The sequence below is a fragment of the Bradyrhizobium sp. CSS354 genome (assembly GCF_029051725.1).
In the GTDB taxonomy this organism is placed as follows: domain Bacteria; phylum Pseudomonadota; class Alphaproteobacteria; order Rhizobiales; family Xanthobacteraceae; genus Bradyrhizobium.
In genome coordinates, this window is sequence record NZ_JAACFU010000001.1 from 390,901 (window position 1) to 447,885 (window position 56,985).

54 protein-coding genes and 2 pseudogenes (2 of these 56 cut by a window edge) are annotated in these 56,985 nt (G+C 62.7%); 25 read left to right on the forward strand and 31 right to left on the reverse strand.

Going from position 1 to position 56,985, the window contains the following annotated elements; genetic code table 11:
- From nhaD to GWG67_RS01985, 4 genes are all read left to right on the forward strand, one after another.
- Positions 1-431 carry the end of a sodium:proton antiporter NhaD gene (nhaD, locus tag GWG67_RS01970; protein ID WP_275167469.1) on the forward strand. It extends 847 nt beyond the left edge of the window, so only the last 431 of its 1,278 coding nucleotides appear in the window; its start codon lies off the left edge, out of view; its stop codon occupies positions 429-431.
- A gap of 137 nt (positions 432-568) precedes the next feature.
- Positions 569-2,164 carry a HAMP domain-containing sensor histidine kinase gene (locus tag GWG67_RS01975; protein WP_275167470.1) on the forward strand — a complete coding sequence of 532 codons (1,596 nt, stop codon included), beginning with the start codon at positions 569-571 and terminating at the stop codon, positions 2,162-2,164.
- Between the two features lie 44 nt (positions 2,165-2,208).
- Positions 2,209-2,412: a DUF1289 domain-containing protein gene (locus GWG67_RS01980; protein ID WP_027569396.1), complete on the forward strand. Its 204-nt coding sequence runs from the start codon at positions 2,209-2,211 to the stop codon at positions 2,410-2,412.
- A 28-nt stretch (positions 2,413-2,440) separates the two neighbouring features.
- Entirely contained in the window at positions 2,441-2,995 is a 555-nt protein-coding gene (locus tag GWG67_RS01985) for a TIGR02281 family clan AA aspartic protease (protein WP_275167471.1), read from the forward strand.
- 33 nt (positions 2,996-3,028) lie between these two features.
- Here the strand turns inward: GWG67_RS01985 and dusA are convergent, their stop codons facing one another.
- The 6 genes from dusA to GWG67_RS39065 form a co-directional block, all read right to left on the reverse strand.
- A complete protein-coding gene (gene dusA, locus GWG67_RS01990; RefSeq protein ID WP_275167472.1) occupies positions 3,029-4,024 on the reverse strand; it encodes a tRNA dihydrouridine(20/20a) synthase DusA in 996 nt (331 codons plus the stop codon).
- A gap of 337 nt (positions 4,025-4,361) precedes the next feature.
- A complete protein-coding gene (locus GWG67_RS01995) occupies positions 4,362-5,609 on the reverse strand; it encodes a hypothetical protein (protein ID WP_275167473.1) in 1,248 nt (415 codons plus the stop codon).
- A 174-nt stretch (positions 5,610-5,783) separates the two neighbouring features.
- On the reverse strand, positions 5,784-7,241 hold the full coding sequence (locus GWG67_RS02000) for a winged helix-turn-helix domain-containing protein (protein WP_275167474.1): 1,458 nt from the start codon (positions 7,239-7,241) through the stop codon (positions 5,784-5,786).
- 210 nt (positions 7,242-7,451) lie between these two features.
- The gene (locus tag GWG67_RS02005; RefSeq protein ID WP_275167475.1) at positions 7,452-7,805 is read right to left on the reverse strand and encodes a putative quinol monooxygenase; all 354 of its coding nucleotides are present in this window, start codon (positions 7,803-7,805) and stop codon (positions 7,452-7,454) included.
- 162 nt (positions 7,806-7,967) lie between these two features.
- Complete coding sequence (locus tag GWG67_RS02010; protein WP_354055714.1) at positions 7,968-8,309, reverse strand: hypothetical protein; 342 nt, start codon at positions 8,307-8,309, stop codon at positions 7,968-7,970.
- Positions 8,306-8,602, reverse strand: a complete 297-nt coding sequence (locus GWG67_RS39065; protein ID WP_354057493.1) for a hypothetical protein — start codon at positions 8,600-8,602, stop codon at positions 8,306-8,308. Before GWG67_RS39065 ends, GWG67_RS02010 begins: the two co-directional genes overlap by 4 nt.
- Between GWG67_RS39065 and GWG67_RS02015 the strand changes: the two genes are divergently transcribed.
- Entirely contained in the window at positions 8,516-8,941 is a 426-nt protein-coding gene (locus tag GWG67_RS02015; RefSeq protein WP_275167477.1) for a hypothetical protein, read from the forward strand. The genes GWG67_RS39065 and GWG67_RS02015 overlap by 87 nt on opposite strands.
- Here GWG67_RS02015 and GWG67_RS02020 read toward each other — a convergent pair.
- Positions 8,910-9,910 (reverse strand): annotated as a pseudogene (locus GWG67_RS02020) (aldo/keto reductase). The gene GWG67_RS02015 and the pseudogene GWG67_RS02020 overlap by 32 nt on opposite strands.
- 357 nt (positions 9,911-10,267) lie before the next feature.
- Between GWG67_RS02020 and GWG67_RS02025 the strand changes: the two are divergent.
- From GWG67_RS02025 to GWG67_RS02040, 4 genes are all read left to right on the forward strand, one after another.
- On the forward strand, positions 10,268-11,203 hold the full coding sequence (locus GWG67_RS02025) for a helix-turn-helix domain-containing protein (protein ID WP_275167805.1): 936 nt from the start codon (positions 10,268-10,270) through the stop codon (positions 11,201-11,203).
- A gap of 171 nt (positions 11,204-11,374) precedes the next feature.
- Entirely contained in the window at positions 11,375-11,839 is a 465-nt protein-coding gene (locus GWG67_RS02030) for a (2Fe-2S)-binding protein (RefSeq protein WP_275167478.1), read from the forward strand.
- 1 nt (position 11,840) lies between these two features.
- Positions 11,841-14,096 carry a xanthine dehydrogenase family protein molybdopterin-binding subunit gene (locus GWG67_RS02035; RefSeq protein ID WP_275167479.1) on the forward strand — a complete coding sequence of 752 codons (2,256 nt, stop codon included), beginning with the start codon at positions 11,841-11,843 and terminating at the stop codon, positions 14,094-14,096.
- Positions 14,097-14,105: 9 nt separating this feature from the next.
- Positions 14,106-14,735, forward strand: coding sequence for a hypothetical protein (locus GWG67_RS02040; RefSeq protein ID WP_275167480.1), 630 nt, complete (start codon positions 14,106-14,108; stop codon positions 14,733-14,735).
- A 124-nt stretch (positions 14,736-14,859) separates the two neighbouring features.
- Here the strand turns inward: GWG67_RS02040 and hydA are convergent, their stop codons facing one another.
- Positions 14,860-16,269 (reverse strand): dihydropyrimidinase, encoded by a 1,410-nt coding sequence (hydA, locus tag GWG67_RS02045; protein ID WP_275167481.1) that lies wholly within the window; start codon positions 16,267-16,269, stop codon positions 14,860-14,862.
- 11 nt (positions 16,270-16,280) lie between these two features.
- Positions 16,281-17,021, reverse strand: coding sequence for an aspartate/glutamate racemase family protein (locus GWG67_RS02050; protein WP_275167482.1), 741 nt, complete (start codon positions 17,019-17,021; stop codon positions 16,281-16,283).
- Between the two features lie 201 nt (positions 17,022-17,222).
- Here GWG67_RS02050 and GWG67_RS02055 point away from each other — a divergent pair, with 201 nt between their 5' ends.
- Together GWG67_RS02055 and GWG67_RS02060 are read left to right on the forward strand one after the other, a co-directional pair.
- Positions 17,223-17,933: a GntR family transcriptional regulator gene (locus GWG67_RS02055; RefSeq protein ID WP_275167483.1), complete on the forward strand. Its 711-nt coding sequence runs from the start codon at positions 17,223-17,225 to the stop codon at positions 17,931-17,933.
- A gap of 2 nt (positions 17,934-17,935) precedes the next feature.
- Positions 17,936-18,685, forward strand: a complete 750-nt coding sequence (locus tag GWG67_RS02060) for an aspartate/glutamate racemase family protein (RefSeq protein ID WP_275167484.1) — start codon at positions 17,936-17,938, stop codon at positions 18,683-18,685.
- A gap of 73 nt (positions 18,686-18,758) precedes the next feature.
- Here GWG67_RS02060 and GWG67_RS02065 read toward each other — a convergent pair.
- Positions 18,759-20,162, reverse strand: a pseudogene (locus GWG67_RS02065) (amidase); the annotation flags it as partial.
- Between GWG67_RS02065 and GWG67_RS02070 the strand changes: the two are divergent.
- The 4 genes from GWG67_RS02070 to GWG67_RS02085 are packed head-to-tail and all read left to right on the forward strand — an operon-like array spanning position 20,161 to position 24,015.
- Complete coding sequence (locus tag GWG67_RS02070) at positions 20,161-21,255, forward strand: ABC transporter ATP-binding protein (protein ID WP_275167485.1); 1,095 nt, start codon at positions 20,161-20,163, stop codon at positions 21,253-21,255. The pseudogene GWG67_RS02065 and the gene GWG67_RS02070 overlap by 2 nt on opposite strands.
- A gap of 30 nt (positions 21,256-21,285) precedes the next feature.
- On the forward strand, positions 21,286-22,332 hold the full coding sequence (locus GWG67_RS02075; RefSeq protein WP_008138281.1) for an ABC transporter substrate-binding protein: 1,047 nt from the start codon (positions 21,286-21,288) through the stop codon (positions 22,330-22,332).
- 4 nt (positions 22,333-22,336) lie between these two features.
- Entirely contained in the window at positions 22,337-23,200 is an 864-nt protein-coding gene (locus GWG67_RS02080) for an ABC transporter permease (protein WP_275167486.1), read from the forward strand.
- Entirely contained in the window at positions 23,200-24,015 is an 816-nt protein-coding gene (locus GWG67_RS02085; protein WP_275167487.1) for an ABC transporter permease, read from the forward strand. The genes GWG67_RS02080 and GWG67_RS02085 overlap by 1 nt, the downstream gene beginning before the upstream one ends.
- On the opposite strand, the gene GWG67_RS02090 is transcribed toward GWG67_RS02085, so the two are convergent.
- Complete coding sequence (locus GWG67_RS02090) at positions 24,016-24,351, reverse strand: hydroxyisourate hydrolase (protein WP_275167488.1); 336 nt, start codon at positions 24,349-24,351, stop codon at positions 24,016-24,018.
- Between the two features lie 26 nt (positions 24,352-24,377).
- On the opposite strand from GWG67_RS02090, the gene GWG67_RS02095 reads away from it, so the two are divergent.
- The 3 genes from GWG67_RS02095 to GWG67_RS02105 all read left to right on the forward strand — a co-directional run bounded on the left by GWG67_RS02095 (position 24,378) and on the right by GWG67_RS02105 (position 28,719).
- The gene (locus GWG67_RS02095) at positions 24,378-25,574 is read left to right on the forward strand and encodes an MFS transporter (protein ID WP_275167489.1); all 1,197 of its coding nucleotides are present in this window, start codon (positions 24,378-24,380) and stop codon (positions 25,572-25,574) included.
- Positions 25,555-26,922, forward strand: a complete 1,368-nt coding sequence (locus GWG67_RS02100) for an amidase (protein ID WP_275167490.1) — start codon at positions 25,555-25,557, stop codon at positions 26,920-26,922. The genes GWG67_RS02095 and GWG67_RS02100 overlap by 20 nt, the downstream gene beginning before the upstream one ends.
- Before the next feature lie 102 nt (positions 26,923-27,024).
- Positions 27,025-28,719: an MASE4 domain-containing protein gene (locus GWG67_RS02105; RefSeq protein WP_275167491.1), complete on the forward strand. Its 1,695-nt coding sequence runs from the start codon at positions 27,025-27,027 to the stop codon at positions 28,717-28,719.
- Positions 28,720-28,831: 112 nt separating this feature from the next.
- On the opposite strand, the gene GWG67_RS02110 is transcribed toward GWG67_RS02105, so the two are convergent.
- The 6 genes from GWG67_RS02110 to GWG67_RS02135 all read right to left on the reverse strand — a co-directional run bounded on the left by GWG67_RS02110 (position 28,832) and on the right by GWG67_RS02135 (position 35,699).
- Positions 28,832-29,749: a DUF2950 domain-containing protein gene (locus tag GWG67_RS02110; RefSeq protein WP_275167492.1), complete on the reverse strand. Its 918-nt coding sequence runs from the start codon at positions 29,747-29,749 to the stop codon at positions 28,832-28,834.
- Positions 29,746-31,359 (reverse strand): DUF3300 domain-containing protein, encoded by a 1,614-nt coding sequence (locus GWG67_RS02115; RefSeq protein WP_275167806.1) that lies wholly within the window; start codon positions 31,357-31,359, stop codon positions 29,746-29,748. Before GWG67_RS02115 ends, GWG67_RS02110 begins: the two co-directional genes overlap by 4 nt.
- Before the next feature lie 104 nt (positions 31,360-31,463).
- Positions 31,464-32,456, reverse strand: a complete 993-nt coding sequence (locus GWG67_RS02120; RefSeq protein WP_275167493.1) for an ABC transporter substrate-binding protein — start codon at positions 32,454-32,456, stop codon at positions 31,464-31,466.
- A gap of 149 nt (positions 32,457-32,605) precedes the next feature.
- Complete coding sequence (locus GWG67_RS02125) at positions 32,606-33,949, reverse strand: TAXI family TRAP transporter solute-binding subunit (RefSeq protein ID WP_275167494.1); 1,344 nt, start codon at positions 33,947-33,949, stop codon at positions 32,606-32,608.
- Between the two features lie 114 nt (positions 33,950-34,063).
- Entirely contained in the window at positions 34,064-35,296 is a 1,233-nt protein-coding gene (locus tag GWG67_RS02130) for an HlyD family secretion protein (RefSeq protein WP_275167495.1), read from the reverse strand.
- Positions 35,289-35,699 (reverse strand): hypothetical protein, encoded by a 411-nt coding sequence (locus GWG67_RS02135; protein WP_275167807.1) that lies wholly within the window; start codon positions 35,697-35,699, stop codon positions 35,289-35,291. The genes GWG67_RS02130 and GWG67_RS02135 overlap by 8 nt, the downstream gene beginning before the upstream one ends.
- A gap of 180 nt (positions 35,700-35,879) precedes the next feature.
- Between GWG67_RS02135 and GWG67_RS02140 the strand changes: the two genes are divergently transcribed.
- Entirely contained in the window at positions 35,880-36,332 is a 453-nt protein-coding gene (locus GWG67_RS02140) for a hypothetical protein (RefSeq protein WP_275167496.1), read from the forward strand.
- Between the two features lie 36 nt (positions 36,333-36,368).
- Entirely contained in the window at positions 36,369-37,169 is an 801-nt protein-coding gene (gene ppk2 / locus GWG67_RS02145) for a polyphosphate kinase 2 (protein WP_275167497.1), read from the forward strand.
- A 96-nt stretch (positions 37,170-37,265) separates the two neighbouring features.
- On the opposite strand, the gene GWG67_RS02150 is transcribed toward ppk2, so the two are convergent.
- From GWG67_RS02150 to GWG67_RS02175, 6 genes are all read right to left on the reverse strand, one after another.
- Positions 37,266-37,721, reverse strand: coding sequence for a hypothetical protein (locus GWG67_RS02150; RefSeq protein WP_275167498.1), 456 nt, complete (start codon positions 37,719-37,721; stop codon positions 37,266-37,268).
- A 176-nt stretch (positions 37,722-37,897) separates the two neighbouring features.
- Positions 37,898-38,335 (reverse strand): hypothetical protein, encoded by a 438-nt coding sequence (locus tag GWG67_RS02155; RefSeq protein WP_275167499.1) that lies wholly within the window; start codon positions 38,333-38,335, stop codon positions 37,898-37,900.
- 31 nt (positions 38,336-38,366) lie between these two features.
- Positions 38,367-40,067 (reverse strand): aspartate:alanine exchanger family transporter, encoded by a 1,701-nt coding sequence (locus GWG67_RS02160; RefSeq protein WP_275167500.1) that lies wholly within the window; start codon positions 40,065-40,067, stop codon positions 38,367-38,369.
- Between the two features lie 15 nt (positions 40,068-40,082).
- The gene (locus GWG67_RS02165) at positions 40,083-42,836 is read right to left on the reverse strand and encodes a decarboxylase (protein ID WP_275167501.1); all 2,754 of its coding nucleotides are present in this window, start codon (positions 42,834-42,836) and stop codon (positions 40,083-40,085) included.
- A 172-nt stretch (positions 42,837-43,008) separates the two neighbouring features.
- Positions 43,009-44,751 (reverse strand): SulP family inorganic anion transporter, encoded by a 1,743-nt coding sequence (locus GWG67_RS02170; RefSeq protein ID WP_275167502.1) that lies wholly within the window; start codon positions 44,749-44,751, stop codon positions 43,009-43,011.
- The gene (locus GWG67_RS02175) at positions 44,748-45,422 is read right to left on the reverse strand and encodes a YoaK family protein (protein WP_275167808.1); all 675 of its coding nucleotides are present in this window, start codon (positions 45,420-45,422) and stop codon (positions 44,748-44,750) included. Before GWG67_RS02175 ends, GWG67_RS02170 begins: the two co-directional genes overlap by 4 nt.
- A gap of 128 nt (positions 45,423-45,550) precedes the next feature.
- Between GWG67_RS02175 and GWG67_RS02180 the strand changes: the two genes are divergently transcribed.
- Genes GWG67_RS02180 through GWG67_RS02190 form a run of 3 tightly spaced genes read left to right on the forward strand, consistent with a single transcriptional unit; the run spans position 45,551 to position 48,781 of the window.
- The gene (locus GWG67_RS02180; RefSeq protein ID WP_275167503.1) at positions 45,551-47,239 is read left to right on the forward strand and encodes a transporter; all 1,689 of its coding nucleotides are present in this window, start codon (positions 45,551-45,553) and stop codon (positions 47,237-47,239) included.
- 11 nt (positions 47,240-47,250) lie between these two features.
- Positions 47,251-48,138, forward strand: a complete 888-nt coding sequence (locus tag GWG67_RS02185; protein ID WP_275167504.1) for a S9 family peptidase — start codon at positions 47,251-47,253, stop codon at positions 48,136-48,138.
- 31 nt (positions 48,139-48,169) lie between these two features.
- A complete protein-coding gene (locus GWG67_RS02190; RefSeq protein ID WP_275167505.1) occupies positions 48,170-48,781 on the forward strand; it encodes an invasion associated locus B family protein in 612 nt (203 codons plus the stop codon).
- Positions 48,782-48,793: 12 nt separating this feature from the next.
- On the opposite strand, the gene GWG67_RS02195 is transcribed toward GWG67_RS02190, so the two are convergent.
- Positions 48,794-49,168 carry a response regulator gene (locus GWG67_RS02195; RefSeq protein WP_275167506.1) on the reverse strand — a complete coding sequence of 125 codons (375 nt, stop codon included), beginning with the start codon at positions 49,166-49,168 and terminating at the stop codon, positions 48,794-48,796.
- Between the two features lie 195 nt (positions 49,169-49,363).
- Positions 49,364-49,987 carry a response regulator transcription factor gene (locus tag GWG67_RS02200; RefSeq protein WP_275167507.1) on the reverse strand — a complete coding sequence of 208 codons (624 nt, stop codon included), beginning with the start codon at positions 49,985-49,987 and terminating at the stop codon, positions 49,364-49,366.
- Positions 49,988-50,303: 316 nt separating this feature from the next.
- Between GWG67_RS02200 and GWG67_RS02205 the strand changes: the two genes are divergently transcribed.
- Complete coding sequence (locus tag GWG67_RS02205; protein ID WP_275167508.1) at positions 50,304-50,987, forward strand: helix-turn-helix domain-containing protein; 684 nt, start codon at positions 50,304-50,306, stop codon at positions 50,985-50,987.
- On the opposite strand, the gene GWG67_RS02210 is transcribed toward GWG67_RS02205, so the two are convergent.
- From GWG67_RS02210 to GWG67_RS02225, 4 genes are all read right to left on the reverse strand, one after another.
- On the reverse strand, positions 50,965-51,423 hold the full coding sequence (locus GWG67_RS02210; protein WP_275167509.1) for a potassium channel family protein: 459 nt from the start codon (positions 51,421-51,423) through the stop codon (positions 50,965-50,967). The genes GWG67_RS02205 and GWG67_RS02210 overlap by 23 nt on opposite strands.
- 104 nt (positions 51,424-51,527) lie before the next feature.
- Positions 51,528-52,736, reverse strand: coding sequence for an acetate/propionate family kinase (locus GWG67_RS02215; RefSeq protein ID WP_275167510.1), 1,209 nt, complete (start codon positions 52,734-52,736; stop codon positions 51,528-51,530).
- Between the two features lie 86 nt (positions 52,737-52,822).
- Entirely contained in the window at positions 52,823-53,911 is a 1,089-nt protein-coding gene (locus tag GWG67_RS02220; RefSeq protein WP_275167511.1) for an AI-2E family transporter, read from the reverse strand.
- 94 nt (positions 53,912-54,005) lie between these two features.
- Positions 54,006-54,851, reverse strand: coding sequence for an HD domain-containing protein (locus GWG67_RS02225; RefSeq protein WP_275167512.1), 846 nt, complete (start codon positions 54,849-54,851; stop codon positions 54,006-54,008).
- Between the two features lie 365 nt (positions 54,852-55,216).
- Here GWG67_RS02225 and GWG67_RS02230 point away from each other — a divergent pair, with 365 nt between their 5' ends.
- Positions 55,217-55,669, forward strand: a complete 453-nt coding sequence (locus GWG67_RS02230) for a hypothetical protein (RefSeq protein ID WP_275167513.1) — start codon at positions 55,217-55,219, stop codon at positions 55,667-55,669.
- Positions 55,670-55,908: 239 nt separating this feature from the next.
- Here the strand turns inward: GWG67_RS02230 and GWG67_RS02235 are convergent, their stop codons facing one another.
- Both GWG67_RS02235 and GWG67_RS02240 read right to left on the reverse strand, forming a co-directional pair.
- Positions 55,909-56,664 carry an outer membrane protein gene (locus tag GWG67_RS02235; RefSeq protein WP_275167809.1) on the reverse strand — a complete coding sequence of 252 codons (756 nt, stop codon included), beginning with the start codon at positions 56,662-56,664 and terminating at the stop codon, positions 55,909-55,911.
- Positions 56,665-56,929: 265 nt separating this feature from the next.
- Positions 56,930-56,985, reverse strand: partial view of a hypothetical protein gene (locus GWG67_RS02240; RefSeq protein WP_275167514.1) — the 3' end only. It continues 220 nt past the right edge of the window; 56 of the gene's 276 nt are visible here — the last part of the coding sequence; its start codon lies beyond the right edge, outside the window; its stop codon occupies positions 56,930-56,932.

Here is a 56,985-nt window from a genome sequence, read left to right on the forward strand (position 1 = left end):
TGACACGGATCGACATGGGCTCGATCGTGTTCTTCCTCGGCATTTTGCTCGCGGTCGCCAGCCTCGAACATGCCGGCGTGCTCTCTATGGTGGCCAAATGGCTGGACAGCGCGATCGGCCGACAGGACATCATCGTGATCGTGCTCGGGCTGCTCAGCGCCGTCATCGACAACGTGCCGCTGGTCGCCGCGACCATGGGCATGTACGACCTGGCGCGTTATCCACCCGACAGCTTCCTCTGGGAGTTCATCGCCTATTGCGCCGGCACCGGCGGTTCGATCCTGATCATCGGTTCGGCCGCGGGCGTCGCGGCCATGGGGCTCGAGCGCATCGAGTTCCTCTGGTACGCCCGCCGCATCGCCGTTCCCGCGCTCGCCGGCTATCTGGCGGGCGCCGTGGTGTACATCGCGCAGCACGCGGCGCTGCATTGAGCGGCTCACGCCGGATCCAAAATTAACGCCGGGTTAACGTAATTCTTTAGCTCCTTAAGTCACCTCTTAAGGATTTCTTGCCAGAGATAGACAATGCAGAAGGCCCGTCCCGCGCGGGCAGGAATTGTTGTTGTGCGATGAGTAAACCCGCTGAAAAGCCCGAGGTTGTGCAGCTTCCGGCCGAGCCGGTGAGCGTGCCGTCGGCGAGCCATCGCCGGGCTGCGGCACAGCGGGTGCGCGAGGCGCGCGACAAGTTAACGTCGACCAGTGGAACCCGGCCGGCTTTCGACGCCGAGATGCTGCGCCATTACGCTCAGACGCGACTGTCGGCCTCCTATGTCGTAATGCTGCTTGTGGTCGCGACGGGCGTCCTGTTTGGGCTGTGGATGCAGCCGATCCCGGCCGCGGCCTGGACCGCCGGCATGCTTTGTATCCATGCCGCGATGATCCGCAGCTGCCACCGCTTCCTGGCCGAGCCCGCCTCGCCCGCGGCAACGCGCACATGGCAGACGCGCTTCGTCGTGCTCGACCTGCTCTATGGCCTTTGCTGGATGGCGATCCTGATCCATCCCGTGCTCGACATGATCACGGAATCGCTGATGATGTTCCTGATGCTGCTGGTGATCGCAGTATCGAGCATGCTGGCCGCCAATCTGCCGATCGCCGCCCTTGCCGCCACCGCGCCGGTCGCGGTCGCGATGGCGCTGAGCTTCGTGATGACCGGCTCGCTGGACAATTACATCCTGGCCGCGCTCGCCGTCGCCGCCGAAGGCTATTTCGTGCTGTTGGCTCACCGCCTGCATTCTTCGACCTTCGCCACGCTCGAGGCGCGGGCCGAGAAGGACGCGCTGATCGGCGAGCTCGAACAAGCCAAGGCGATCTCGGACGAAGCGCGCCACCGCGCCGAATCCGCCAATGTCGCGAAGTCGCGCTTTCTGGCGCAGATGAGCCACGAACTGCGGACGCCGCTGAACGCGATCCTCGGCTTCTCCGAGGTGATGAAGAGCGAGATTTTCGGCGCGCATGCCGTACCGGTCTACAAGGAGTACTCGGCCGACATCCACAATTCCGGCGTCCACCTGCTCAACCTCATCAACGAAATCCTCGATCTGTCGCGGATCGAGGCCGGCCGTTACGAGCTCAACGAGGAAGCGGTCTCGCTGGTCGGCATTGTCGCCGATTGTCATCATCTGATGAAGCTGCGCGCCTCGAGCCGCGGCATCACCATCCACGAGGTGTTCGAGCAGGCGATGCCGCGGCTGTGGGCCGACGAGCGCGCGATCCGCCAGGTCGTGCTCAATCTGCTCTCCAACTCGATCAAGTTTACCCCACAAGGCGGCGAGATCTGGCTCAAGGCGGGCTGGACGGCCTCAGGCGGACAATATCTCTCGGTGAAGGATACCGGCTCCGGAATCCCCGAAGACGAGATCCCGGTCGTGCTGGCCTCGTTCGGCCAAGGCTCCAACTCGATCAAGTCGGCCGAACAGGGCGCCGGTCTCGGCCTGCCGATCGCCAAGAATCTGATCGACCTGCATGGCGGTACGTTCACGCTGAAATCGAAGCTGCGCATCGGCACCGAAGTGATCGTCACCTTCCCGCCCGAGCGCGTGATGAGCGCGCTGGCGCCGATGTCGGATGATTCTCCGCCGCTCCAACCCGAGAGTTCCGCGGTAGCGGACGAGAAGCGCCGGCCCCGTCGCAAGCCGATCATGAGCGCAGGTACGGGCTCGTAACGAGATGCTTGCAGACATGCCCGACCATCCGCCACTATGTCCGAATGAGCAAAGAAACGCCGTGCGTGGCCGTCTGCATGATCGATCCCAAGACCAGGCTGTGCTTCGGCTGCGGACGTACATTGCCGGAGATCGCGCGCTGGCACGCCATGGAGAGCGCGGAACGGCTCGCGGTCATGGCGCTGTTGCCGGCGCGCATGAATCAGGCTGGACTTGCGCCCATCGCGGGATCGCCGGAACGCACCTGACCGGCCTGAGCGCATCGGGAGGTGCGCAATGATCCGGTTCCTGCTCGTTCTCATCATGCTCGCCTGCACGGCCGGTGCCGTCGTCGCCTACGGCGATTCCGACCAGATCGCGCGCGCGAGCAGCAAGGTCTCGCATATTTTTCGCACGCAGACCGCAGCGCCCGCCCCCGCCGTGCAGATCCAGCGCGGCCAGGGCGGCGAATTCGCGCTGCGCGCGAAGATCAACGGCGTGGCCGCACCGATGGTCATCGACACCGGCGCGACTTCGGTGGTGCTGACCTGGGAGACTGCGAAAGCGATCGGGCTGCCGCTCGAGATGCTCGAATACGACGTCGATCTCGAAACCGCGGGCGGTCGCACCAAGGCGGCCCGCCTCACGATCGACCGCCTCTCGGTCGGCCACCTCGTCGAGAAATCGGTCCCCGCCCTCGTCGTGCCGCGCGGTCAGATGAAGACCAACCTGCTCGGCATGAGCTTCCTCGATCGCCTGGAGAGCTGGGGCGTGCGTGCCGACAAGCTGATGCTCACCGGTTATCCGGAGCTCCAGACCAGTCACCGCCGCTCTCGACTCGCGGTCGACTAGACTCTTGCAATCCGGCTCTTCGTGTGACTACGGCTAGGCCGCCGCCTCGGCCGGCGCGCGGGCACCGACACGCGCAATCGCATCGCGCAGCACCTCGAGGCCAGCGCCCGGCTTCACACCCTGCTCGGCAAGATGGCGGCGGAAGGCGCGCGCACCGGGCACGGCGTGGAATGCGCCGACGAAATGCCTCGTCATGGAGTGCAGCCTCGTGCCGCGCGCGAGCTGCTGCTCGATATAGGGCATCATCGCCTCGAGCGCATCCTGCATCGAGGCATGCGGCGCCGCGTGGCCGAAAATGTCGGTATCGACCGAGAGCAGCCGCCACGGCTCCTGATAGGCGGCCCGTCCGAGCATCGCACCGTCAACTTGATCGAGATGTGCTTTGGCCTCGTCGACACCGGGGATGCCGCCGTTGATGATGACAGGTACATCGGGCATCGCGCGCTTGAGGCGATAGACGCGATCATAGTCGAGTGGCGGGATGTCGCGATTCTCCTTCGGTGACAAACCGCTGAGCCAGGCTTTCCGGGCATGCACGATCAGCGCATCGCAGCCGGAGGCGACGACCGCGCGCGCAAGGTTGTCGAGCGCGACTTCCGGATCCTGGTCGTCGATGCCGATGCGGCACTTCACGGTGACGGGCACGGCAACCGCACCCTTCATCGCCTCGACGCACCTCGCCACGAGATCAGGCTCTGCCATGAGGCAAGCGCCGAAACGGCCGTCCTTCACGCGGTCGGAGGGGCAGCCGACATTGAGGTTGATCTCGTCATAACCGAACTCCTCGCCGATCCGCGCCGCCAGCGCCAGGTCGCGCGGATCCGACCCGCCGAGCTGAAGCGCGACCGGGTGCTCGACCAAGTCGAACCCAAGCAGCCGCCCCCGGTCACCATGAATGATGGCACCAGTGGTCAGCATCTCCGTATAGAGCAGCGCCCGCTTCGTCAGGTGACGGTGGAACACCCGGCAATGCCGGTCGGTCCAGTCCATCATAGGGGCCACGGAAAAGCGATAGCTTTGCGCTTTCAATGATTTACCTTATCGTGTCAATAGGATGAAACACGAACCCGTGCACTCCAATCTAGCCGAAATTGCACACGTTTGTACCCGTCTCGACCTCTCGGTGCACGTCGCGTCCACGAATTAGGAACTGGCGCGTCCAGGTCCGTCGCAGAGCCGCTATGTGTCAGAGACCTTCCGCCGTCGCAAGGACGGTGAAGATTGGCCGCTCGACATGGAGCGCAACATCGACCGCCGCAAAGCCCTCGATCGGCGAGTTCGCCAAAGGGTCCAAGCCGTTCCGTTCGCTGCCGGCAGCCTACTGTATTCGATCGTCAAGCCGTCATTGAGCATGCTGCTCGCAGCACTAATTTTTCGCTCGCGCTCGGCGCAAAAGTTCCCAAGCCTCAACGAGGTCCTTTGATCCGAAGCCCTCGCTGAACTCTTCATAGATCGGGCTGAGCAACTGGGCAGCCTTGCGCCTGCGACCAAGTGCGATCCAGTGCCTCGCAAGATCGGTGCCGATACGCAACTGGAACGTCAGTGCGCCGATGGACCGCGCTTCGGCGAGAGCCTCCTGCAGCCGCTTTTCAGCCAGCGGAGCCTCACCTGCGCGAAGCAGCACCGATGCATCGATCCGCAGCAACTCCGACCGGCACCAGCGTTCGCCCTGGCGTTCCTGATGCGCGAGAGCCCGGGTAATGGCTGCGCGCGCTTCGTCGATACGTCCCTGTCTCAGCAGCGCGCGGGCGAGGACCGCGAGATAGCTGCCAATTCGCATGAGAAAGCGGCATTCGATGAGTTCGTCGATCGCCGCTCGGATGTCCTCCACCGCGCGCGGGTCGCCGCGCAGGTCGCGAAGGCACGCGGAGAAGTAGCGCTCGACCGGGACCCAGCGCGAGATGCGCTCCCGCTCGAGATTGGCGCGCATCCTTTCCGTGTAGCTTTCAAGGGCTTCCAGATTTCCCGTTTCGAGCGACACCGGTAGCGCAGCAAGGCCGAGCGCATTCGACTGGGACACCCATTGGCCACTGCGGCCTGCGGCCTCGACCGCGTCGCTGGCCAGTCTGGACGCGTAGTCCGGCTGTCCCTGCATCCAGGCAACGAATGGCAGATTGAAGCGGACCGTGATGTAGCGATAGACCTCGTTCGCGTCCTTGCGCGAACGGCTATCGGCCAGCGAATAGGTCGCAGCGAGGCGATCGAGAACCGGGCGACTTCGGCTCAACTCGCCGGCGAAGGCTCGGGCCCAGGCAAGTGCCCGATCGGCTTCGGACGTTGCCGTCAGGTCGCGGTCGCGCTCAGCGAGCTCGGTGGCTTCCTCGAGATAGGTTATGGCACGCGGGACATGTCCGATCTGAAGCAGATAAAATGCAAACCCCACCAGCGCGCGCTGCTGATATTCGCAATCCCGCGCGCGCCTTGCAAATTCGATGGCATCGAGCCAGGCAACTTCGTTCTCGTTCGACAATTTACGGGCGTAGAACAGGCTCCATCCGAGCGCACAGGCAAGTTTTGCCCGCAGCAGATCATCGCATTCGACGGTCCTGGCCAGAGCAAGCGCCGTTTCCAGCCGCGCTTGAGCCTCCGACAGGATCGAGGTCTCCGACCACAAAGTGATCCCGGCGACCGTCAGTCTGATTCCGAGGATAGGATCACCATGCTTGCCAAATGCCCACGATAGCGCAGCCCTCAGATCGGCGATGCGGCCGAGATAGCGATTCGTCCAATCAGCCGGCTCGCGCCAGTTCCATTCATCTTCAGACTGTTCGAACAGCGCCAGGACGCGCTACGCATGGTGGCGTAGCGCCTGATGGCAAGCACGATCCCTCTCCCGCCGCTCGGCTGCATATCGCCGCGTGCTGTCGAGCAGTCGGTAGCGCAAGCTCGGCCCGTCGGACTCTGCGCTCAGAAGGGATTTGGCGACCAAACTGCCGAGCCCGGTCGCGACGTCAACCGGATTCAGCCCGGCGCCCTCAGCGACAAAAGCCGCATCTTCGGATTCGAACGCATCGTTGAACACGGACAGCAAGGCAAACAGCCTTGCGTCCTTGTGCGAGAGGAGCCTGAAGCTCCAGTCGATCGTCGCCATGAGGGTTTCATGACGCGGAGGCGTGACTTCGGCGCCTGCTGCACGAAAACCCAGGTTCCCGTCCATCGCCGCCACCAATTCGAGAGGAGCGAATGTGCCGATCTGGGCCGCCGCCAGCTCGATAGCCAGAGGAAGGCCATCGAGCGCATGGCATATCGAAACAATGGCCGGGCAATCCTCGTCCTTAAACTGGTAGTCCGACCATTCGGCCGCACGGCAAACGAACAATTGCACCGCCGGGAATTTCAGCGCCTGCACAGCTGTTGTGGTCTCGCCCACTCTGGGCGCGGCAAGCGAGCCAAGCCGCACGACATGCTCGGTCGCGGTACCAAGCGCCTCCCGGCTCGTCGCGAGCAGAACCGACGGCGACGTGTCGTCCGCGAAGCTCCCGGCGAAGATGGTCGCCGCAGGCAGCACGTGCTCACAGTTGTCGAGGATGATCAGCATCTGGCGCGACCTAAGATACTCCAGCACGACGGCCAGGCTGTTGTCCGAGTTGCCCCGGATCCCAAGCGCCGTCACCAGCGCGGGGCCGAAAAGCATCGGATCGGAGATTGTGGTGAGATCGACGAGGCACGTGCCATCGCGGCATTGGGGGGCGAAGACTTGCGCCACGGCGACGGCAAGCGTCGTCTTGCCGACGCCACCGGGCCCAACAAGGGTGACATGCCTCTTCCGGGCCAACAGCTCGGCAATCTCCGCCATGTCCGACTCGCGGCCAACGATGCCACGCAAGGAAGGCGGCCGTGACGGGACGACGGGATCAGCGCGCGCCGGATCGTCGGTGATGTCGGTGGCAATGGCCTGCACATCGGCGATGAACCTATAGCCTCGACGGGCGACCGTCGCGATATACACAGGCTCGATCTGCGTATCGCCCAGCGAACGCCGCAAGCTCCACATGTTGACCTTGAGGTTGCTGTCGTGGAGGAACGTGCCCGGCCAAGCCGCCGCCATCAACTCATTCTTGCTGACGAGGTCGCCAGAGCGCTGCACCAGCAGGTGCAGGAGCTCGAATGCACGCCCTCCCAACTTCACCGGGCGCCCATCCAGAAGCAGCAACTGGCGCCGAGGAATCAGTCGAAATGGGCCGAAAGAGAACGCCGATTCCTGCGGGCGCCCGCTCCGTTGTCGTGTCTCCGTGACAGCCAGCATCGATACTTGCCGCTCGATCTAATAGATCAAGCGGAATTATCATGCATTGCGAAGAGGTTGAATAGCGCGCTTCCGAATTAGCACGATTGCGAAGAGCAATTTGCCGCAGGAACGTCATAGCGCAGATTGCGTATCCAGCGGCCGGTGCACCCGCTCAGATAGTGCTTGTTCACATGCGAGCCGCCGATTGAGTGCTCGATCGGAATCCGGCTATTTTTCCGGCGTGGCAAGGATTGCCATATGCATGACTTCGACGCCGCCCTCGGCAAGCTCCGGCAGCTTGGCAAACCATTCCTGGACAGAGGGCATGGCATTATGTGCGTCAAAATCGGCCTTGCTGGCGAAGACCTCGTAGAAGATGAAGTGGCCTGGCTTTGTCCGATCTTCCGCGAGAAAATAGACCAGATTCCTGGGATCGCTCCGAACCTTGGCAATGAGCGGCAACGTGGCTGCGCGCAGCGCATCTTCCTTACCCGGCTTGGCTCGCACCTGCGCCACCACCGAATAGGCGCCTTCCGGAATTTCCTGGTAGCGGATTCGCGGCGCTTCTTCGGCGACCGCCAAAGACGCGGCTCCGGTGATCGAGACGGCGAACAGCAGGGCGGCAAGCGAGTTACGGACGAGAATTGGCATCATGAGTATCTTGAATTGTCAGTCACGAACGCTTCGCAGGGCCAAGCTGGCAACCGGCTGGAGATCGGATGTCCGTCGCCCGTGATCTGTGGATCAGCGTGTGATCGCCTGCTGCCGTTTCGCGAGGGCTTCGCTGAAACGCTTCTTCACCGGGCCCAGCGCCTTGACGAATTCAAGTTGCTCGCCTTCCGGACCCTTGCAATAGATCAGTTCCCAGCCGTTCGAGGGCTCCTCGGTGACCCGGTTCGTATTGGCGCTCTGCGGCGCGGCTTTCCTTTCCGCCTCGGTCGTGACCCGGACCGTCCGGTTTGCCCTCACCCGCGTCAGGCCGCGGCGAGCGGATTCGGCTTCGAGGTCGGTGATGAACTTGTTGAAATCGACATCGTCGCGAACATAGAAGCAGATATGCATCATGCGCGGAAACGCGGGACTCATGTGCTCCACCGGTTCGGCAAAGCTCTTCGAAGTGCCCATCGGCTGATCGGACTCGCGATACTGCAGCAGCTCAAGCACCATGTTGTCGAATTGAATGAAGCGGACATCCAGCCGCTGCGCGCCGCTCCGCAAATCGGGGACCCCGATGGTACGGGGATTGACCCCACGAGCGTTCGCCTCAATCTCCTAGTCGGCCAGCAGGTGTTATGCACTCCGTCACCTTTGAAATCGCCGTGACGGAAAACTTCGGTACCGCCCAGTACGTCAGTATAGAACTGATAGGCCCGCTCCATGTTCTGCACCGTAAGTCCGAAGTGCTGGACACCCTGGAGTCGCGCGCCAAGCGGCGCCTGGTTGCGTTCGACAGCCGACATTGCATCCGTGCCCTGAGCTGCGGCGACTGCGGCGGGGCGCGTGCTGGCGGCAACACCGGTCACCACGGCAGCACCGACCGCTCGAAGCACGCTACGGCGCCCCGTTCCCGTCGCGTTGTCCCGGTTGTCCGTCATGTCCGTCTCCTTGGCCGTTGTTTGATTCACGAGCAGTTCCTGTCGGTCGACGCGCAGCCGAGCCGAAAAGTCGGAGCGCCGATTGCGCCGTTCAATCGGCGGGAAGCGGCGCGGCGGGATTGACCAGACCTGCCGAACGGAGTTCGTGCCAGAAATCGGCAGGGATGGATTCGAGGAGAGCTGCGCGATCCTCAGCGATGCGGCTCGGACGGCTCGCGCCCGGAATGACGGCCTGAACCACCGGATTCGCCAGCGCAAACTGCAAGCCCGCTGCTTTCATGCTGATGCCGTAGCGGTCAGCGATCGCCTTGATCCGCGCCACCTTGCCGAGGATCTCGGGAGCCGCCGGAGCATACTCGAAATTCGGGCCGCCGACGAGTGCCCCGGAACTGTAGGGACCGCCGACGACGATTGCGAGCTCGTGCTCTGCGACCATCGGCATCACCCTCTGAAGCGCCCGGGCGTGGTCGAGGAGCGTGTAACGGCCCGCGAGAAGAAAACCGTCAGGACGCGGGCCTTCCAGCCCAAGCAGCAGTTCGATCGGTTCAACGCGGTTGACGCCGAGCCCCCATCCCTTGATCACACCCTCATCGCGGAGCCGGTCAAGCGCCTTGAAGGCGCCCTTGCGAAGACCGACAGCCACTCGTCGCCGTAGAAATCCTGCGCGACGTCATGCACGAAAACGATATCGATACGGTCGGTGCCTAGCCGCTTCAGGCTGTCCTCGATCGAGCGCAACGTGGCATCGCGTGAGTAGTCGTTCACAATCTTGTTGGGGCGTCCATATCTGAAGACGCCGTCCTTCTCGCCGAGGTCGCGGGCACCGACATCCTCGATCTCGTCCTGAATCAGACGACCGATCTTGGTGCTGATCACGTAGTCCCCGCGCGGCTTGGCCGCCAGGGCAGCGCCCATGCGGATTTCTGCAAGACCTGCGCCGTAAAAGGGGGCAGTGTCGAAATAACGGATGCCATCGTCCCAAGCCGCGTTCACCGTCGCGAGCGCTTCCTGCTCCGGAATGGCGCGAAACATGTTGCCGAGTGGCGCCGCACCGAAGCCAAGCCTGCTGGACAGAATATCCCTTAGGGCCATAGCGCATGTCCTTCGTTGTGGCAGGCGAAGCCATCCGTCGAGGGATGATCGCGAGAACGTCGACTGCAGTAATCGCAGTTAGATGAGCCATGACTAGATCGCGCGCCCATTGTGGTATTTCCGATTCTTGCGAGATGACGGACGCATCTTGCTCATTCGGCGCGAGATCAGCTTTCGAAACTGGCGGGCGCATTGCCAAAGCCCCTGCTCTGCTTGCCTTTTACCTCTTTTAACCGCCCCGCCTCTGGACACCCGTGCGGCGGTTTGTGAGAAATCCCTGAGCGGGCAGCGATCGAGACTGCGACTGTCCGCTGGATGAAATCATCGCTCGCGTAGGGGGCCGGGACGGAGGTCATGATGGCGCTCGTCACGCACGGAGATCAAAAATATCGGAACAGCGAGAAGCTCGTGAAGACCAGCGAGTGGCCTGCGCTGAGCATTGAACACCGGAAATTCGAGGCGGGCCACCAAGCAACCCCCGCCCCCATTTGCACCGAGCTCGTCATGCTGCTGTCAGGCGGCGGGATGGTCCACCGGATCGGCAATGGCGAAGTCCAGAAGAGCCTGGCCCGGCCGGGCATGAGCTACCTCGTACCGGCGGGTACGCAGGAGAGCCATCTCGAGCTTTCGGACCGGATGGAATGTCTCCATCTCTACCTTCCGCCGGCGCTGCTGGACCAAAGTGCCCTCGCCGACTTCGATATCGATCCGGCGAAGGTCGAGATCGCCTATGCCCACGGCCTGCCCGACCAGGTTCTCTTCCACGTCTGCTCGCCCTTGCGTGACCTGCTCCATCGTCCGCGCCAGCCGACAGATGCGTTGTTTGTGGAAGGCATCCAGGTCGCGCTCGCTGCACATCTTCTGGCGCACTACACGATCGACCGGTGGCGGCCGCCCGAGAAATCATCGTCGCTCGATGCGCGACGGCTCCAACGCGTGCTCGACCATATCGAGGCCTCGCTCGGCCTTGACATCAGGCTTGAAGACCTGGCGGCGCAGGCCTGCCTCAGTCCCTATCATTTTTCGAGGCTCTTTCGCGAGGCGACAGGCCTCTCGCCACACCGCTACGTGACCGATCGGCGCGTCCAGGCCGCGCGGCAAGAACTGGCACGCAACCATTCGTCCCTGGTCGACATTGCGCTGGAGTTCGGTTTCGGGTCCCAAGCCAATTTCACGCGCGTGTTCCGCAAGGCCACCACCCTCACACCGGGGCAATACCGCGAGCTGTGCTGCGGCCCGCTCGACGTCAGGACCGACCGCATCGCTGCGGGACTCCGCAGAGATTGCGCATGAAAGCGCAGGATTCGGCAATACCGCTCGGCACGCATGAGACAGTGCTGTTGGGGCGAACAAATGGATGTCCCGATCGCAAGCGGCCACATGTCGATTGGCGTGAGGGAAGCAAGATGTCAGGACACCAGTTCCAACACGACCGCATCAACAATCCGCCAAGGACGTAGCGACATGATCGAACTCACGGTCAATGGGATCAAGCGCCAGGTTGACGTCGTACCCGAAATGCCCCTGCTCTGGGTGTTGCGCGACGAACTCGGCATTACAAGCCCGAAGTACGGTTGCGGTGTCGCACAATGCGGCGCCTGCACTGTGCATATTGATGGAAAGGCCGTTCGATCCTGTCAGTCCCGCATCGGCGAAGTCGCGGGCAAGTCGGTGGTCACGATCGAAGGATTGGAGAACAGGGATCAGAATCCGGTTCTTCAAGCTTGGATCGACCATCAGGTCCCACAATGCGGCTACTGCCAGACCGGCCAGATCATGCAGGCCATCTCGTTGCTTGAACGCGCTTCCAAGCCGACGGACGAGCTTATCGACCAGGTGATGTCCGGCAATCTGTGCCGGTGCGGCACCTACCCGCGTATCCGCGCTGCGATCCACGCGGCTGCCGCAATGAAAATGGCGGAGAAGTGAGATGGAGGACATCAAGAATATTTCCCGTCGCGCTTTCGTTTTCGGCTCCGCCGCGATAGCGGGCGGAATAGCTTTCGGCTCCTACGGCGATGCGGCCATGGCTGCTACGGCAACGAACGGCAATCCCCTGGCCGCAGAACTCGGGCCGAACTCAGTCACCTTCAATCCCTGGGTCGAGATCAGCCCGGACAAGATAACGCTCATTGCCCAACACGCTGATATTGGTCAGGGCGTCGGCTCGGCGCAGCCGATCCTGATTGCAGAAGAAATGGACCTCGACCCTGGGCAATTCGAGGTCCGCTTTGCCGGACCGAGTCCCGCTTACTTCAACACCGGGTTTGCCAATGAGAATGCGCCGTTCCTGTCGGCGGACCATAGCCCGGCGGCGGAGGCCGCGCGTGCCGATGCGCTCGAAGCTTTGCGAAAGTCGGGCCTGCAAATGACTGGCGGGTCAAGCTCGATTCCGGACACCTACGAAAAGTTGCGTATCGCCGGCGCGGTCGCGCGCGAAACGCTCAAGGCTGCAGCGGCCAAGCGTTCCGGTGTCGCGCTGGCCGACATCAGCACGCAGTCTGGCCACGTCATCCTGCCCAACGGCACCAAGATTCCCTACGTGGAACTTGCAGCGGAAGCCGCCCGGATCGCGCCGGTGCTCGATGCGAAGCCGCGTGATCCGTCGAAATGGCGAATGGTCGGCAAGCCGATGATGCGCCTCGACGTCCGATCGAAGGTCATGGGCGAGCTGAAGTTCGGTATCGACAAGAAGATGGCCGGCATGATGTATGCCGCCGTCAAATTGAACCCCAACAAGGGCCAGCCGCTGAAATCTTACGAGGCAGGCAAGGCGCAGTCGATGCCGGGGGTCAAGAAGATCCTTAAATTGAAGAACGGCGTCGCTGTGATCGCAACCAACAGCTGGTACGCCATGAAGGCGGTCGATGCGATCCAATGCGTGTGGGCGCCCTCGACCTACCCTGCCGAACAGGCTGGCCATTGGAAGGTCCTTGAAGGATCGTTCAAACCGCAATTCCTGGGCAAGGAATGGCGGAAAGTTGGGGACATAGAGGCTGGGCTGAAACAGGGCACGCTCTTCAAAGCCGAGTATCGCGCGCCTTATGTCGGGCATCAGCCTCTGGAGCCACTCAATGGGCTCGCCATTGTCTCCGATTCCGGCATGGAAATCTGGGTCGGCCATCAGAGTCCTCAGGCCGTCCAAAGCATCGCGGCAGCTGCCATCGGCCTCAAGCCGGAACAGGTGACGTTCCACAATCAGTGGACCGGTGGAAGCTTCGGTCACCGTCTGGAATTCGAGAATATCCGCGTCCTGGCCGAGATCGCCAATCAGATGCGGGGAACGCCGATCAAGCTGGTCTTTTCGCGCGAGCAGGACTTCCTGCAGGACATCCCGAGGCAGATTGCAATCGCCCGCCACAGAGGCAGTGTCGACAAGGGGAAGATCGTCGCGGCCGATCTGCAATTGGCATCGACGGCTCCGCTGAAAGGGTTGCTCGAACGGATGGGAGCGCCGTCGAAGGACCCCGACCCGCAGTTAGCCGCCGGTCTGTGGAATGTCTATTACGACCTGCCCCATTTCCGAGCCACGAGCTATGAAGCGCAAGGGCTGTCGCCAAGCACCACATGGCGATCGGTCGGAGCCTCGACGGCCGGCTTTTTTACCGAGAGCTTCATCGACGAGCTGATCCATGCGGCGGGGCTTGATCCGTTGAAGGCGCGCATCGCGATGTGTTCCGTTCCAACCTACCGCAAGGTGCTGGAGACGGTTGCGGAGATGTCAAACTGGAACGGGCCTCTCGGCAACGGCAAGGGGCGAGGCGTCGCGTTCGTGGAATCCTTCGGGACACCCACGGCCGAGGTCATCGAGATCACAATGACCGACCGAGGCGTCAGGATCGACAAAGTCTGGGTCGCCGTCGATGTCGGCAAGGTCGTCGATCCCGTGAATCTGGAAAGCCAGGTGCAGGGAGGTGTGGTCTGGGGACTCGGCCATGCCATGAACTGCCAGCTCACCTACGCCAAGGGCGCGGTCCAGCAAACCAACTACAACCACCACGAAGCGATGCGAATCTATCAATGTCCGGTCATCGAAGTCCGCGCACTCGAGAACGACCCGAAAGTACGCGGTATCGGCGAGCCTCCCGTTCCTCCGGCCGCGCCCGCGCTCGCCAATGCGATATTCGCAGCGACAGGCAAGCGCATCCGCGAAATGCCGTTCAACAAGTTTATTGATTTCGTGTGAGGCAGAGCCATGAAAATATCGCTGATTGCGCTCGTCATCGCTGCTTCATCCGTCGCGGTCCTCACAGGCATTGTCGCGGCGAAGGAGGTTGCCAAAGATGTGCTGCGGCCGGGTAGCGTCAGCCGCAGCGAGGGTTTGAAGGCCTGGAATCGGATTGAAGCGGTGGTGACACATCCCCGCTGCGCGAACTGCCACGTTGACGCCAAGGCGATTCCGATCTGGACGCCGGCTGGCGAAACCAAACCTCGCGTGCATGGTATGAACATCCACGGCGGAGAAAGCCGCAAGGGCGAGGAGGCGGTCCCTTGCTCGACCTGTCACATGACTTCCACGCAAGCAAACGAGCCGGCTCCCGCTCCGCCCCGCGCCGGGATCGATTGGCAACTCGCTCCCGTTGCTTTCATCTGGTTCGGAAAGAGCGGCGCCGAGATCTGCGCGCAAATGAAGGACCCCAAGCGCAATGGCGGCCGCGACGCCGCCGGGCTGGTGGAGCATCTGCGGCATGACGCGTCATTGAGCGGCTTCATTCCGCGCGGTTGGGCGCCCGGCGCGGGCCGGACGACGCCTCCAGGCAGCTTCGAGGAACATGTCAAGGACGTCGCCTTGTGGGGGGCGGCCGGGCAACCTTGTCCGAATTGAGCGATCGGTTTTGCCGCATGCGAGGGCTGGATACGAACATATGACCGGCATTGTCTGTGGACTTGAGACGGCCATCGCCCGCGCGCACGGCCGGCACAGTTGCGCAGCAGCGTGTTGAGCCCGATCAGATCAGGCTCGACCTGCCGCGGCTGAGAACCTCGCCTGCGCCTTTGGCGCCGACGATCCTGCCGTATTCGTACACCACCCGGCCACGGGCGATCGTCGTTACCGGCCATCCCGTGACGTCGAAGCCTTCCCATGGCGTGTAGTCCGAGCCGTGATGCAGATCGGCCTGCCGAATAGATTTCTTCAATTTGGGGTCCCACAGCACGATATCCGCATCGAAGCCGACGCCGATCGAGCCCTTGCGCGGATAGAGGCCGTAGATGCGTGCATGGTTAGTCGCCGTCAGCTCGACGAATTTTTGCAGGCTGATCCGTCCCTTCGATACGCCTTCGGAGAACAGGATGGGCAGTCGGGTCTCGACACCCGGAATGCCGTTCGGCACCCAGCGGAACGAGGTGCGGCCGTTCGGCGTCAGCTTGCCCTTGGGATCGTCGTAGCGGAACGGGCAGTGATCGGACGAGAAGGTCTGGAACACGCCCGTGGTGATGCCCTCCCAGATCGCCTGCTGGCTTTCGGCATCGCGGGGCGGCGGCGAACAGACATATTTCGCACCTGACATGTCCATGTTCAGGCCTTTCATGTCGTCGGCCGTGAGCGTGATATATTGCGGGCATGTCTCGGCATGCACCGGCAATCCGCGCTGCTGGGCCCAGCGCACCTGCTCCATCGCCTCACGACCGGAGACGTGGACGATCATGATGGGGACACCGACGATCTCGGCATGGCTGATGGCGCGATGCGCCGCCTCGCGCTCGACGGCCTGCGGCCGGGACACGCCATGGAAATACGGGGCGATATGCCCCTCTCGCTCGAGTTTTGAGGTGAGAAAACGGATGGCGTCGTACCCCTCGCAATGGACCATCACCAGCGCTTCCTCGCGGCGCGCGACCTCGAACACCTCGAGCAGCTGCTTGTCGCTCAGCACGAGGTCGTCATAGGTCATGAACACCTTGAACGAGGTGTAGCCGTCCTTCACCAGCGCCGGCAGCTCCTGCCCGAGCACGACCGCGGTCGGATCGGAGATGATGAGGTGGAACGCCGTGTCGATATAGCATTCGCCTTCGGCGAGTTTGCGGTAGTTCTCGACGCAGGTTCGGAGCGACGTGCCCTTCACTTGAAGCGCGAAGGGCAACACCATGGTGTTGCCGCCGGCGGCTGCCGAGCGCGTCGCCGACGCGAAATCATCGGCCATCACCACGTCGGGCCCGGACGGTTGCGAGATGTGGACATGGCTGTCGATCCCACCCGGCAGCGCCAGCAGACCGGTTGCGTCGATCTCGCGCGCTGCGCCCTCGACGCTCTCGGCGATGCTGACGATGCGGCCGTCGCGAATGCCGATATCGGCGCGGAACTCGTCGCCGGCCGTCACGATGGTGCCGCCGCGAACGGCGAGATCGAGCTGCGCCACAGGAGTCTCCATCACTTGATGACCGGAATGGTCTGGAATATCCGGCCCGATTTCGCAAGAGCCGCAACGTCGCCGCCGGAGAGGCTCAGGCTCCGCCACAGCGTGACCGCGACGGAATCCAGCACGGCGATATCCAATTCCCGTTCGAGCGAAGCGGCCAGCGCGGCGCCGTCGAGATTGGTGCAGAGGATGACGATCGCGTCGGCGCCTTCCGCAGCCACGGCACGGATCATGTCCGCGATCGTTGCAGGCGCGACCTCGCCGAAAGAAAAATTGTCGCGCAAGCCCAGATGCCGCTCCGCATGCGAGGTGATGCCCTCCTGAGCCCACACGTCCGCGATCCGCCGCTGCACGTCGTCCGTATAGGGTGAGACCAGGCCGACACGCTTGGCGCCGAGCGCGCGGGCGGCATCGATGCAGGCGAGTGTGGAGGTCGTTGCCGGCACGCTCGCGCGCGCCGTGATCGCCTCGCAAAGGCTCCGGTCGCGGTCGATGCCGAGCCAGCTCGCGGACGTGCCGTTCCAGGCGATGGCATCGACTTTTGCATCGGCGAGCAGATCCGCTGCGGGCAGCATCACCGAGGCGTCGAACTGGTTCAGCGCGGCGGCGTCGAGCGCAATCTCGGTAACGCGGAAGCGTGAGAAATGCGCGGTGACATCACCAACACCATGCAGCATGGCGTTAGTGACGGGCTCGAGCACCGAATTGGAGGATGGCGTGATCATGCCGAGACGCTTGCGCAGTACTAACATCGATCGCGTTCGCTCCATTTGCGGCGAAGCGCGACTGCGCTCCTCAGCAGGATCATCCGCATCCCTCGCACCCGCGCAACCGCAATCTGCATACTGCATGCAATTTATTCGATATGCTTTTATTTTGAGCTACATACGTCTCCTATTTGAGCACGGGTCTGACAGAGATTGGATTAGATTACGCGCAGCAGCGAGGCTTGCGTGCAGCAAAAATCCGAACCGAACCAGGGCCGAAAGTCGCCCAAACTCAAGCGGATGGGCCTGCATGAGCGCGCCGCTGCGCGGATGCGGACGATGATCATTCGCGGCGAGCTGGCGCCGGGATCGCAGACCCAGGAGACCAAGCTCTCGAAGGAGCTTGGCGTATCGCGCACCCCGCTACGCGAGGCGATGAAGGTACTCGCGGCCGAAGGACTGATCGAGCTGCGCCCCAACCGCAGCCCGCGCATTGCCAGCATCGCGGTCGCCGGCATCTCGGAATTGTTCGAGGCGCTGGCCGGCATCGAACGTCTGGCCGCCGAGCTCGCCGCGGAGCGCGCCACCGAGCGCGATCTCGCCCGGCTACGCACGCTTCAGACCCGCATGGAAGGCCATCATCGCAACGGCAAGCTCGACGAGTACTTCGCCATCAACGGCGAGATCCACAACACCATCGTCCGCATGGCGCGCAACACGCCGCTGCGCGAGGCGCACGAGACGCTGATCTCCCGCGCCGAACGCGCGCGTTACCTCGCGCTCGGCGCCGACCGCCGCTGGAGCAATTCGGTCGACGAGCACGCCGGTATCCTGGCGGCTATCGAGGCGCGCGACAGCGAAGCGGCCGGCCGCCTGCTCGGCGCCCATGTCCGCCGCACCGGCACTGCGCTGCTCGAAGTCATCGCGGCCTCTCAAGCCAACCGGACGGCGGCGTAATCATGAAGCTGCTGCTGCTCAACCCGAACACCAGCACCGAAGTCACGCAACTGATGACGGGAGTCGGGCAGCGCGCGGCTGCGCCCGGGACCGAGCTGATCCCCTGCACCGCGACCCGCGGCGTGCCCTACATCTCGACGCGCACCGAAGCGCAGATCGGCGGCGCCATTGCGCTTGAGATGCTGGCCGAGCAGCATCGCAATGTCGACGCCGCGATCATCGCCGCCTTCGGCGACCCCGGCCTGTTCGCCGCGCGCGAAACTTTTGACATTCCCGTGGTCGGCATGGCGGAAGCAGCGATGCTGACCGCCTGCATGGCCGGGCGCCGCTTCGCCATCGTCACCTTCGCCCAGGCGCTTGGCCCCTGGTACGAGGAATGCGTCCGCGCCCACGGGCTATGGGAGCGTTGTGCCGGCATCCGCATGCTCGACACGCCGTTCCAGGCGATCTCCGAGGTCGGCACCGAGAAGGAGGATGTGCTGGTCGGTCTCGCCCGGCGCGCGATCGTGGAAGACGATGCGGACGTGCTGATTTTTGCAGGTGCGCCGCTCTCGGGCCTCGCTGAGCGCGTCGCCGACCGGATCCCCGTCCCGGTCGTCGATCAAGTCATCGCCTCGGTGAAGCAGGCCGAGGCCCTGGTGACGCTGCGCCTGCGCAAGGCAATTGCTGGCACGTACCGCCGTCCCGCCGCCAAACCCACGCTTGGCCTTGCCGATGCGCTCGCCGCCCGGCTTGAGCATCGCGACAGCTAGGGAGCTTCGGCCAGCGATGCGAAAAACCAAGTTCGTTCTGGATGGCACGGCCGAAGGCAAACAGACGGGATTCGCATCCCGGTGGTGCGATGATCTGGATGCCGAACGGCAACTCGTTCTCCCCTCGCGGCGCCGGCATGGTCAGGACCGGGAAACCGACCAGCGACACGATGAAGGTGACGGCGAGATAGTCGATCGGCGTCTCCAGCGCCGCGCCATCGATCGCGGTGACGTCGCTGATCTCATTTGGCCAGGGCAAAACGGACGCCGCCGGCGCGACCAGGAAATCGGCACGGCTGAACAGCTCGCGAAAGCTGCGGTAGATCGCGGTGCGGCGCCGTTCGGCGTTGAGATAGTCCTCCGCGGAGAGCTTTGCGCCCGCCTCGATGTTCCAGATCACGGTCGGCGTGAGCTCGGCGCGGCGCGTCCGCAGCAGCTCGCCATAGCTGTTGGCGATGTGCGCGGCGCGCAGCGCCCGAAATGTCTCGATCGCACCGCCGCAATCGGGTGCGGACGGCACGACATCGGCCGCGGCCGCGAGCGCCTCGCAGGCGGCAGCAAAACGCGCGCGGACGTCGCGCGCCACCGGCGCGACGCCGAAATCGGGCGTCACTGCAATTCTGGGACGTCTTGCGACCGGCCGATCGTCGGTGACGACGCCGACCGAAAGCGGATCATTCGGGTCACCTGCCCCACAGACCGACAGCACGAGTTCGAGATCGTCGACATCGCGGGCGAGGAAGCCATGGGTGGCGAGCATGTCCCAGCCGAGGGGGCGATACGGCGACGGGATGCGGCCGGGCGTCGGCCGGATCGAAACGACGTCGCAGAAGCTCGCGGGTGTACGCACAGAGCCGCCGAAATCGGTGCCATGCGCCAGCGGCACCATGCCGGCCGCGACCGCAACAGCGGAGCCGCCGGACGAACCGCCCGAGGTCAGCGCGGAATCGAACGGATTGCGGGTCGGGCCGCACAATTTATTGGTGCAGACCGCGCCGAAGCCGAATTCCGGCGTGTTGGTCTTGCCCAGAATGATCGCACCAGCGCGCCGCAGCCGCGCGACCACGAGATCGTCCTCAGCCGGAACGTGATCACGAAACAGAACCGACCCATAGGTGGTCGCGAGCCCCGCCGTGTCCGTGAGGTCCTTGATCCCTACGGGCACCCCATGCAGCAGGCCGATCGGCGCGGGCGCAGCATCGCAGATTTGCGCGGCACGGCGGGCGCCCTCCGCATTCACAGTCATGAATGCCGCCAATTGCGCGTCTCGGTGCGCAATCCGTTCGAGATGCGCCTCGACAACCTCGCGCGACGACAGCTCGCCCTTCGCAATGGCGCGCGCAAGGACCGTGGCAGTGAGGTCGCAAACCGATCGATCCGATGTCATTGCGCCACAATGCCAAAACTCGCAGCGAAAAGCGACCGTCGCGGGCACGAGACTTGCTTTCTTCCTCGGGTGAACGGGAGGCAACATCATGGCTGATGCGCAAGGCGGCCGATCGCTCGTCGTCGACGCCGTCACCCACCGCTATCCGAGCGGTGCGCTCGCAGTCGAGAACATCAATCTCGACATCAAGGGCGGCGAGATCATCGCCCTGCTCGGCCCCTCCGGCTGCGGCAAGACTACCCTGCTGCGCATCATCGCCGGCTTCATCGCGCAGACGCAGGGACGGATCATCATCGGCGACGACATCGTCGATGCGCTGCCGCCGAACCGCCGCGCGGTCGGCATCGTGTTCCAGAACTACGCACTGTTCCCCCATCTCAGCATCAGCGAGAATGTCGCTTACGGGCTTGCCGCGCGCGGCATCGACAAAGCGACCCGCCAGCGCGAAGCGCAGCGCCTGCTGGATCTGGTGCAGCTGCCGACCATGTCGGAACGGTTGCCACGTCAGCTCTCCGGCGGCCAGCAGCAGCGCGTGGCGCTCGCTCGCGCGCTGGCGATCAAGCCGTCGATCCTGCTGCTCGACGAGCCCTTTGCCGCGCTCGACAAGAATTTGCGGCTCGACATGCAGATCGAAGTCAAGCGGCTCCAGCGCGTCTCCGGCATCACCACGCTGATCGTGACCCACGACCAGGAAGAGGCGCTGTCGATGGCTGATCGCGTCGCCGTGCTCAGCCACGGCAAGCTCGAACAATTCGGATCGCCGTCCGACGTCTATGACCGGCCGCAAACGCTGTTCGTGAACACTTTCGTCGGCGCCAGCAATCGCATGCCCGGCGTCGTCGTCTCGGCGGATCGGACGGCGGCAAAAGTCCGCCTCGACGCCGGCGCGGAAATCATCGCGCGTCCCGCCGGCGGCGCCCTCGCCGAAGGCGGCCGCGTCACCGTGTGCATACGCCCCGAGCATCTGCAGTTCGTCGGTGACGAGACCGGCTTTGCCGGCGTGGTCGGCATGTCGCTGCCGCTCGGGGCCACGGTCGTGCACGAGGTCACCACCGCCGACGGCTCCGGCGTCAAGATCTCCCAGGCGCGCATCGGCGAGACGCGCACGCTGGAGAGCGGCGCCGCGGTGCGCCTTGCCCCGCTCGCTCCGTCGCTCGCCAACGCCTTTCCTGCAACGCTTTAGATCCAATCTTTGTCCAGAGGGAGTTCGACCATGATCATGAACCGCCGAAGCCTGATGACGACCGCACTCACACTCGGCGCCATGAAGGCGTTTCCCGGATTGAGCTACGCCCAGGCCCGCCCGCTGGTGTTCGCGACCTTCACCGGAAGCTGGGAGGAGGCGCACAAGGCCGTGCTGGTGCCGGCCTTCCGCAAGGCCAACGCGGACGCCGCGATGGTGCTCGACCCCATGCTCTCGGTTGACCAGATCGCCAAGGTGAACGCCGCCAAGGCCAATCCGCCGATCGACGTCATGCTGCACGATCCCGGTCCGGCGCTGGTCGCGATCGGCCAGGATCTCGTCGAGCCATACCCCGTCGAGAAGAGCGCCTATTACAAGGACCTGATCGCCGAGGCGCAGGAGCCGATGGGCCCTGCCCCGTTCTTCCAGGTCGTCGGCCTTACCTACAATCCGGAAGCCGTCAAGACGCCGCCGACCTCCTGGGCCGATCTGTGGAAGCCCGAGTTCAAGGGCCGCGTCGGCATCACCAACCTCAACTCGACGCTCGGCACCGGTTGGCTCGTCGAGATTGCCAAGATGCGCGGCGGCTCGGAGGCCAATGTCGATCCCGGCTTCAAGGCGATCGAGGAGCTGAAGCCCAATCTCGCCGCGGTCGCCGCCAACCCCGGCGCGCTCGCCACCCTGTTCCAGCAGGGCCAGATCGATATCTCGCCCGGCAATTTCAACGCCATCCAGATCCTGAAAGCGCGCGGCGTGCCGGTCGAGTTCGTGGCTCCGAAGGAAGGCGCCATCGCCTTCAAGACCACGATCCACATCGTCAAGAATTCGCCCAACCGCGAGCTCGCCTTCAAGCTGATCGAGGCGTCGTTGACGCCGGAGGTACAGACCACGCTGATGAACCCGCCCTATCTGATCGTGCCGACCAATTCCAAGGTGACGATGGGCGGCGAGATCGCGCGCGTGCTCGCCAAGGACACTGCGGAGCTGAAGCAGAAATTCGTGTTCCAGGACTGGAAGAAGATCAACGAGCAGCGCTCGGCCTGGATCGAGCGCTTCAACCGCGAGATCAAGATCTAACACCATGGGCGCAGCACCGGCATCACGAGACGTCACCTCCTATCGGATGGGATTGGCAGCGCCGCTGGCGCTGTTCTTCCTGGTCTTCTTCGTGGCGCCGCTGCTGCAACTGCTCTGGCTCTCGCTGCACAACGACACGGCCGCGGTCCATTGGGGGCTCGGCCAATATCTGCAGTTCCTCACCGATCCCTTCAGCCTCAGCGTGCTCGGCTCGACGCTCCTGCTGGGGGCGGAGGTGACGGCCGTCTGCCTCGTGCTCGGCTTTCCCATTGCCTGGTTCTATCAGAGAGTTGGTCCGCGACTTCAGACCATCATCATCCTGATCGTGCTGCTCCCGCTTTTAACCAGCGTCGTGGTCCGGACCTTCGCTTGGATCGTCATCCTGGGCCGCCAGGGCATCATCAACGCCACGCTGCAATCGCTCGGCATCATCGATACGCCCATAAAGCTGCTCTACACCCAGTTCGGCGTGGTGATCGCGCTGGCGCAGGTGCAGATGCCGCTGATGACGTTGCCGCTGATCACCGCGCTCGGCCGGATCGATTCCAATCTCGACGATGCCTCCTGCTCGCTCGGCGCCGGAAGCTGGCGCACCTTCTTCAAGATCGTGCTGCCGCTGTCGCTGCCCGGCGTGATTGCCGGGTGCACACTGACCTACGCCGCGGCGATCACGGCCTTCATCACCCAGTCGCTGATCGGCGGCGGCCAGATGCTGTTCATGCCGATGTATCTCTACCAGCAGGCTTCAACGCTGCAAAACTGGCCGTTCGCATCGGCGATCTCGATTATCTTCCTGCTGGCCGTTCTCGCGGTCGTCTCCGTCTTCACCACGCTCGGCCGCCTGTCGCGCGGCTATGGAGGCGCGTGATGAGCGGACGCAAGCGTACCCTGGAGGCGTTCAGCTTCGAGCTGGTCATGACCGTGATCGCGATCGTCGCGCTGATCATCATCATCGCGCCGTCGCTGGTGGTGCTGATCGTCTCCTTCACCAGCGGCTTCTCGCTGCGTTTTCCGCCGCCGGGCTATTCGCTGCGCTGGTACGCCGAATTATGGAACGCCTGGCAGCTGCACTTCGCAGCCAAGAACAGCCTCCTCGTGGCGCTATGGGCGACGGGCCTGTCCGTGGTGCTCGGCGTTGCCGCCGCGCTGGCGATCTCGCGCTCGCCGACGCTGTCGGCGCGGCTGCTCGATTCCCTGTTCATGTCGCCGCTGGTGCTGCCGGCGCTGGCCTTCGGCCTTGCCGCCTTGATGCTGTTCTCGCTGGTCGGACTGCCGGTGTCGACGCTGACATTGGTGATCGGCCATACCGTAGTCTGCGTCCCCTATGTCGTGCGCAACACGATTGCGGCGCTCGCCCAGCTGGAGCCCACCCTGCTCGAAAGCTCGGCGGTCCTTGGCGCCAGCCGCATCTACACCTTCCGGCGCATCGTGCTGCCGCTGATCCGGCCGGGCATCATCGCAGGCGCCTTCATCGCCTTCATGTCGTCCTTCGACAACGTGCCGGTGTCGCTGTTCCTGCGTGATGCCGCAACCGACATGCTGCCGATCCGGATGTGGCAAGACCTAGAGGGCAAGCTCGACGTCACCATCGCCGCGCTGTCGGGCGTGCTAATCATTGCGACCGTCGCGCTGGTCGCGATCATGGAGCGCGTCACGGGATTGTCGCGGCGGCTGACCAACTGATCAGGCGCCGCGGAACAGCGAATAGCCCCAGCGCGTGAATTTCAGCGGCAAATGAAAATGCCCGTTGACATCCTTGATGCGAAAGCGGAACGGCGTCACCGTGAGAAAACCGTCGCGCTCGCCAAAGAACTCGCCGAGATGAAACAGGACCTCGTACTCGCCTGCCGTCACGCCCGCGCCCTGCGCAACGGGATGATCGAGCACGCCATTGGCACCAAGCTGTCCGTCGGCGATACGGAGCGAGTCCGGATCAATCCGCCAGATCTCGACGCGCAGGCCCTGCGCCGGCCGGCCGCTCGCCACATCGACCGCGTGAATGGAAATGCCGCCTGCCACAATGTTCCTCCAATGAACGCAGCGCCATGGTAGACGCAAACACGGCCGTTCGGCCAGCGCCCGCATTGTTGCCGGCGCTTGGCGCCATGACCTCACTGCAGGCGCTGGTGGCGCTGGCTCTGTTCGCGCCGGGCGTGGTGGCACCGCGCGCCCATATCGAGGTCTGGCAGCTCTCGATGTTCTCCTGCGCCGTGTTCGCGGTCGGCATTCCCGCCTCGTTCTGGGGCGGCGGGTTCATCGCTCGCCTGGGCTCGCTGCGGATCGCGAGCCTCTGCGCGGCTGCGATCATCGCCAGCATGGTACTGGCTTCGCTCGGCTCGACGGCGGCCCTGCTCGCAGCCGGCCTCTGTCTTGGCCTCGCCTTCGGACCTGAGACGCCCGCAAGCGCGGCGCTGCTGGCGCGGCTCGTGACGACCGAGCGGCGCGCGTTCGTGTTCTCGGTTCGCCAGACCGGAAACCAGATCGGCGCCGTCTGCGGCTCGCTGGTTCTGCCCGCGATCGCAATCTCGCTAGGGCCCGCCTGGTGCTATGCCGCCGTTGGCGCCTGTGCGCTGCTGGCGATAGCGTGGTTCGAGCGCCTGCGGCCGGCCTACGTCGCCAAGGTCGCTCCACTGCCGGAGCTTGGCCTTCGCACGCGGCTGGCACTGGTGACCGCGGACCGGCGCATCGCAATGCTGGCGCTGGCCTCGATGCCGTTCAGCGCGATGCAGGTGTCGCTCAATACGGTTTTCGTTACGCTTGGCACCCGCGAGCTCGGCCTCAGCCATGTCGAGGCCGGCATGGCGCTTGCCTGCGCCCAGTCCGGCGGCCTGATCGGCCGCCTCGGCTGGGGCTTCGTCGCGACGCGCCTCAATGCTTCGCGAGGAGTTCTCGTCGTCATCGGCCTCGGCATGACTATCTGCGCCGCGCTGCTGGGCCTCGACGGCGCATCGCTCGGACGGACCGGCCAGTTCGCGATTGCAGCTCTGTTCGGGCTGACAGCCTCGGGCTGGAACGGTGTCTTCATCGCCGAGATCGCGCGCCTCACCCCGCAGGACAGGATTGGCGAGACCACCGGCGCGGTGCTGACCGCATCCTATGCCGGCCTCTTGGCAGCACCGGCCCTGGTGTCGCTCCTGGACGGCGCAGCCAGTCTCGGGGCCGCCTTCTTCGCCTTGGCGTGCCTCACCCTCTGCGGCACGTTGGCACTGATCTGGGGAGGCGATGAAGAAGCAAGAAAGTAGCGCTTGCGAGATTGCGGCCGACGTCTCCGCCGGACGAACGGGTGCGGTCGAGACCGCCAAGGCCGCGCTTGCGCGCATCGAGGCCGCCAAGGCGCTGAACGCGGTGGTGACGACCGCTCCCGCGCGTACGCTTGCCGACGCCGCAGCGATCGACGATCGCCTGCGAGCCGGCGAGACGATGCCGCTCGCCGGTGTCCCCGTCATCGTCAAGGACAACATCTGGGTCGGCGACTGGCGTGTGACACAGGGATCGCGCCTGTTCGCCGAATTCGTTGCGCCGCGGGATGCGATTGCGATTGAGCGGCTGCGCAAGGCCGGCGCCGTCGTCGTCGGCATCGGCGCAACGTCGGAATTCGCCTGCAAGGGCGTGACCACCTCGCCCCTGTATGGGCCAACGCGGCATCCACTCGATCCCACGCTGACCCCCGGTGGCTCGTCGGGCGGCCCGGCCGCCGCGGTTGCGGCCGGCCTCGTGCCGCTAGCGATCGGCACCGATGCGGGTGGCTCGAGCCGCAGGCCGCCGGCTCACGTCGGCGTCGCCGGGTTCAAGCCGTCCTATGGCGCGATCCCCTATGGGCCCGGCTTCGCCGAGCCGTTCTTCGGCCTCTCCGTCATCGCGCCGATCGCCACTTACATTGCTGATATCGCGCTGGCGTTCGAGGCCATGGCCGGCGTCGATCCGCGCGATCCGGATTCAGTCGGCATCGATCGAGAGGCCAAAAATACCGCCAGTCTGCGCATCGCGTTCTCGCCACGCCTTGGGCTCGACGTCGCGGTCGACGACGTTGTCGCTGACGGGCTCGTTTTCGCCATCGCGCGTCTCTCCGCCGCAGGCCTCAGCATCGCCCAGCGCGATCCCGTCTGGCCGGCGGGCGCGACGGAAGAGGCCATCATGCCGCTTCAGCACGCCGGTCTCGCCGCACTCTATCGAGACGCCTTCCGCGCGGATCCGAGCGTCTTCGATCCTGACATCGCCAAGCAGATCGAGCGAGGGCTGTCATGGTCTGGCGCCGACGTTGCCGGTGCGCTGGTGGCAAGCGCCGCGATCGCCAATGCTTTCGCGGCATTCTTCACCGAGGTCGATCTGCTGCTGGCGCCAACCGTCCCCTGTGTCGCTTGGCCATTCACCCAGCTCGGACCCGACATGATCGGTGGCCGCGCGGCGAGCCCGCGCGCGCACGCGGCGTTAACTCCCTTTGTCAATCATGCCCGGCTGCCGGCGATTTCGATACCGTGCGGAACAGACGGGTGCGGACTTCCATTTGGCCTTCAGGTCATCGCCGCGCGCGGACAGGACCGCACGCTGCTTCAAGCAGCGCAAGAGATCGAGGCCATGCTGCGAACATAAATCCTGCCGGTAGATGTCTCTGCCGGAACACGCCGATCGCCCTATGGGCTTTCAACGGGCGCGGGGACGAGTAAGATGCTGTCTCGTGGGCCCGGAGGCGGCATGAGCCAGCGCAAGTTCATGGGACTTGTCGGCGGTGCGACAGCATCAGGGTCGGGTATTGCGCTAGCGAGCCAGCGATCAGCCAACGCGGCCGCCGAGCCTGCTCATGACGATGAGCAAGAATTCCCATTGATCATCGCAAACATACCCGCAACCCCTCGTCAAAAGGCCTGGGCGGTGAGTGTCGCCGTCTTGCTCATCGTCCTTGCAGCCGTCATCGCGCCGTTCGCTCGGATCCAATTGGGCCAGATTAATGGTTTCGTTCCGACATTGCAGACCACATTGGCTCTGGCCGAGTTCATCACGGCAGCCCTGCTGTTTGCTCAATTTGCGATCCAGCCCCAACGGGCACTTCTCGCACTGGCAAGCGGATACGTTTTCAGCGGATCGTTCGCATTCCTGCAAACGCTCGCCTTTCCGAACGGATACGCTCCCGCTGGTGTCATTGGAAATGGACTGGATAGCCCCGCTTGGCTTTACGTGCTTTGGCACACGGCTTTTCCCGCAGCGATCCTGGTGTACGGATTCACAAAGGGTTATTCCACCGCCGGCAGACCAGGCAGACCTGCGCTAACCGCGATCATGCTAGCTCTCGGCTGCATCGCCGCTACGGTGACGGGATTGACGTGGATGGTGACCGCGAAAGCCGAACTTCTCCCTAGCTTCTACATGATCGACGTAAAGCATCAGACGCCCCTCGGTAATCAGGTCAACCTCATACTACTGCTATGGAATGTGACTGCTCTGACCGTCATGTTTGCACGCATGCGCACCATTCTTGACCTTTGGCTGATGGTGACTTTACTCGCCTACTTGCCCAATTTCCTGGTGGCGATCATCGGCAGCTCGGTACGGTTCACCATCGGTTGGTATGCAGCACGCGGTTTCGTTCTGGTCGGCAGTTGCATGTTGCTGACGGTATTGCTCATCGAAACGATGTTTCTCTATTCACGCCTCGCCAGCGTCATCGCCCTGCAGCGGCGCGAACGAGCGAACCGGCTTCTCAGCATCGACGCGGTCACTGGCGCGATCGCCCATGAGTTGAGATCGCCATTGGGAGCCATCTCGCTCAATGCTGCGACGGGCCTCAGTCACTTGCGAGCTGCATCCCCTGAACTTGCGGAACTCGAGAACATCCTCTGTGACATCGAAGCCGACGGCGGCCGGGCCGCTGACATCATATCGAGCATTCGCGAGATGACAATCAAAACGGCACACGGCGGCGCTTCGGCAAACGTCGAGGAGATCGCCGAGCTTACGCTGAGACTTTTGAAGCACGATCTCCTGACCAATGGTGTATCAGTAGCGACGGAGCTTCAGGGCAACATACCTCCAGTCGCCCTGGACGGCACTGAGCTTCAGCAGATTGTCCTGAACCTCTGCAAGAACGCGATTGACGCAATGAGTTCTGTCCCCGCCGATCAACGGCAGCTCCGTCTGAAAACCGCCCTCGATGGTAGCACAACCGTCCATTTGTCCGTCGAGGACTCCGGCACCGGCATCACACCGCGTCATCAAGAGCGCATCTTCGACCCTTTCTTCACGACGAAGCAAGGCGGTATGGGGTTGGGACTGGCGATCTCCTCCAACCTGGTCGCAAGATGCGGAGGAAGGCTGAGGCTGGTCAAGTCGGACGTCAGGGGCTCCGTTTTCGAGTTGGAGATTCCAATCTCCGCTCAGTCTTCTGCGCAATAGCGGTACGAGGCGTCACCATCGTTCCGCCTTTCGCTCACTTCAGAGAGATCATGATCGTGCTGAGGTTGGCGACCGACACGAGGATGCCAGACGCACTATCTACGTGCGTCGCTCAGGGTTTTGCACTATCGACCTTCTTCCAGGTCTGGTCCGGATCGAATGCAGTCATGCGAGGAGCGAGGACCTTGGTCCGAGGCCCGAGATCCTTCTGGTAGACAACGCCCGCATGATTGACCAGGAAGGTCATGACGCCGGAATTGCCGTACTCGGCGGGCCAGGCGACCAGCGCAAAACCTCCGATCATCTTGCCTTTGACGACGTAGTTGAGCGCGCCGCCTGGCGCGTTCGAGCCCTGCCCTTTCAGGATGCGGAAATAGTAGCCGTGATAGGGCTCCGGGCCATCCCCGGCCTGGTACCCTTCAGCCGAAGCCTGCGCTACCAGTGCGCCGAGCGGGCTCTGGTCGCTGTCGTCGCGCCAGAACAACCCGTCCTTCTTGCCCGCGCTGCTGACGATGCGCTGTGCGTACACGCCGGCCCCTTCGCCGCGATCCTTGTTAGCGTAGTCGTTCTCGGCATCGACAAAGGCAAGACTGGTCTGGATCGCGTCGAGCTCATTGCGGCCGATGCGGCGATACAGCACTTCGATGCGGCCTTCGGCGGCATCGAATTCCCAGCCGGTCTTGGTGTTGACGAGCGGGATCGGGAACGGGAAGTCGTCCGGACCCAACATCAGCATCGCCTTCTTGTTACCCTCTGTCTTGACCGAATGCTTAGCATCATACATCGAGACGAAGCGTTTCCGGATGTCGACGTCGGCAACCTCATCACCGGACGAGACGATGTCCTCGGCAGCGCTGCCGAGCACTTTCAGGATGGCCCGGTCCGGCCCGCTTTTGACGGCGGCAGCGAGCGCCGCTGCCGCATCCTCCGGTGTCGGATAGGATTGCTGCGCCAGGGATGGCCAGCTCAGGAGCGCCAGCGCCATGATGGCCGGCAACGCCGCACGAAGAAGCGACTTCAAACTCATCATGGCGTCACCCCCGCAGGAATCCGCGCGCCGCTCTCGAGCCAATCGCGATAGGTACGGAATTTCAGACCGAGCTTTTCGTAATAGACCCGGAGATAGCCGTCGGCTCCGCGGGTGACGGCTACCGGCTTCACTTCCTCGACTTCCTGCGCAATGACGCCGACATAGGCCTTGTCGCTGCCGATATAGCTGAAGCGGTAGTAACCAAGGCCGCTTGCGAGATGGCCGAGCAGAACGACATCGTGCTTCAGCCCGATATCGGAACGTCGTCCGCCGCCACCACCGCGGCCACCGCCACCGCCACCCTGGAAGCCTCCGCCGCCGCCTCGGCCGGCGAAGCTCGCACCTCCGCCGCCGCCACCGCGCGGTCCCATGCTCGCCATGCTCGCCTGGCCACGGGCCGATGCTGCAGCCGCCGAGCGGCCCGACGACACGTTCAGGGCACCGCCACCACCGCGGTTCGCGGCCTTGGCGCCACCGCCGCTCTTGGCACCGCCCGCTTTAGGGCTGGCACTTTTTGCGCCGGCATTCTTGGCACCACCACCCTTGGCAGCGCGATCGCCACCACCTTTGGCACGATCCCCCGCGCCTTGTCGGTCACCGCCTCGATCACCTGCGCGGTCGCCGGCACGATCTCCTGCGCGATCTCCCGCACCTGGCCGATCCTGCCCCGGCTTCTGCTGTCCGTCGCGGCCGCGGAAATCCATCCGGTCGGCGGCGCCGGCCTTCAGGTTGCTGTTGCCAAAGCGCTGCTGAACGTTGGCGTTGTTGTACCGCACCCCTTGGCGATGCGAAGGATTGTGCTGCCAGCCATTTCCGATGTTCGTGGTTCGGTGATTGATATAGACGTTGCGGTTGCCCCAGTTGCAGCCGCCGCCCCAATAATTGCCCCAGCGGCCGATGGCCCAGGCCGTGCCGAAGGCGAGACCCGCCGCGACGACGCCTGCGCCGATGTAGGACGGGTAGCCGAAGTAATATGGTGGATACTCGGTGTAGGGCCACGCGCCGTAGACTGTCGCAGGCTCGTAGTACGGCACGTACATCGTATCGGGAACCGCCGGCTCGATCACGACCACCTGCCCGCTTTCCTCGGTCTTGACGCTCACCTTCTGCTGCTTGGTGGTCACCAACTTTTTATTGTCATAAGCCTTGGTCCGCAACCGCTGGACCGCATCCATCACATCCGGTTGCTGCGCGAGCACGGCGTCGCCCAGCGCCTTGGTCCAGTCGAGCTTGTCGCTCATCATGGCTAGGACCTCAGCAGTCGAGGCCAGCGCCTTGATGCTGTCATCCCACGGCTGCTTCTCGACTTCAGTCTTCAGGGCATCACCCTTCAGAGTCTTGCGCTCTTTCAGCCAGCGATCGGCCTGAACGACTTCCAGAGGATAGGTGGAAGCCGCCAGCACGTTGGCAAGCAATTCGTCGGGATAGAGCGCTATCGGCGCGACCAGAGCTTCGAGCTGCTCCGGTTTCAGAAGCTCTGCGGCTTGCGCGGGGGGATTTGCCTGCTGCGGGCTGGAGGCCGGCGCCTTATCTGCAGTCTGCGCCGCCGCCGCCAGCGGAATCGCGATCACGAGCGCAACCGCCATCAAGATCCTGCCGCAGCGAAACATCAGATCCTCCATGCACATTCCCGGCGATCATCAGACCGGAGAGCTGACATTTGTTGATCGAGATCAACGAAACGCTGCCTCATCTCCCGGGACGCCCGAGCAAGCTAGTCGATCAGCTCAGCCTCCATCAGCAATCGTTCCGGGACCGCCAGTCCGAGGGCGTGGACGGCTCTCATGTTGATGACGAGGTCAAACCTTGTGGCGAATTGCACCGGAAGACTGCGGACCTCGGCGCCGCGAAGGATGCGAGCGACATAGCCAGCGCCGTCGCGAAACTGTTGCGTCAGGTCGGCGCCATAAGACATCAGCCCGCCATTCACAGTATAGAAGCGCACGGCGAAGATCGCCGGCACGCGGCGCTGAGCGAGCAACGGGATTGCCATGGCGCTCTGAGTACTGAAGAAGCCGCCATCCGGCAGCACGACGACCCCGCTGCCATTCCGCGCCGCAGTATCGATGGCCACGGCGATATCGGCGCTGCTGCGGACGGCGGCGCCAGTAACCGTCATGCGCAGGCGACTTTCCACCTGGTGTGCGGCCTGAAGGTATAGGGGCGCATATGGCGCGGTCTCGGGATTGTACAGAAGCACCGCACTGCTCATGCTGGGCACCATGTCCTTCAACAGGCTCAGCCATTTCCCGCTCATGGCATGCTCGTAAAGCGAGAAGCCTGTAAGATTGCTGGTCGGCCTTGCCAGATCGACGACGAGGCCTGTCCCGACCGGGTCCGAGAGCCCGACAAAGATGATCGGAATGATCTGCGTTGCAGCCCGCAGCGCCCGTGTCGTCGCCGTGCTGGTCGCAAACAGCACGTCGGGTCTGGTGGCAACAAGTTCGCGAGCTTCACGTTCCTGCCATGTCGGATTGGAGCCCGGCCAGCGCACATCGAGTCGGTAGTTCTGATTGGCGATCCAGCCGAGATCGGCGAGACCCTGCTGAAGGGCATTGACGCGCATCTGAGCGCCGCCATCGCCCACCACATTGCCAGTCAGCACGCCGACCGACGGCATCGGCCGCGGTGCCCCGTCCTGAGCGTGCGCGAAGACCGGACAAGCGGCTGCAGCCCCGACCAAGGCCATGAACTCACGACGCTTCATCGCCCGTCCGTTATCCCCCGAATGTCCCGCACCCCTCGCATGACGCGATTGCTGAAGGAAACGGGGTTGGCGGCCGGAGGGTTTGATCAAGATCAAGGTAGCTGAGCTTGGGTTCGGCCGTGGTGTGACTTGATTTGGAGTGACCACCGTCAGGTGCGGTCAACTGGCTGACCGAGCGCTTGCTCATGTCCGTGCGCGGACAGCAGGATCCGACGGTCGTGAATCAGGCTCTGAAGACGATGCGCAGCGACATTCAATGTCGTGACATCGAGCGCATTCTCGTCTCCTGCAGTGGCCTTGGCGCGCTGGCCCTGGAGCACCCGGTCGATCTCCACCTCGATATCGGACAGTTCGGCCTCCGCCTCCGTCCTGCGTATCCGCGCGCCCAGCGCATACAGCAAGTCCAGGCCCCGTTCGTCTTTAGAGGGATCACGCACCTGAAGGAATTTCCAAGCCGCCGCCAATACGGAGATGAGGCCGCCGAAAATCATGGGCGCGAGGAAGATCGCGTTTCCCCATTCGTCCAGAAAGCTCTGCTGCGTTCCGTTGTAGAATGCTGCGGCGCCAGGATGGACCGGGAGGAAGGCGTCCGAATCCGTGCTCGGCGTGGTCATTTGCGAGAGGATGGGCAATTCGCCGAGCAGGTCCCTGCGCGCCTTCATCAGCGCGTCGGCCAGGCTACCCGCCACCTCTGCGCTGAGGTGCTTTTGCGCGACCACATAGAACGAAACCCGCAGCGTGGTGAGATCCTCGCTCGGGACAGGCGGCGAACCGCGCAGCGTGCCCTTCGGGACATCGAAGCTTTCATAGGCGCGCTGCTTTTCCGCGATGGCACCAGCCGCCTCGACGGGAAGAAGGACCGGCGCGGTCTTCGGCGTCTGCAGAAAGAGGCCGCGCAAGAGAGCGAGATACTTTTCGGCAAGGGGAACGACGACCAGAATCGCCCGTACCTCCTTGGCGTCGAGTGCCCGCCGCGCGTCTGCCGGCTGGAGATTGCGGAATGTCACGTTGGCGCGCCCCAGGCCGTATTCCTCACTGAGGACGTTGACGATGTTGCGATTTATCTCGCCGCCGATCACGCCGACACTGGCGCGTTTCAACCCGGCGATATCGGTAATTGCCGAGCCCGGCGGCGCAACCAAGAGGACAACGGCATGGGCGAGAACCACGATGGCCTGCGCTTGCGATAGGTCGCCGACGTCACCGCGGACGACAGCAAGCTCGACCTTCTCGGCCGCAAACTGCTCGGCAGCATCAACCGCGTTGGTGGTTTCCACCAGCTTGAGCCGGACCGGGGCGTTCACGACGGCAAGCCGGCTTGCCAACGCCGCTACCAGACGCGCGGCCTCCCCGTCCAAGGATCCAACCGCGATGGTCAACGTCGTCGGGCGGGAATACCAGCGGTATCCGACCAGGCCGGCCCCAAGCACGAGAACGACAGCGCTGGAGACAATGACGGAACGAAGCCAGATCGGCATTTTCGCAGGGACCATATGGCGCTCACGGTGAATCGGAGATCCGGCGGCCGCACGGGCTCATTGACACCCGTCCGGCTCAGCTGCGGCTTATTGCTCAACCGGTGCGATTCAAGCCAAGAGCGGACCCGTTCAGTGCCCGCTCAGCACCAGCGTCTTGATCGGCAGCAGCAGCGCCTGAATTCGCAACAGCATGGCGTGCACGAGCCCGACGCCATCGACGACATGCAGAGCGACGGCCCGAGCCGTGCCCGTCTCCTTCGCAGTGATCTCCTCGTGATTGCTGGTATAGGCATTGACGATGCAGCTGCTGCCCGGCGTCAAGCCTTCAAGTCCGCCCTTGTAGAGCGGCTCCAGGAAGGCGAGTATCGAACCCGGCTTGCGTGCATTCTGAAGTTCAATCAATTCCTGGCCAGCCTGGACCTGGCCGGCGGCGATGTAGTCCTGCACATCGGTGACAACGAGCGGAATGATCACCCACGGCTTGGAGATGCAGGTCGCTTCCGCGACCATCCCTACCTTCATCACCCCCGCTTCAATCTGTCCAAACCCGGCCTGCAGCCTACCCCTGCCGGCATCCGCCGGTATCAACACGCCGGCTGGTCGCATGATCTGGGCGACGAGATCGCCAGGTCGAACGAAGAACTGTTCGACCCGCCCGTCGACGCCGGCGCGAACGAAGGTCTTGTCGAGATCGACCTGCGCTTCAGCCAACGCCGCCTGGCCGCTCGCTTTTTCAGCCGGCAACAGCGTTGAAAGCCGCAACATCGCCGACGTCTTGGACGCGGTGGCCGAGTCCACACCAGCCTGCCGCTGGTTGACCACGACCTGTAGTTTCTCGATATCGCGTTGCGGGACGATACCGGGATTGCGGCGCTGCAGCTCCGTCTTGACGTCCAGCTCGTCCTTGGCCTGCTGAAGGCTGGCCTTGGCTTCCTGGATCTGCGCTTCGGCCTTGACCACGTCGTTTTCGGCGCTTGTCATCGCGGCGTCGACCTCGGCGATCTTGCGCGTGGCCGTCTCCAAGGCGGCCTTCTGCTTCGAACTGTCCAACCTGAACAGCACATCGCCTTTCTTCACTGCCTCGCTGTAGCCGACATTGACTTCCGCGACGCGGCCGGAGCCTTCAGGAAGGATGGGGACCGTCCGAAAATAGAGCGCGGCCGAGGTCGTTGACGGGTGAAAGTAGAAGATCATCGTGATCAGCGAAATCGTCAGCATCAGGCAGCCGGTGATGCCCCATCGCAATTCATACCAGATGGAAAAGAAAGTGATCTCCTTGCCGAAACGTTTGCCCTGGGCATAGCGGCGGTAGAGGTAGTCCGGCAGGATGGTCAGGAGGGAGCAGAACATGAGCTCAAACATGGCTGTGCTCCTTCCCCTTGACGATCGGCTTCTCAACCGGCGGCAAGCCGGGGAGTTCGGGCTCCCGACCCTCGCCGGGCGCGGCGTCGGCGATCCTCTCGACCGAGCCTGCGATACTCCGCAGCGGCGTGCCGAAATCCGGCAAGTCGATCATCGCGAGCAGAAGGCCAGCCACCCAGAAAATGTGCATGTGCGTAAAGAGCGAGATGATGCCCAGCACGGCCACGATCTCGAACTGAAGCTTCTGCGACTTGTGGGCCATTCGTTCCGGCAGGCTGTGCAGCTTCCAATACAGCGTCCCAACCCAGAGCACACTGCCGACCAGAAAGATCCCCATCACCACCATCAGCACGTCCGTCCCGCTTCCCGGCGCGAGATAGAACGGCAGATGATGCGGGGCCATTGGATGAAGTTGCTCGCTCAATGGTCGCCTCCACAGAAGGGATCAGGGCGGTCTGCGCGCCGGTTAGTTACCCTGGCCGCGCAGGTGAGAAAATTGCTTGATATGAATCAAGGGTCCGAACGGCGCGAAACCTAGCCTAGCCCTGACTCCAATCCCACAGCAAGCCAGGAACGCACAATCATGCCCGGCATCGATGAGCTCATTCCCAACGCACTGCAAATCCGCAAGGAAGCCGCGCTCGAGGAAGCCAGAAAGGCTGAGGAATATGTTCGCCTCGCCGCCGCGGCCGAAGCCGAGAAACGCGCTCTGATCGAACGGCTGAGCAAACCGTCCGGCAAGTCCGAGGAGGAGAAGATCAAGCTCGCCTCGACCATCATCCAGCGCGCGGTTCGCAACGGCCTGACCGAAGTGCAGGTCTATCGCTTCCCGAACACGCTGTGCACCGACAAGGGCCGCGCGATCAACCAGATGGAAGCGGGCTGGGAGACAACGCTGACTGGAATTCCAAAGGAGATCTTCGAGCTCTGGACCGAATACCTCAAGCCGCGCGGCTATCGCATCGGCTATCAGGTCATCGACTTCCCGGACGGCGTGCCCGGCGACATCGGGGTCACCATCTCGTGGGGCGACTGATCACGGTTTGGCCGAGTTGAGAGAAGGCGGAGCGGCATGGCAAAGGACGAAGCCTCAGAGCGGATGAAGCGCAAGGACTACGAGAAGGAGCTCGAAAAGCTCCAGATCGAGCTTTGCCATCTCCAGGATTATGTAAGGGAAAACAAGCTTCGAGTCATCGTTCTGTTCGAAGGCCGCGACGCGGCCGGCAAAGGCGGCACGATCAAGGCGATCACAGAAAAGGTCAGCCCGCGCGTGTTCCGGGTGGTGGCGCTGCCGGCGCCATCGGATCGCGAAAAGACGCAGCTTTTCTTCCAGCGCTACATGAAACAGTTTCCGGCCGGGGGCGAGATCGTGATCTTCGACCGGAGCTGGTACAATCGCGCCGGCGTCGAATACGTCATGGGATTCTGCTCGCCCGCCGAGCACGATCGTTTCCTGTCGCTCTGCCCGCAAATGGAAAAGTACGCCATCGACGGCGGCATCATTCTGATCAAGATCTGGCTCGAGGTCGGGATGGACGAGCAGGAGCGCCGCTTCAACGCCCGCATCGACGATCCGGTGCGGCAATGGAAGTTGAGTCCGATGGACCTCGAATCCTTCAAGCGCTGGTATGATTATTCGCGCGCGCGCGACCTGATGCTCAAGAAGACGAGCACGAAGGACGCTCCTTGGTACATCATACGCTCCGACGACAAGCGGCGGGCGCGGCTGAACTGTATCGCGCACATCCTGGAGGCTATCCCCCACAAGCGGATCAAGAAGGACAAGGTGAAGCTACCGAAGCGTTCCGACAAAGGGCGCTACAATGACCAGGCCAGCCTGCGCGGGATGAACTTCGTCACCGAGCGATATTGACGAGGTGATCGGGCCGCACGGCCAGTGCGGTCAGATCTTTGACGGTCAGATCGATGCTGCCGACGGACTTCGCTGGCCCGTCAGCAGCGCTTTCCCTCAATACGGATACTGGTTGGGGCAGACCCAGTTGCCGTACGTGTCCTGATAACAACCGTTACTGTAGTTGTTATTGTAGTATCCGTAGGCGCCCGCGGCGGCCGCACCGACGGCAGCAGCACCGTAAGCCGCGCCTCGATAGCCATATCGCGGATAGCCTCCGGGATAACCGGCGACGGGACGGCCGGGACGGCCCGCAACGGGGTAACCTGGACGGCCAGGACGACCAGCAATCGGATGGCTTGGCCGCGGACCTCCTGCGTAGTGGCGTCCGCCTCCGCCATGGATGCGTCCGGCATGAACCCCGCCGCCATGAAAACCTCCGGCGCGCATGCCCCCTCCACCTCCGCGATAGCCACCACCGCCACCTCCGCGGCGGGCATAGGCATCATCGGGAATGAGCGTGGCCGTGAGAAGAACGACGGCCGCAACAAAAGCTAGTAGATATCGAAGCATGGCATGTCCTCCCTCGATATGGGTGCCGTGATCCGCTTCGACGATGCCTCGCGAAACGCGGTTGGCACCCGACCCGGCGCTGATCTGCGGGCGCTTCCCCGACCTACGTGCATGAGAAAAGCAGCCGCCATTCAGCTAGAGCGCCGCGACCGCCGAAGCGGCGCGAGACTACCGCTCTACCGCTTCAAAGCTATCGTCACGCCCCCCACAGCGGCTGACAGCTCCGCACCGACCTTCGGCCCGCTAAGCTGCAGAATCACGCCGTTGCCGTTTTGTAGCTGAACGGCACCTGCGCCGGCAGCGATAGCACCGCCCGCACCGCCGACAGCGTAGGAGCCTTCGATCGACTCCGGTCCCCTCAGGTTGAGGGCGCGACCGACCAGCTTGGTGGTCGAGGCGCCGATCGTGAAGCCGACGCTCATACCCGAGACGGTGAAGGGATATTTGTGGCCGCGATACAGCAGAACGCCCTCGCCCCCACCGACGCCAACGATGAATCCGCCCTTGGTGAAGACAACGGCAACTTGGCCGGTCTCTGCCCGCGATGGCGTGCTGAATCCGGTGACGCCTGCCAGCGAGGCGACCAGGGCGGCATAGATAGCGACTTTTCTCATGACTTTTCTTTCCTCTGGTTTTGACGCCGAGCTATTGAGCCAGGATCATTGCGAAGTAGCCGAACACGGTGAGCAGAATGCCCGATACGGCGTAGCCGACCGGGAACCCAATCCAGGGCACGGAGCTCTGGATCTCCACCGCGGCTTCGCGGCAAGGGCCGGAGTGCGACCGCGCACCTGCAACGCCGCCCATCAGCACGGCCGGGTTGATCTTGAAGACGTGGAAGCCGATCGCCCAGACGATGAACGGCGGAATCGTGCAGGCAATGAAGCCGGCAACGAAGATCTTCAGTGCCACGGCCCCGGTCAGCTGCGCCAGTAGTCCCGCGCCGGCATTGATGCCGACGATGGCGACGAAGACCACGAGACCGAGATCCTCGAGCACATTGCGTGCCGCGTTCGGCGTATTGCCGAAGAAGCGCAGCCGTGAGACCAGCGATGAGACGATCACGCCCGACAGCAACAGACCGCCGGCGTTGCCGAGGCCGATCTTGGCACCAAAGGCCGGGAATTCGATCATCCCGATCAGGAAGCCGATGATCATGCCGGCGGCGAGCGTCAACAGATCGGTCGAGGTGTTGGTCCGTGCAATGCGGCCCCACATCTCGCCGAGCTCGTTGACGGCCGACTTGATGCCGACCACCGAGACGATGTCCATCCGCTGCAACTCGGTCTTGAGACCGGCCGGAATCTGCACACCGCCACGTTCGACCTTGGTGACCTGCAACTGACCGGCAATGGCCGTCTCGCGGAAGGATTCAAAGGTCCGTCCCGCCATCGCCTTGTTTGTGACGAGGATGTCCGCCTGATCCATGGGAATGCCGAGCGCCTTGGCGTCGGCAACTTCCGGCCCGATCAGGCCCATCTTGTCGGTGAGATGCTCAGTCGAGCCGCCGAGCGCGACGACGTCGCCCTTTTCCAGAACGAGTTCGGGGTCGGCACCCAGCGGTTCTCCTCGGCGCGCCACATTGACGATGCGGTATTCGGGATTCATCGTGCGGAATTTGGCAATGCTCATGCCAACCTGGGCTGGATTATCGAGCCGGTAGGCACGGAGGCCGAACTGCCGGTAACCGGTCAGGCCGCCACCCTCGAGGTCCTTGACGCCAAACTCCTGCTCGTACTGCTTGGCTGCGGCCTTGGCGTCGACGCCCCACCAGCGCGGCAGGTATTTGCAGATCAGGATGATGCCGACGGTGCCCCAGATATACGTGATGCCGTAAGACAGTGCGATCATGCCCGACGCATCCTCGGGCTTCATGCCTTCAGGGAGCTTCACCACACCCGAGGTGATAGCCTGCTCGGCCGAACCGATCGCGGCAGACATGGTCTGAGATCCCGCCAGCATGCCGCCGGCAGCACCAATTGGCAGCGCAAACAGCTTGGCGCAAATCACGACCAGCGCAAGTCCGACAACACTGGACACGAGCGCAAGGATGCAGAACTTGAGGCCGTCGCCTTTCAGGCTGTTGATGAAAGAGGGCCCGACACGAAGGCCAACCCCATACATGAACAGGTAATAGAAGAGGCTCTTGGCAAAGTTGTTCAACTCGAGCTTCACGCCATAGACCGACGCCCACACAGATAGGCCGGCGCCCACCACGATGGCGCCGGCAACCATGCCTAGGCCGTAACCCTTGATGCTGGCCCGGCCGATCCAGACGGCGACGCCAACGACGAAGAACAGCAACAGAAACGGGTTCTGCTGCAAGAACGTGAAAAAGCTCTGCATGTCCGTCCCCTTTTATTACGATGCAGCCTTCAGCTTCGGCGTCGCACCGGGCTTGGGCCGGCCGATCTTCGCCAGGGCTTCGGCGCGTACGAGCTTCAGCCCTTCCTTGGCGTCGTAGCCGTGGATTTCCTTCACATCGAGCTTTCGCATGAAGTCGATGGTCTCCTGCGTGATCACCTGTCCCGGCACCATGATCGGAAAGCCCGGCGGATACGGGATCACGAAACTCGCGGAGACGAGGTCCGGCCCGGCCTTGAGGCGGCGGTCGATCTCGGAATCGCCGAGCCGGATATATTCGCACCCCGCTGCGTCATAGGCCGAGTAGAAGCCGCTACGGATGTCGCCCTCGTTGGTCTTGGTGCCGGCATCGCCACGGAAACTGTCGTGGAAGTGCGAGAAATTCGGCAGGTCGGGCACATCGGTCATCAGGCTCTTGACCCGCGCGTCGAAGGTCTTCTTCGCGTTGGCGCCGCCCTGAACCAGGCCACGGTCGACCTCGCCCGCGATCTCGGCCAGCACCCTCACCAGATGGGCGACGTCGCTGCGGGTGTTGTTGATGTTCGATTGAAACAACACCGAGTTGCGCGATGTCTTGTTGATCTGGATATTGTAGTCATTGGCGAGGATGCCCTTGAACTGCGTGCCGTCGTAGCCCGCGGTGCCGCACACCAAGGTCATGCGGGTCGGATCGAGGCAGAACTCGTCATCGTCCAGGCTCTTCAGGACGTTCGCCCAGTTCATGCCTGTTGCGAGATAGTCGGTGAAGCCGCTCTGGCGATATTGCGCCGGCACCATCGCGTCGGCACCGAGAATCCGGAAGTATTTGGAGATCAGCGGATTGCTGTTGACCGCCTTGCGGATCGCGAACGCAATTTCGATCGCGTTGGCCACCAGACCGTAGCCTTCGAGCTCCATCTGGCGCCGTGAGACGTCGAGGCTAGCGATGAGCTGCTGGTTCGGGCTGGTCGACGCGTGCGTGAACACCGCTTCCTTGAACTGCTGCTCGACGGTGTGGAATTCGACATCCTTGACCGACAGCATCGAGCCCTGTCGGATCGCCGACATCGACTTGTGGGTCGAGTTGGTTTGGTAGACGCGCAAGCGGATCTGACGCGGATCGGGGATCAGCCGGGTCTTGAGCAACGTTTCGTCGGAAGGCGACTTGCCGAGCTCGGCCTGCTGCTTCTCGTAAGCCGCGACCGATTTCGGATCATGCATCCAAGCCTCGATCTCGTTGGCGGCGCCCATCGCGGTCCGTCGCCGCAGGAACGGCGAGAAGCGCGCGAAGCCGAACCAGGCTTCGTCCCACAGGAAGATCAAGTCCGGCTTGATCGCGAGACATTCCTCCATCACCCGGCGGGTGTTGTAGATGTGGCCGTCGAAGGTGCAGTTGGTCAGGTCGAGCATCTTGACGCGGTCCAGCCGGCCATCGGCCCGCGCATTCAACAGCGCCTGCTTGATGGTCTTCAGCGGCACCGCGCCGTACATCGAATACTCGGTCATCGGGAACGCTTCGACATAGATCGGCTGGGCGCCGGCCAGCACCATGCCGTAGTGGTGCGACTTGTGACAGTTGCGATCGACGATCGCGATGTCGCCCGGCCCGAGCAGCGCCTGCACTGCCATCTTGTTCGAGGTCGAGGTGCCGTTGGTCACGAAGAACACGCGATCTGCGCCGAGCGCCCGCGCCGCCTTGTCCTGCGCTTTCTTGATGGTGCCGGTCGGCTCCAACAAGCTGTCGAGGCCGCCGGTCGTCGCGCTGCTCTCGGCCAGGAACAGGTTCAAGCCGTAGAATTCCCCCATGTCGCGGATCCAGTCGGACCTGAACACAGACTTGCCGCGCGCGATTGGCAGCGCATGGAACGTTCCGATCGGGCGTTGTGCGTATTTCTTGAGATTGTCGAAAAACGGGGTGTCGAAGCGATCCTGGATACCTTCGAGGATGGAGAGATGGAGCTCGAGAAGCTCTTCGATGGAGTAGAATATCCGCCGAACCACGTTGGCCTCGGGGTCTCCAGCCATTTTCTCGACGTCGCGGTTGGACATCAGATAGATGTCAAGCTCCGGACGTACCCGCTTGATGATGTGCGCAAGCCGGAGCGCGGACGCGTCGGCCTCGTCATTGAGGCCCGCGCCGGCTGTCATGGTCCGCAGGATCGGCGCGTCGTGACGCGAACGCAGCCCGAACCCTTCGTTGATGACGACGGCCGCGATGTCGGGATTGAGCATCGTTGCGCAGAAGGCATCCTCGAGGCTGCCGACGATCACCGGCTCATATACGAAGGAGTCAACCGGGCGGCGCAGCTTGCGCCATTCGGCGGCGAGCGCCGGCCAGTGGCTGGAAGAGACGCCGGTGACAATCAGTGTTTCGAAATAGGGCCGATGGCCCCCATGCGATCCGAAGGTCGAGGGCACCAGCTCGGGCGAGGCATCGGCGCCGTCGTCCTTGGGATCCCAGTCGCCGGCGTGCTGGCGGAAGGATCGTGTCATCAAGGCCTGCGTGATGCGCGTCGTAAGGCCAAGTGACTCCGCCGCATCCCCGGCCGTTGCCGCTTCCCGCAAGGCCGCCATCAATTGCAGGCCGGGATAGCCGTGAAACTCCTCTATGACGGAAAGATCAGCCAGCGCCGCATCGTACTTCGTGCGGTCGCCGCCGCGCGACCATGCCTTCGCTGCCTCGACCAGATCGCGCCAATCATCCGCCCGTCCGCCGGGCCCGGAAATGAACTGATCGATGCGCTTTTCTGCAGCCTTGGCGTCCTTGGACATGTCTCTCTCCGGATCTTTGCGACGTCTCGGCCGGGATCGTGATGCCCGCTCACCTCGGTCCATTGATCCAAGTCAAGGGTCGTGCACCTTGCAGAGGCCCGGAACAATTTGCGATGCGGACATCGTCCAAGGCGGTACCGCGTGATCGATTGAGGACGATGGTGAGATCGCATCAGGGCCGGCCCGCCCATAAGTCGGGTGTATCTTTTGGATTGGGATCAGATGATTGCCCGGTCGTGCTCTCCCCGAGTACGCTGTCAACCGAACGAAGCCACGCTCCGCTGTCGGTCTTTTCCGCCAGGCCTTCAGCCCGCAGCAAATCGCGCAATTGTGCGTGCGCGCCGACGATTCGGAACGTGATATTCCGGGAGGCGAGTTCGTCATAGAGATCGTGCAACATGCGCGCGCCGGCCAGATCGATGTAGGGGGATGCCGATAGATCGCAGACAACCAGTTTGGCGCCGACCGACAGCGGCAAGGTGCCTAACACTGTTTCCAGGATCGTTTCAGCATTGATGTAGAGCAGCGAGGCTTCGGGTCGAAACGCGATGATGCCCACCAACGGCTCGACGCCTTCATGCCTCGCATTATCGGAGTAACGGCCGGTACCGGGGAGCCGGCCGAGGAAAGCAACATTCGGACGCGAGGCCCGCGCCAGGAGCAGGAAGATCGACGCGACGGCCGCCAGCAAAACGCCCTGCAGGATGCCCAGGAGCAACACTGACAGAAGGGCAATCGCCGCGGCATAAAAGTCGATGCGGCTGACTTGCCACATCCGCAACAGCGCGCGGATGTCCACCAGCCTGTAGACGGCGGCAAGGACGATCGCCGCCAGCACTGCCTTCGGCAAGTTTGTCAACAGACCCGTGAAGAACAGCAGGCACAGCGCAAGCGTCGCCGAGCAGATCACCAGGGCCAGCGGCGTGCGCGCCCCGGCATTGTCGTTGACCGCAGATTGCGACAGCCCGCCGGCCACGGGGTAGCCGTGGCCGAAGGCGGTGACGAGGTTCGCCGCGCCAAGCCCCAAGAACTCCTGCCGGACATCGAGGGCATAGCCGTGCTTGGCAGCAAAGCTGCGGGCGGCGGAGACGCCTTCGATATAGGCCAGCAGTACGCATCCCGCAGCCAGCGGGAAGAGCTCGTCGGGCTCCAACAAACCAAAACTCGGCAACCCGATAGCCGGCAATCCCTCTGGGATTTGCCCGGTGACTGGTACGCCAAGCGACGGAAGGCCAAGCAGTGTTGCCAAGACAATCGACAGCGCCATGATCGTGAGCCCGACCGGCCTTCCCGGCAGCCGCCGCTCTCCCACCAGCAGGAACAAGAGCGCGATGGCTCCGGTCGCCAGAACCAGCCAATTGATGCCGCCGAGCTGGCCGGCGAGCTTGATGGCGCGATCGAAGAAATTGTGACCGCCTCCGGCGACGCCGAACAGGCTCGGCAACTGGCTCATCATGATGGTAAGTCCCGCGCCGGCCTTGAAGCCGACCAGGATACTGTCGCTCACCAGGCGGACGAGAACGCTGAGCTTGAACAACCACGCGATCAGACAGAGCAACGCCACCGCGCATGCGGCCAGGCTTGCGATCTCGGCGTATTTCGCCGCATCTCCGCCGGACAGCGTCCCGACCGTCGCCGCAATCATCAACGAGATCGCGGAGGTCGGACCGACCGCAAGCTGGCGAGACGACCCGAGCAGCGCATAGCCGAGGCCGCCGAGCATGTAGCCGTAGATGCCGATCTGGGGCGGCAGGCCCGCCAGGGTCGCGTAGGCCAGCGACACGGGGATGGCGTAAGCCGCGAGGGTGATTCCGGCGATTGCGTCCGAACGCAGCCAGGCACTGTGATACTGCGCCAGCCAGATTGCGGGCGGAAACAGGAAGGTCCAGCGCGATCTGCGGTCAGATGAGGTCATGGGCTGGCCTCGTCGCCCGCGCTTTCGCAACGCAACAGCACGACCAGGAGCGCGATCACGGGAACGCCGAGCGCCAGATCCGGGATCTGCTTGGTCGCGAAGGCACCAAGCGCGGCGCCGAGGCCGAACGTGATGCACAAAACAGCGAAAACGCCAGAGGGCCGCAGCGCCCCATCGCCAGAAGCTACAGCAAACACCCCTTCAATTGCCTGCCGCATGTTGCCCGTGATCATGACGGAGCTGTAAGGCACGCCCTCAACTCTCGTGAAGACGGCGCTCTGTACGGCGGCGACGAACGAAATGCCAAGTGTACCCGCGAGATCCGGCAGGCGGTTGTGCAGGACGGCGATAACGACCAGCAGGAGGATTTCCAGCAGTATGCTGATGGCAATGGCGCGCTCTCCCGCCGCGCGGCGCAACCATGACGCCACGACGATACCCACCGCGAACGCAAGGATTGGTGGGACGAAGTGGAGCGCTTTCGCCCAGTCGCCGACGGAGCCATGGACCCACAGCAGGACGAGATTGGCCGTCTGGGCGTTGGCCATGACGCCGTGGACGATCCACGTATAGGCATCGAGATAGCCGCCGGTGAAGGCCAGCAACAGCGCGACAGGCACCGTCTCGTCGCGGCGTATCGACGAAGCGGCGGTGGTATCCATCGTACTCATGCCCCAACGTCGGGTTTTGAAATCCTGCAACTCAACAGGGAGCGTCTGGCCGACCGCGAGGTTGATCTGGATCAAGCATCGGCGGCTATCACCAACCAGATTGGCGCAAATGGCTGGAGGGCCCGCCCATGAGCACGGTCAGATGGATCATATCCGCCGCGCCGGAAATTTTCCTGCTGCTGTCCGTCGCGCTCGGCACCATTCTTGGTCGCGTCAGAATCCGCGGCTTTTCGATAGGCACCACCGCGTGCACGCTCATCGTTGCCGTCCTGATCGGGCAGCTTGGCACCTTCACGTTTCCTTCCCTGCTCAGGATTATTCTCTTCAGCCTGTTCGTGTTCACGATCGGCTACCGATCCGGACCCGAGTTCTTTGCCTCGCTGAGCATCCGGACCCTGGCTCAGGTCGCGCTCGCGCTCGTGCTTGGTGGTACCGGCCTCGTCATCGTTCTCATATTTGCCCATGTGTTCGCGCTCGGTCCCGGCACCGCTTCCGGTCTTGCTGCGGGAGCCCTGACACAATCGTCGGTCATCGGCACCGCATCTGGCGCACTATCCCAGCTCGGACTGACCAAAGAGGTGCTGCAGCAACAGGACGCCAATATCGCCGCCGGCTACGCCGTCACCTACGTACTCGGCTATATCCTCACGCTCCTGTACGTGCCGTTTGTCGCGCCGAAATTGATGCGGATCGATCTGAAAGCGGAAGCTGCAAAGCTCGAGGCGGAGCTTTCGGGCGGCAACCCGCCACAAACTGAAAATCTGCATTATCGAAAATTCCAGGCCCGCGCGTACCGGGTGTCGGCAGCGGCGGGACGGACCGTCGGCGCCGTCGAAGACCAGATCGGCAGCCGCAGCGTGATCGAGCGGATCGTGCGCCAGGGCGCTGACGTCGAACCGCATCGCGATACTGTTCTTGAAGCGAACGACGACATCGTTATCGCAGGCCGCACCGCCGCCATCGTCGCTGCAAAGCCGATTGTTGGCACCGAGATCGACGCTGACGAGATCCTGAAGGCGCTTCCCGGCAACCTGGTCGAGGTCCTCGTCGACAATGGCAAGCTCCATGGCCGCTCAGTCAAGGAGGTGGCTGAACGCGTTGGCGACGCTGCGCGCGGCGTGTTCCTGCGCACCTTGACGCGGATGGGACGCGAGGTCCCCCTGAGCGCCGATACCCGCGTCTATGTCGGTGACGTCATGACGCTGGTCGGCAGCACCCGCAACATCGAGCGCGCCGCCTCGCAGGTTGGACAGATCCTGAGCTCCGACGACCGTACCGACATTGCATTCCTTGCCGCAGGCATTGCCGTAGGTCTTCTCGCCGGTCTCGCGAGCGTCAAGATCGGTTCAGTGCCCCTGACTCTGGGCGGCGGCGGCGGTGCCTTGATAGCGGGACTTTTCTGCGGCTGGCTGCGCTCGCGCCGGCCGACCATGGGTGCAATGCCGCCCGCCGCGCAGCAAACGCTGAGCGACCTCGGGCTCGGCGGCTTCATCGCGGCGATCGGACTCGGCAACGGCCACGCAGCCTGGGTCGCGATCCAGTCGCACGGTATGCTGCTGGTCGGCATGGGCCTGGTCGTCACACTGGTGCCGCTGATTGTGACCACCCTATTCGCGCATCGCGTGCTTCGCATGAACCCGGTCATCATTTGTGGAGCGCTCGCCGGCGCCATGACGGTCGATGCCGCCGTGACCGGCGCCTGCGAAGTTGCAGAAAGCCAGACGCCGGTGCTCGGCGTCGCGGTGCCCTATGCTGTCGGAAACGTTGTGCTGACCGTGCTTGGACCGATCATCGTGGCCAGCACTTTCGCCGGTTGAAGGAGGCGCGCGTGAATCTCCGCCATGCTTCAACAGTGACTTACCTGGCGGCAGCATTGAGTATCCTGGCCTGCATTATTGCTCCAGCACGTGCCGACGACAATGTCCGCATCCAGGAGGAGGTCTGGGCTCTGCCGCTACCGCTGCCGATGTTCGCCTATGTAGTGCGGCCCGTCGGCGACGGCCCCTTCCCGCTGGCGATCATGAACCACGGCGTGTCGCTCAAGCCCGTCGATCGCAGCTTCTTCCCGTTGGTGGAGTTCCGTGGCGCCGCCAAATGGTTTGCCAAGCGCGGCTACCTCGTGGTTGCACCAGTCGGCACCGGCTATGGGGCAGCCGCGATCGATATTCCCGAGCATGGTCTCTACGGACCGTTCTTCTCCAAGGTCGGAAATTGCACCAATCCGAACTTCCACGACGCCGGGCGTGCCGTTGCACAAGCCGATCTCTGGATCATCGACTACATGGTGGCCGAGAAGCGCGTTCTGCCGAAGGACGTGATCGTCATTGGACAGTCCGCGGGCGGCTGGGCTTCCATTGCGCTCTCGAGTGCAAACCCGCCGCAGGTCAAGGCAATCATCACCTTCGCGGCTGGACGCGGCGGCCGTGTCGACGGCAAACCCAATAACAATTGCGCGCCGGACAAGCTCGTCGAAGCGACTGCCGATTTCGGCCGAACCTCGCGCGTTCCAATGCTGTGGTTCTATATCGAGAACGACACGTTTTTCGGTCCCGCCTTGTCGAAGCGCATGCACGAGGCCTTCACCGCTGCCGGCGGTAGGGCCGAATATCATCTGATGCCGCCCTTCGGCAACGAGGGACATTTCTTCGTCGGCTCGCCTGACACGATCGCGACGTGGGCACCACTCGTCGAGAAATTCCTCGACGAACAGAAGTAGGCGCGGAGGACGCGCGGCTGGAGGCACTGACATGATCAACCCAGCTTCGACACCATGGCTCAAGCAGGCGCGCGCTTACCTATCCCTTTTGTTAGCAGCGACCGTTGTCGGACCGGCTTCAGCCCAGAACTCGGCAGCGCAGGAGCATGCGCGCGAGGCAAAGCCCGCCGAAATTGCGCCTCGCGGACAGCGCGAAGCCAAGGACATCACCTATGGCGACTGGCGGAAGCTTTGCGTAAAGCCCGGCGGCGCGCCGATGCTGTGCCGGACCTCGATCACCGGCAAGTTTGCAACGGGCCAGATGGCGGTGCGCCTGGACCTGATCGAGCGTGACGGCGACCGCACTGCCCGGCTCCAAGTGTTTGTCCCCGTCGGGATGTATCTGCAACGGCCTGCCAAGCTGACCGTCGATCAGGGAAATTCCAGATCGTTGCCCTACACCTGGTGCCTGACCAACACCTGTATCGCCGCCGACGCCGCCGATCCTGGGTTCGTCAAGGACATGGAAGCCGGCAAAGCTTTGGTGCTCGAGGTCACCGATTCCAACCTTTTGTCTCTGGCGACATCGTTACCGCTGGCGCAGTTCGCTTCGGTACACAACGGCGCGCCCACACAGACCCTGGAGCAGGACATCGAGGAGTGAGCAGCGGCGGCTTCAGCCATGCTCGGCGCAGGCGCGTTCAATGGAGTCGATGAGTGCGCTTGCTGCGAAGGGCTTGGCCAGATAGGCGGCGCACCCAGACTCAATCGCGGCGACCTGATTCGCCCGACAGTCGTTGCCGGTAATGTAGATGACCGGGACCGTGGCACCCTCGCTGGCGAGCCTGCGGCGGAGTGAGATACCCGACTCTCCGTTCAGATTGATATCCAGAACGATGCAGCACGCCTCTTCGATGCACCCATGACGAAGCAACGCACCCGCGGAATCAAAAGCAACCGCATCAAAGCCGTGCTTCCGAAGCAGCCGCTCCAAGCTTCGGCGCATTGATAAATCATCATCCACGACGTAAATCGGCTTACGTGCAAACAATGGACCCGTCTTTCTGATTGCAAACCTGGCACTCGCGTCGCAACGACGCTACGCGGCAAAGGTTCCTGCGCTAATCCGACGGCTAACGACGCCGGTATGTAGGCGGCCCAGGGCGAATTATGTCAATAACTTTTCATATTGTCCCATCGTACAGGTCTGATCACCGACCTGACGAAGCCACGAAAACGGCCTGCATCACATCTTTGCCGAATCCAGAAGGCCGAGCCGCTCTGCAGCGGACACCAGTTCGGCAAACGATAATACCTGCATCTTTGTCATCACTTGGTGGCGGTGCGCCTTCACCGTGCGTTCGGTCGTTCCAAGCTCATAGGCGATCTGCTTGTTGATTTTACCGCGTACGATCAGGTCGAACACCTGTCGTTCGCGCCGCGATAGAGACCTCAAGCGAGAACGTAGCGAATCGAGCTTGCTGTGTTGACTCCGGGCCGCCTCCTGTTGAGCCATTGCCCGCTCAATCGCATCGATCAACTGTTCCGACGACACCGGCTTGGTCAGAAAATCCTCCGCGCCGGCCTTGATCGCACGGACCGTCGTCGCGGTATCCGCATGTCCGGTCAGAAAGACGATGGGCAGCGGCGAATGGCATTGGACGAGGGAGGCTTGCAACTCCGGCCCGCTCAGGCCCGGAAGCTGCACATCGAGCAAGATACATCCCGGATCGTCGGACCCTGGCGGATCATCCAGTAACTGCTGGGCGGACGCGTAGGTCACAACTTCATACCCAGCCAGTTTAAGCCGACGCTGGATCGCCGTCCGAAAGGATGCGTCGTCGTCCACGACATAAACGAAGCCGGGCAAGTTTTTTCCTCGCTAGGTACTTCAAATGCAGAAAGACCAGACGCGCCTTAGTACCTGAGCAAAGCAGCACAATTGGAATGCCACAACCGCGAATGGAGCGTCTGTTTTCGGCATATTGCCGCACCATCTGACAGACACTCTGACGGGTTCTCATCAAGCGCATCGAACCCTTCCTGTACCTTGGTACAATGCACCTACAGACAATGGTTGAAAACCCCACTTATGGCCTAAACAACCTTCGCGGGAAGCGGATTTTCGGCGGCTCCTCATTCCCGACGATGGAAATACCGCGTCACCATCAGTTCGGGAGTTGGCCATGTTCGTTCGCACCGCTGCCGACGCCGCCTCGCGGCTTCATTCGCTCCGCGAGCTAGGGTTAAACACCGATTCAAACCCGATCATTAGTTTGAACGAATTTACCTACAAGAAAGGCTCGGAAGTCTACGGCGAAAAGGAGCCTGCGGAATACGTTTATCAGGTGAAGAGGGGCGCGGTGCGAAGCTATAAGCTGCTGTCCGACGGCCGGCGCCAAATCGGCGCATTTCACCTGGCCGGCGATATTTTCGGGCTCGAGAACGGCGGCGTGCACCGATTCACGACTGAAGCGATCGTCGACACCACGGTTCGTCTGGTCAGGCGCCAAAGCCTCGAGCTGGTTGCTCAGGGCGACCCCATGGTTGCCCGCAACCTGCTGAGCATGACCACCAAGAACCTTCAGCATGCGGAAGACCACATGCTGCTGCTTGGCCGCAAGACGTCGCTGGAGCGAGTCGCAGCCTTCCTGATCGAGATGGACAAGCGGCTGACGGCTGCTGGCATCATGGCGCTGCCGATGTCGCGGCGCGATATCGCCGACTATCTCGGATTGACGCTGGAAACCGTCTCCCGCGCACTATCGCGGTTGCATGAGCTCGGGATCCTCGGCTTCATCGGAAATACCCAGCGCCAGATCGTGCTGCTGGACAGGCTGAAGCTCGCTAGCCTCGATCTCCAGAACTAGACTTAGGTGCCGCAATCGCGGCGAGATGCTCGACCGTCTTGCGCAGAACCTCAAACAGGACCGCAGTCGACCATCCGAACATCAGGATTCCGTTCATCGCTGTCATGGGTCCCGTCAATCGCCACCCCGCCACGGGCGTAATGTCCCCATAGCCAAGCGTGGTGTAGTTCACGAACGTGAAATATAGCAGATCGCTGCCCGGAGGCGCCGCGCCGACTGCCGCATAGGCGAGCGCCCAAATGAGAACCTCGACAGTGTGCGCGACCATCAAAATGACAGCAGTGGTGACCATCACGGCCATCAGGTGCGACCGGGGCCGCGCCGTGTGCCTTAATCCGGCGGTACGAGCGATATCGATGGCCGCAACGGTCACCAGCGCGTGAATCATGATGTTGATCACGCTGATCAAGGTACCGAGCAGGAATTGGACCGCCATTACACACTCCTGGTGCCGGCATCGAAGAAGCCGTCCGATAATCCCGCAAGCGCCGACCACGCCCCCCTCAACGCCTGACCGCAACCCGGATCAAGGAGAACGTATCACGATGCCCCGTTTGGAGCTGTCGAGCTACGGTTCATCAGCAGCGCCAACGTGTGTCTCGCGATCATGAGATCCTCGTCGGACGGCACGACGTAAACTGGAATGCGGCTGGCGGAAGACGATATCAGCTGCGATTGCCGCGCATTCTGCGCCATATCAAGCTTGACACCGAGCCATGCGAGCCGCTCCGCCACGCGCGAACGGATCGACGCGGAGCTTTCGCCGATCTCGGCGGTAAAGACAAAGGCATCGAGCCCTTGCAACGCAGCTGCGAGCATACCGGCGTTAAGGCCGACCCAATGAACGAAATAGTCGATCGCAACTTTTGCGTCGACATCCTCACTTGCCTCAAGCTGACGCATATCGCCGCTGAGGCCCGAGAGGCCGTTCAACCCGTAATCTCCGAGGAGAAACTCCTGCACCCTGGACGCTGCCATTCCCTTCTCCGAAATGAGATAAAGCACAACTCCGGCGTCGATCTGCCCTGGTGGCGCTTCCATCGGCAGTCCGTCTATCGGGGTGAATCCCATGGTGCTCTCGACGCTCCGTCCTTCATGGAGCGCGCACATTGATGCCCCACGCCCGAGATGCGCGACAATCACCCGCCCCATCGCGATTTCTGGCGCAACCTTCAGCAAAGTCTTCGCGATATATTCGTAGGAGAGGCCATGAAATCCATTGCGCCGTACGCCTTCGGCATGAAGCCAACGCGGGATCGCGCAGTGGTCGGCCACCTCAGCATGGGTTCGATGAAATGCGGTCTCGAAGCAGGCGACCTGCGGGAGCGTTGGGAAGTCAGACAGGATCAAACGTATTGGAGCCAGATTGTGCGGCAGATGAAGCGGCGCCAATTCCGTCAGTCCATCCAGGCGAGTCAGGACCTCCTGATCAATCAGGACCGGGCGGTCATGCTCCGCACCGCCGTGAACGACGCGATGCCCGACAGCAATGGGGCTGATATGAAGCTCATCCCGCAACCAAGCGACTGCAATGTTCAGTGCGGCCGAAATATCCAGCACCGCTTCGATCGGATAGGCGCGATTGGCAAGCGGATCACCGCCGGCACTGCTCGCTTGCAGTCGCGGGCAACGCCCGATGCCGTCGATCCGCCCCTTGATCTGCCGTCGTAGGATTCCTTCTCCTTCGACCGAATAGATCCGGAACCTGAGGTGAGAAGAGCCGGCATTGATGACAAGGATGGTATCCATGGCACTCACGTCGCACTCGTTTAGGCATGTCGAAGCCCTGCATCAACACCGGCAATCACAGCAACGGCACCAAGCGAGCCAGACAGTCAACGCTCGATCGCCAGTTTCGCCGGCACAGCACGTTCGGTACGAATCCAGGCCACCGTCAGCTCCCAGACCACAGATAGAATGATAGGTCCGATGAAGAGGCCGATGATCCCGTGGAAGAGGGTTCCTCCGATCACCCCGATCAGGATGACGAGTGCTGGCGTGGTCAGGCCGCGGCCCATGACAAGCGGTTTCAGGATGTTGTCGAGAACCGATACGATCACGAAAAACACCGTCAGCAGGAGGGCGATCGGAAATTCCTTGTCGGTCCAGATCCAGATGATGACCGGCAGGATGACGATGGCCCCGCCGATCTGCACGATCGACAGCAACAACACCACAAAAGCCAGCAGCCCCGCGCTGGCGATGCCGGCCAGCTTGAAGCCGATACCCGCCAGCAACGCCTGGATGATGGCGACGCCAATCACGCCCTGGGCCACCGCGCGGATCGTGGCACCTGCTAGATCCAGAAAGTGCTCACTCTGGTCCGGCACGACGCGCGACAGAAAGCTGCGCCCCGCAGCCACGAGCTGAGGTCCATACGGAAACAGCACCCCGGCCACCGCCACCGACAGCAGAAACTTGACCGTTCCCACCCCGGCATTGCCGGCAAATCCGAGCAAGGTCGCCGCGAATGGCTTCAGGTAGGGCACCACTGCGCGCAAGAGCGACCGGAGATTGGTCGTCGCCTGATCCCAGAGATCGAAAAGCTGAGGACCGATGAGCGGCCAATCCTTGAGAGACTGCGGCGGCGAAGGCACGTGCAGTTCGCCAGCCGTCACTTGGGCGGCAAGATCGGTGATCCCGTCGACAGCGCCCATGCCCAGCCACGTCGCGGGCCCGATCACCACAGCAAGATTGACGAGAGTGAGGATCGTCGCCGCAAGCTTCGGTCGACCGCCCAGAAGGTCGGAGAGGCGCCGAAATACCGGGTTCAGCGCAGCGGCGAGCACGACACTCCAGGCCAATATGGGCACGAATGGACGGACCAGGAGAAGGGCCCAGATGAGCAACAGCCCCAGCAATCCCAGCCGGATCAGAAGCTGGATGATCTCGTCTCCTGAGAATATCTGGCGGAGTGTTTTCACGGACGCGCCTTCAGCTCATGCCCCGCATGCTGAGGCGAACTAGCCAGTCCCCTCGCTCAGCTGGCTTGATCCAGATCAACGAGCGCGCGCTCTTCTAGGGCTGAGGTCCGGACAGGTTCAGCTCACGCTCGGCCCGAAACACGTTACCGTAGAGACTCGCTATCCATTGCCGACCGCGGGACGTCACGTTGAGATAGCGTATCGCCGGCTGAATCTGAGGGGCGACGTTGCTCCAATAGAATTGCGGATATTTGTAGACGATATCTGCCGGCGTCGCGTAGCCCAGGGTCTTGTTGAGTCCGATCTCTTCGAACTCGTAGAACAGCGCGTTCGACTTCTTCAGATAGTTGGGATCACCGAGCTGACCGATAAGATCGGCGGCGCGCAGCAGCAATCCCTCCTCTTCGATGAGGCTGTCATTGGAGGACATTGTATAGGGAAATCGGGTATATTCGATCGCCTGAGCAACCCGGCCCGCATCCAGCTGCTCGACGGAATCCAGCCGTTCCAGCACGAACAACTTCGACCGATCTACGTGGTATGGCGCCAATGCCGCATCGGACGATCCTCGCGGCAGCCGAACGGCGCCGCCTTTCACGTCGGCTATGAATAGCTCGTCCTCATCGCCTTGAACGACACCGCGCACGTATCCGATGTCATGAGCAAGGCACGCGAGGATGAAATTCGCATAGTCATTTGCTGTGGTGGGCCGCAGCAACGCACGTCCCGTCAAGATATCGTGCCCGGCCAAGGTTACGAGCAACGTATGCTCGATATTGTGATACAGAGCATCGCTATTGCCGATGCACTCCATCGTGAGCTTGGCCGCGAACGGAAGCAGTTCGGTCAGACCGGCATGGGAGGCACCGAACCGGTCCTTGGTTTCCGTCGTCAGAAACGCGCCCAAAGCTTGCGACACCAGTTCCGGAACTGTGATCATCAGGTCTCTCCGCCATGGTATTGTCGACGATGCAGATCAAGCCATGTCTCTCTGCGATCAATGCTGGCGATATTCGCAGATTCTTCAAGCCGGCCGCGCTCCGCGACCTTAAAGACGATCCATCTGGTGCCGCGCCTCGGGCAAGCGGACCCGTGACCGGCCGGAGCCGCTCACGGTCTCCAACCTCTCTCGTTGATTCAAATCAAGGCCAAGCCGGTAACGAAGGCAAACATTTCATGTGCACGGCCATGCCGCCGGCGCGACGGAATTCTTCTCTTGCCGGTCAGTCGAGATTTAAACCAGTGGAGGACATTATGAGGTTCATCAAAGGGGCATTTGCAGCAATTCTTACTGTCGCGAGCGCCATGATTTCTGTACCCGGAAGCGAAGCAGCGCCATTGCTCACCAACGTCGGCGTGATGAGAGCAGCGCTCGATAACGACGTAGTAGATAACGACGTAGTAAACGTGCGCTACGGAGGCTGGGGTTATCGCGGCGGATGGGCTGGAGGCTACCGCGGAGCGGGATTGGGCTATCGTGGTTTGGGATATCGCGGCGCCGGATATGGCTACAGAGGTTACGGATATAGAGGCTACCGTGGCTGGGGCGCCGGCGCGGTGGTCGCGGGCGCCGTCGTCGGTGGCGCGATCGCAAGCTCCGGCTACTATGGTGCATATCCCTCCGACGGCGGCGGATACTCCTCTTACGGCGGAGGATACGGCTATGATTATTGTCCGCCCAGTGCCTACAGCGCCTACGGAAGCTATGGCGGTTATGGCGGCTACTACGCGAGACGGAGCTACTATTCCGGCTGGTAGAATCTGCCTCGGATTCTCCTGAGCACGCGCTCTTGGTGCCAGGGCTCGTCTTCGCGAGCCATGAAAGCGCCAACGCCGTCGTATACCGCCACTACGTGGACTACCCCGCGCATTGCGTCACAAAACCGCGGCGGTCCGGTCGATCGCGCCGGCAGACGCTGACTGGCTTGCACGATAAGACCACAAAAATGAGGGCCGGCGTTGCTGCCGGCCCCCTGAAGACATCAGACCGTGAGAGTTCAGTACCTCGCGACGACGGGGTTGGCCCCTCCGAAGCGGTAATTGAAGCGCACGGTGAGCATATCCACGTCCTGGGTGATCCGGTCGTTTACAAAAGCGGCAAGGCGCGGATCGGCGACCGTGAACGAATTATTCCGGTGCCCCATGAACAGATGATCGTATTCGAGTCCCACCGACCAATTCGGGGTGAAGCCATACTCAAATCCGACACCGATGACACCGCCCCAGCGGGTTGCGCTTTGCGCCGCGAGCTCGGCGCCGGTCGCAGTATCAAGCACGCTGAGACGATTGTCTGTTACCGCAGCGCCGCCTTTCACGTAGAACAGTGACGCGTTCCAGGCGTAGCCGATCTGGCCGGTGAAGAGGCCGATGGCGCTCGTTTTGGCGCGCGTGGAGAGCGTCGGATCGAACAGGCTGACGCGCTGGTTGCTGAGATCCGCCCAATCGCCTTGAGCCTCCAGACCAAACACCCACTGGCTGGCCTGCCAGCGATAACCGAGCTGGCCACCGATGACGCCACCGGATCGATCGCGGCAGCCGGAAGCGACGGCGACGCCAGCCGCGTCAAGGAAATCCACGCAGTTGTGGTTCTGCGCCCAGCCACCATTGCCGCCGATATAGAACCCGGTCCAATTGTAGATTGGAATAATCGGTGCCGGTGGCGGCGCCTTCACGGCCATGTCGGCAGCCATGGCGCTCCCCGCCGTGCACAGCGCCACCAGACCAACGGTTGTCAGCAAAAGTCTTTTCATCATGCTCTCTCCTTGCCGGCCGCTTTTTGATTGCTCGAACGGCGGCTTGTTGCACTGCAATCATCCCCCAACTTCCAGCTGAAACTCTACGGGCGAGGGTACAAACTCCCCGTGCCAAAATGGCAACACTCAAGACATTTCGAACCAGACTCCGGGTTGCGTCGCCAGCAGAGTCGAACGACCGGCGCCAGTATGCGAAAGCACCAAAAGGCAGCCGCCCGCTCCGAGCCGCCTCCGGTCATCAGCATCAGTCACCATGATGGACCGCTTATTTCTCCGGGTCGCGCTTGGCGTCCTGGCCGGCAACCTCGTCGCCTTGGTCTT

Excerpts from the sequence above, each read along its gene's own strand:
- GWG67_RS02075 (WP_008138281.1), top strand. The coding sequence starts at position 21,286 with ATGATCATGAACCGCCGAAGCCTGATGACGACCGCACTCACACTCGGC.
- GWG67_RS02140 (WP_275167496.1), top strand. The coding sequence starts at position 35,880 with ATGCCCGGCATCGATGAGCTCATTCCCAACGCACTGCAAATCCGCAAG.
- GWG67_RS02230 (WP_275167513.1), top strand. The coding sequence starts at position 55,217 with ATGATTTCTGTACCCGGAAGCGAAGCAGCGCCATTGCTCACCAACGTC.
- GWG67_RS02100 (WP_275167490.1), top strand. The coding sequence starts at position 25,555 with ATGAAGAAGCAAGAAAGTAGCGCTTGCGAGATTGCGGCCGACGTCTCC.
- GWG67_RS02015 (WP_275167477.1), top strand. The coding sequence starts at position 8,516 with ATGCACTCCGTCACCTTTGAAATCGCCGTGACGGAAAACTTCGGTACC.
- GWG67_RS02000 (WP_275167474.1), bottom strand. The coding sequence starts at position 7,241 with ATGCTGGCTGTCACGGAGACACGACAACGGAGCGGGCGCCCGCAGGAA.
- GWG67_RS02095 (WP_275167489.1), top strand. The coding sequence starts at position 24,378 with ATGGTAGACGCAAACACGGCCGTTCGGCCAGCGCCCGCATTGTTGCCG.
- GWG67_RS01985 (WP_275167471.1), top strand. The coding sequence starts at position 2,441 with ATGATCCGGTTCCTGCTCGTTCTCATCATGCTCGCCTGCACGGCCGGT.
- GWG67_RS02210 (WP_275167509.1), bottom strand. The coding sequence starts at position 51,423 with ATGGCGGTCCAATTCCTGCTCGGTACCTTGATCAGCGTGATCAACATC.
- GWG67_RS02035 (WP_275167479.1), top strand. The coding sequence starts at position 11,841 with ATGGAGGACATCAAGAATATTTCCCGTCGCGCTTTCGTTTTCGGCTCC.
- GWG67_RS02040 (WP_275167480.1), top strand. The coding sequence starts at position 14,106 with ATGAAAATATCGCTGATTGCGCTCGTCATCGCTGCTTCATCCGTCGCG.
- GWG67_RS02135 (WP_275167807.1), bottom strand. The coding sequence starts at position 35,699 with ATGGCCCCGCATCATCTGCCGTTCTATCTCGCGCCGGGAAGCGGGACG.
- GWG67_RS02180 (WP_275167503.1), top strand. The coding sequence starts at position 45,551 with ATGAGCACGGTCAGATGGATCATATCCGCCGCGCCGGAAATTTTCCTG.
- GWG67_RS02190 (WP_275167505.1), top strand. The coding sequence starts at position 48,170 with ATGATCAACCCAGCTTCGACACCATGGCTCAAGCAGGCGCGCGCTTAC.
- GWG67_RS02070 (WP_275167485.1), top strand. The coding sequence starts at position 20,161 with ATGGCTGATGCGCAAGGCGGCCGATCGCTCGTCGTCGACGCCGTCACC.
- GWG67_RS02235 (WP_275167809.1), bottom strand. The coding sequence starts at position 56,664 with ATGATGAAAAGACTTTTGCTGACAACCGTTGGTCTGGTGGCGCTGTGC.
- GWG67_RS02050 (WP_275167482.1), bottom strand. The coding sequence starts at position 17,021 with ATGTTAGTACTGCGCAAGCGTCTCGGCATGATCACGCCATCCTCCAAT.
- GWG67_RS02225 (WP_275167512.1), bottom strand. The coding sequence starts at position 54,851 with ATGATCACAGTTCCGGAACTGGTGTCGCAAGCTTTGGGCGCGTTTCTG.
- GWG67_RS02010 (WP_354055714.1), bottom strand. The coding sequence starts at position 8,309 with ATGAGTCCCGCGTTTCCGCGCATGATGCATATCTGCTTCTATGTTCGC.
- GWG67_RS01975 (WP_275167470.1), top strand. The coding sequence starts at position 569 with ATGAGTAAACCCGCTGAAAAGCCCGAGGTTGTGCAGCTTCCGGCCGAG.
- GWG67_RS39065 (WP_354057493.1), bottom strand. The coding sequence starts at position 8,602 with ATGGAGCGGGCCTATCAGTTCTATACTGACGTACTGGGCGGTACCGAA.
- GWG67_RS02025 (WP_275167805.1), top strand. The coding sequence starts at position 10,268 with ATGGCGCTCGTCACGCACGGAGATCAAAAATATCGGAACAGCGAGAAG.
- GWG67_RS02150 (WP_275167498.1), bottom strand. The coding sequence starts at position 37,721 with ATGCTTCGATATCTACTAGCTTTTGTTGCGGCCGTCGTTCTTCTCACG.
- GWG67_RS02085 (WP_275167487.1), top strand. The coding sequence starts at position 23,200 with ATGAGCGGACGCAAGCGTACCCTGGAGGCGTTCAGCTTCGAGCTGGTC.
- GWG67_RS02115 (WP_275167806.1), bottom strand. The coding sequence starts at position 31,359 with ATGTTTCGCTGCGGCAGGATCTTGATGGCGGTTGCGCTCGTGATCGCG.
- GWG67_RS02110 (WP_275167492.1), bottom strand. The coding sequence starts at position 29,749 with ATGATGAGTTTGAAGTCGCTTCTTCGTGCGGCGTTGCCGGCCATCATG.
- GWG67_RS02105 (WP_275167491.1), top strand. The coding sequence starts at position 27,025 with ATGAGCCAGCGCAAGTTCATGGGACTTGTCGGCGGTGCGACAGCATCA.
- ppk2 (WP_275167497.1), top strand. The coding sequence starts at position 36,369 with ATGGCAAAGGACGAAGCCTCAGAGCGGATGAAGCGCAAGGACTACGAG.
- GWG67_RS02125 (WP_275167494.1), bottom strand. The coding sequence starts at position 33,949 with ATGGTCCCTGCGAAAATGCCGATCTGGCTTCGTTCCGTCATTGTCTCC.
- GWG67_RS02215 (WP_275167510.1), bottom strand. The coding sequence starts at position 52,736 with ATGGATACCATCCTTGTCATCAATGCCGGCTCTTCTCACCTCAGGTTC.
- GWG67_RS02165 (WP_275167501.1), bottom strand. The coding sequence starts at position 42,836 with ATGTCCAAGGACGCCAAGGCTGCAGAAAAGCGCATCGATCAGTTCATT.
- GWG67_RS02080 (WP_275167486.1), top strand. The coding sequence starts at position 22,337 with ATGGGCGCAGCACCGGCATCACGAGACGTCACCTCCTATCGGATGGGA.
- GWG67_RS02170 (WP_275167502.1), bottom strand. The coding sequence starts at position 44,751 with ATGACCTCATCTGACCGCAGATCGCGCTGGACCTTCCTGTTTCCGCCC.
- GWG67_RS02060 (WP_275167484.1), top strand. The coding sequence starts at position 17,936 with ATGAAGCTGCTGCTGCTCAACCCGAACACCAGCACCGAAGTCACGCAA.
- GWG67_RS02030 (WP_275167478.1), top strand. The coding sequence starts at position 11,375 with ATGATCGAACTCACGGTCAATGGGATCAAGCGCCAGGTTGACGTCGTA.
- GWG67_RS02130 (WP_275167495.1), bottom strand. The coding sequence starts at position 35,296 with ATGTTTGAGCTCATGTTCTGCTCCCTCCTGACCATCCTGCCGGACTAC.
- GWG67_RS02160 (WP_275167500.1), bottom strand. The coding sequence starts at position 40,067 with ATGCAGAGCTTTTTCACGTTCTTGCAGCAGAACCCGTTTCTGTTGCTG.
- GWG67_RS02120 (WP_275167493.1), bottom strand. The coding sequence starts at position 32,456 with ATGAAGCGTCGTGAGTTCATGGCCTTGGTCGGGGCTGCAGCCGCTTGT.
- GWG67_RS01980 (WP_027569396.1), top strand. The coding sequence starts at position 2,209 with ATGAGCAAAGAAACGCCGTGCGTGGCCGTCTGCATGATCGATCCCAAG.
- GWG67_RS02175 (WP_275167808.1), bottom strand. The coding sequence starts at position 45,422 with ATGAGTACGATGGATACCACCGCCGCTTCGTCGATACGCCGCGACGAG.
- GWG67_RS02205 (WP_275167508.1), top strand. The coding sequence starts at position 50,304 with ATGTTCGTTCGCACCGCTGCCGACGCCGCCTCGCGGCTTCATTCGCTC.
- GWG67_RS02155 (WP_275167499.1), bottom strand. The coding sequence starts at position 38,335 with ATGAGAAAAGTCGCTATCTATGCCGCCCTGGTCGCCTCGCTGGCAGGC.